This window comes from Comamonas sp. MYb69 (assembly GCF_037479315.1).
In the GTDB taxonomy this organism is placed as follows: Bacteria; Pseudomonadota; Gammaproteobacteria; order Burkholderiales; family Burkholderiaceae_C; genus Comamonas.
In genome coordinates this window covers 113,312-168,756 of sequence record NZ_JBBGZG010000013.1, presented here as the reverse complement: position 1 = coordinate 168,756, position 55,445 = coordinate 113,312, and the positions used below count along the sequence as shown (strand labels likewise).

The 55,445-nt window shown below is 63.2% G+C and carries 56 protein-coding genes and 2 tRNA genes (1 of these 58 cut by a window edge); 47 read left to right on the top strand and 11 right to left on the bottom strand.

The window, feature by feature from the left end:
- The first annotated feature begins 236 nt into the window (after positions 1–236).
- The 9 genes from WH303_RS18125 (at position 237) to trpC (ending at position 7,191) form a co-directional block, all read left to right on the top strand.
- Positions 237–587, top strand: coding sequence for a hypothetical protein (locus tag WH303_RS18125; protein WP_339520158.1), 351 nt, complete (start codon positions 237–239; stop codon positions 585–587).
- 197 nt (positions 588–784) lie between these two features.
- Entirely contained in the window at positions 785–1,501 is a 717-nt protein-coding gene (gene gph / locus WH303_RS18120) for a phosphoglycolate phosphatase (RefSeq protein ID WP_339520157.1), read from the top strand.
- Between the two features lie 40 nt (positions 1,502–1,541).
- Positions 1,542–1,952, top strand: coding sequence for an adenosylmethionine decarboxylase (speD, locus tag WH303_RS18115; protein WP_339520156.1), 411 nt, complete (start codon positions 1,542–1,544; stop codon positions 1,950–1,952).
- Between the two features lie 292 nt (positions 1,953–2,244).
- Positions 2,245–3,744, top strand: a complete 1,500-nt coding sequence (gene trpE / locus WH303_RS18110) for an anthranilate synthase component I (protein WP_339520154.1) — start codon at positions 2,245–2,247, stop codon at positions 3,742–3,744.
- Complete coding sequence (locus WH303_RS18105) at positions 3,741–4,070, top strand: chorismate mutase (RefSeq protein ID WP_021025706.1); 330 nt, start codon at positions 3,741–3,743, stop codon at positions 4,068–4,070. The genes trpE and WH303_RS18105 overlap by 4 nt, the downstream gene beginning before the upstream one ends.
- A 2-nt stretch (positions 4,071–4,072) precedes the next feature.
- Positions 4,073–4,645 carry an anthranilate synthase component II gene (locus WH303_RS18100; protein ID WP_339520152.1) on the top strand — a complete coding sequence of 191 codons (573 nt, stop codon included), beginning with the start codon at positions 4,073–4,075 and terminating at the stop codon, positions 4,643–4,645.
- On the top strand, positions 4,645–5,304 hold the full coding sequence (locus WH303_RS18095; protein WP_339520151.1) for a LysE family translocator: 660 nt from the start codon (positions 4,645–4,647) through the stop codon (positions 5,302–5,304). Before WH303_RS18100 ends, WH303_RS18095 begins: the two co-directional genes overlap by 1 nt.
- Positions 5,305–5,332: 28 nt before the next feature.
- Positions 5,333–6,364 carry an anthranilate phosphoribosyltransferase gene (trpD, locus tag WH303_RS18090; RefSeq protein WP_339520150.1) on the top strand — a complete coding sequence of 344 codons (1,032 nt, stop codon included), beginning with the start codon at positions 5,333–5,335 and terminating at the stop codon, positions 6,362–6,364.
- 26 nt (positions 6,365–6,390) lie between these two features.
- A complete protein-coding gene (gene trpC, locus WH303_RS18085) occupies positions 6,391–7,191 on the top strand; it encodes an indole-3-glycerol phosphate synthase TrpC (protein ID WP_339520148.1) in 801 nt (266 codons plus the stop codon).
- Positions 7,192–7,224: 33 nt separating this feature from the next.
- Here trpC and WH303_RS18080 read toward each other — a convergent pair whose 3' ends face one another.
- Positions 7,225–7,617, bottom strand: coding sequence for a YfeK family protein (locus WH303_RS18080; RefSeq protein ID WP_339520146.1), 393 nt, complete (start codon positions 7,615–7,617; stop codon positions 7,225–7,227).
- Between the two features lie 178 nt (positions 7,618–7,795).
- On the opposite strand from WH303_RS18080, the gene WH303_RS18075 reads away from it, so the two are divergent.
- Both WH303_RS18075 and WH303_RS18070 read left to right on the top strand, forming a co-directional pair.
- Positions 7,796–9,580 (top strand): enterochelin esterase domain-containing protein, encoded by a 1,785-nt coding sequence (locus WH303_RS18075; RefSeq protein ID WP_339520144.1) that lies wholly within the window; start codon positions 7,796–7,798, stop codon positions 9,578–9,580.
- Between the two features lie 35 nt (positions 9,581–9,615).
- The gene (locus WH303_RS18070; protein ID WP_339520143.1) at positions 9,616–10,308 is read left to right on the top strand and encodes a uracil-DNA glycosylase; all 693 of its coding nucleotides are present in this window, start codon (positions 9,616–9,618) and stop codon (positions 10,306–10,308) included.
- Between the two features lie 9 nt (positions 10,309–10,317).
- Here the strand turns inward: WH303_RS18070 and WH303_RS18065 are convergent, their stop codons facing one another.
- Complete coding sequence (locus tag WH303_RS18065) at positions 10,318–11,247, bottom strand: LysR family transcriptional regulator (RefSeq protein WP_339520142.1); 930 nt, start codon at positions 11,245–11,247, stop codon at positions 10,318–10,320.
- A gap of 266 nt (positions 11,248–11,513) precedes the next feature.
- Between WH303_RS18065 and WH303_RS18060 the strand changes: the two genes are divergently transcribed.
- Together WH303_RS18060 and WH303_RS18055 are read left to right on the top strand one after the other, a co-directional pair.
- Complete coding sequence (locus tag WH303_RS18060; protein ID WP_021028287.1) at positions 11,514–12,503, top strand: Bug family tripartite tricarboxylate transporter substrate binding protein; 990 nt, start codon at positions 11,514–11,516, stop codon at positions 12,501–12,503.
- A 74-nt stretch (positions 12,504–12,577) separates the two neighbouring features.
- Complete coding sequence (locus WH303_RS18055) at positions 12,578–14,179, top strand: gamma-glutamyltransferase family protein (protein ID WP_339520141.1); 1,602 nt, start codon at positions 12,578–12,580, stop codon at positions 14,177–14,179.
- Positions 14,180–14,266: 87 nt separating this feature from the next.
- Here the strand turns inward: WH303_RS18055 and WH303_RS18050 are convergent, their stop codons facing one another.
- On the bottom strand, positions 14,267–15,172 hold the full coding sequence (locus WH303_RS18050) for a DMT family transporter (protein WP_339520165.1): 906 nt from the start codon (positions 15,170–15,172) through the stop codon (positions 14,267–14,269).
- A 509-nt stretch (positions 15,173–15,681) separates the two neighbouring features.
- Here WH303_RS18050 and WH303_RS18045 point away from each other — a divergent pair.
- From WH303_RS18045 to WH303_RS18025, 5 genes are all read left to right on the top strand, one after another.
- Entirely contained in the window at positions 15,682–16,632 is a 951-nt protein-coding gene (locus WH303_RS18045) for a siderophore ABC transporter substrate-binding protein (RefSeq protein ID WP_021028290.1), read from the top strand.
- A 37-nt stretch (positions 16,633–16,669) separates the two neighbouring features.
- Positions 16,670–17,701: an ABC transporter permease gene (locus tag WH303_RS18040; RefSeq protein WP_339520140.1), complete on the top strand. Its 1,032-nt coding sequence runs from the start codon at positions 16,670–16,672 to the stop codon at positions 17,699–17,701.
- A 10-nt stretch (positions 17,702–17,711) separates the two neighbouring features.
- Positions 17,712–18,710, top strand: coding sequence for an iron chelate uptake ABC transporter family permease subunit (locus WH303_RS18035; RefSeq protein ID WP_445228309.1), 999 nt, complete (start codon positions 17,712–17,714; stop codon positions 18,708–18,710).
- A gap of 15 nt (positions 18,711–18,725) precedes the next feature.
- Positions 18,726–19,481: an iron ABC transporter ATP-binding protein gene (locus WH303_RS18030; RefSeq protein WP_339520138.1), complete on the top strand. Its 756-nt coding sequence runs from the start codon at positions 18,726–18,728 to the stop codon at positions 19,479–19,481.
- A gap of 72 nt (positions 19,482–19,553) precedes the next feature.
- Positions 19,554–19,901: an FHA domain-containing protein gene (locus WH303_RS18025; RefSeq protein ID WP_148293259.1), complete on the top strand. Its 348-nt coding sequence runs from the start codon at positions 19,554–19,556 to the stop codon at positions 19,899–19,901.
- A gap of 36 nt (positions 19,902–19,937) precedes the next feature.
- Here WH303_RS18025 and queA read toward each other — a convergent pair whose 3' ends face one another.
- Positions 19,938–21,083: a tRNA preQ1(34) S-adenosylmethionine ribosyltransferase-isomerase QueA gene (gene queA / locus WH303_RS18020; protein WP_021028295.1), complete on the bottom strand. Its 1,146-nt coding sequence runs from the start codon at positions 21,081–21,083 to the stop codon at positions 19,938–19,940.
- Positions 21,084–21,241: 158 nt separating this feature from the next.
- Between queA and WH303_RS18015 the strand changes: the two genes are divergently transcribed.
- The 6 genes from WH303_RS18015 to WH303_RS17990 all read left to right on the top strand — a co-directional run bounded on the left by WH303_RS18015 (position 21,242) and on the right by WH303_RS17990 (position 33,739).
- The gene (locus WH303_RS18015; RefSeq protein ID WP_339520137.1) at positions 21,242–22,798 is read left to right on the top strand and encodes an ABC transporter permease/substrate-binding protein; all 1,557 of its coding nucleotides are present in this window, start codon (positions 21,242–21,244) and stop codon (positions 22,796–22,798) included.
- Between the two features lie 87 nt (positions 22,799–22,885).
- Complete coding sequence (recG, locus tag WH303_RS18010) at positions 22,886–25,129, top strand: ATP-dependent DNA helicase RecG (protein ID WP_084635916.1); 2,244 nt, start codon at positions 22,886–22,888, stop codon at positions 25,127–25,129.
- A gap of 502 nt (positions 25,130–25,631) precedes the next feature.
- Positions 25,632–26,600 (top strand): LysR substrate-binding domain-containing protein, encoded by a 969-nt coding sequence (locus WH303_RS18005; RefSeq protein ID WP_021028298.1) that lies wholly within the window; start codon positions 25,632–25,634, stop codon positions 26,598–26,600.
- Between the two features lie 193 nt (positions 26,601–26,793).
- Positions 26,794–27,594, top strand: coding sequence for a phosphatase PAP2 family protein (locus tag WH303_RS18000; RefSeq protein WP_339520136.1), 801 nt, complete (start codon positions 26,794–26,796; stop codon positions 27,592–27,594).
- A 46-nt stretch (positions 27,595–27,640) separates the two neighbouring features.
- On the top strand, positions 27,641–28,525 hold the full coding sequence (gene ubiA, locus WH303_RS17995) for a 4-hydroxybenzoate octaprenyltransferase (protein WP_021028300.1): 885 nt from the start codon (positions 27,641–27,643) through the stop codon (positions 28,523–28,525).
- Positions 28,526–28,654: 129 nt separating this feature from the next.
- Positions 28,655–33,739, top strand: a complete 5,085-nt coding sequence (locus WH303_RS17990) for an ExeM/NucH family extracellular endonuclease (RefSeq protein ID WP_339520134.1) — start codon at positions 28,655–28,657, stop codon at positions 33,737–33,739.
- Positions 33,740–33,990: 251 nt separating this feature from the next.
- Here WH303_RS17990 and WH303_RS17985 read toward each other — a convergent pair whose 3' ends face one another.
- The 3 genes from WH303_RS17985 to WH303_RS17975 form a co-directional block, all read right to left on the bottom strand.
- Positions 33,991–35,271, bottom strand: a complete 1,281-nt coding sequence (locus tag WH303_RS17985; RefSeq protein WP_021028302.1) for an aspartate carbamoyltransferase — start codon at positions 35,269–35,271, stop codon at positions 33,991–33,993.
- Positions 35,272–35,467: 196 nt separating this feature from the next.
- Positions 35,468–36,301, bottom strand: a complete 834-nt coding sequence (gene proC / locus WH303_RS17980) for a pyrroline-5-carboxylate reductase (protein ID WP_339520132.1) — start codon at positions 36,299–36,301, stop codon at positions 35,468–35,470.
- Between the two features lie 137 nt (positions 36,302–36,438).
- Complete coding sequence (locus tag WH303_RS17975) at positions 36,439–37,713, bottom strand: esterase-like activity of phytase family protein (RefSeq protein ID WP_339520131.1); 1,275 nt, start codon at positions 37,711–37,713, stop codon at positions 36,439–36,441.
- A 146-nt stretch (positions 37,714–37,859) separates the two neighbouring features.
- Between WH303_RS17975 and aqpZ the strand changes: the two genes are divergently transcribed.
- The gene (gene aqpZ, locus WH303_RS17970; RefSeq protein ID WP_021028304.1) at positions 37,860–38,561 is read left to right on the top strand and encodes an aquaporin Z; all 702 of its coding nucleotides are present in this window, start codon (positions 37,860–37,862) and stop codon (positions 38,559–38,561) included.
- 69 nt (positions 38,562–38,630) lie between these two features.
- Here aqpZ and glpK read toward each other — a convergent pair whose 3' ends face one another.
- Positions 38,631–40,124 (bottom strand): glycerol kinase GlpK, encoded by a 1,494-nt coding sequence (gene glpK / locus WH303_RS17965; protein ID WP_339520130.1) that lies wholly within the window; start codon positions 40,122–40,124, stop codon positions 38,631–38,633.
- Between the two features lie 67 nt (positions 40,125–40,191).
- Positions 40,192–40,965: a DeoR/GlpR family DNA-binding transcription regulator gene (locus WH303_RS17960; RefSeq protein ID WP_021028305.1), complete on the bottom strand. Its 774-nt coding sequence runs from the start codon at positions 40,963–40,965 to the stop codon at positions 40,192–40,194.
- Positions 40,966–41,313: 348 nt separating this feature from the next.
- On the opposite strand from WH303_RS17960, the gene WH303_RS17955 reads away from it, so the two are divergent.
- The 20 genes from WH303_RS17955 to WH303_RS17860 all read left to right on the top strand — a co-directional run bounded on the left by WH303_RS17955 (position 41,314) and on the right by WH303_RS17860 (position 52,429).
- Entirely contained in the window at positions 41,314–42,912 is a 1,599-nt protein-coding gene (locus tag WH303_RS17955) for a glycerol-3-phosphate dehydrogenase/oxidase (RefSeq protein WP_312986262.1), read from the top strand.
- A gap of 226 nt (positions 42,913–43,138) precedes the next feature.
- A complete protein-coding gene (rplN, locus tag WH303_RS17950; RefSeq protein ID WP_003050500.1) occupies positions 43,139–43,507 on the top strand; it encodes a 50S ribosomal protein L14 in 369 nt (122 codons plus the stop codon).
- A 12-nt stretch (positions 43,508–43,519) separates the two neighbouring features.
- Positions 43,520–43,837 carry a 50S ribosomal protein L24 gene (gene rplX / locus WH303_RS17945; protein WP_021028307.1) on the top strand — a complete coding sequence of 106 codons (318 nt, stop codon included), beginning with the start codon at positions 43,520–43,522 and terminating at the stop codon, positions 43,835–43,837.
- Between the two features lie 10 nt (positions 43,838–43,847).
- A complete protein-coding gene (gene rplE, locus WH303_RS17940; protein WP_021028308.1) occupies positions 43,848–44,396 on the top strand; it encodes a 50S ribosomal protein L5 in 549 nt (182 codons plus the stop codon).
- An 8-nt stretch (positions 44,397–44,404) separates the two neighbouring features.
- The gene (gene rpsN, locus WH303_RS17935) at positions 44,405–44,710 is read left to right on the top strand and encodes a 30S ribosomal protein S14 (RefSeq protein WP_021028309.1); all 306 of its coding nucleotides are present in this window, start codon (positions 44,405–44,407) and stop codon (positions 44,708–44,710) included.
- 18 nt (positions 44,711–44,728) lie between these two features.
- Entirely contained in the window at positions 44,729–45,124 is a 396-nt protein-coding gene (gene rpsH / locus WH303_RS17930) for a 30S ribosomal protein S8 (RefSeq protein ID WP_021028310.1), read from the top strand.
- A gap of 26 nt (positions 45,125–45,150) precedes the next feature.
- Positions 45,151–45,684 carry a 50S ribosomal protein L6 gene (gene rplF / locus WH303_RS17925; RefSeq protein WP_027011216.1) on the top strand — a complete coding sequence of 178 codons (534 nt, stop codon included), beginning with the start codon at positions 45,151–45,153 and terminating at the stop codon, positions 45,682–45,684.
- A gap of 11 nt (positions 45,685–45,695) precedes the next feature.
- A complete protein-coding gene (rplR, locus tag WH303_RS17920; RefSeq protein WP_021028312.1) occupies positions 45,696–46,061 on the top strand; it encodes a 50S ribosomal protein L18 in 366 nt (121 codons plus the stop codon).
- Between the two features lie 15 nt (positions 46,062–46,076).
- The gene (gene rpsE / locus WH303_RS17915) at positions 46,077–46,595 is read left to right on the top strand and encodes a 30S ribosomal protein S5 (RefSeq protein WP_027011217.1); all 519 of its coding nucleotides are present in this window, start codon (positions 46,077–46,079) and stop codon (positions 46,593–46,595) included.
- A gap of 11 nt (positions 46,596–46,606) precedes the next feature.
- On the top strand, positions 46,607–46,789 hold the full coding sequence (gene rpmD / locus WH303_RS17910; RefSeq protein ID WP_021028314.1) for a 50S ribosomal protein L30: 183 nt from the start codon (positions 46,607–46,609) through the stop codon (positions 46,787–46,789).
- A gap of 11 nt (positions 46,790–46,800) precedes the next feature.
- Positions 46,801–47,232 carry a 50S ribosomal protein L15 gene (gene rplO / locus WH303_RS17905; protein WP_027011218.1) on the top strand — a complete coding sequence of 144 codons (432 nt, stop codon included), beginning with the start codon at positions 46,801–46,803 and terminating at the stop codon, positions 47,230–47,232.
- Positions 47,233–47,253: 21 nt separating this feature from the next.
- Positions 47,254–48,573, top strand: a complete 1,320-nt coding sequence (gene secY / locus WH303_RS17900; protein WP_021028316.1) for a preprotein translocase subunit SecY — start codon at positions 47,254–47,256, stop codon at positions 48,571–48,573.
- A gap of 93 nt (positions 48,574–48,666) precedes the next feature.
- The gene (gene rpmJ, locus WH303_RS17895; RefSeq protein WP_003050535.1) at positions 48,667–48,780 is read left to right on the top strand and encodes a 50S ribosomal protein L36; all 114 of its coding nucleotides are present in this window, start codon (positions 48,667–48,669) and stop codon (positions 48,778–48,780) included.
- Between the two features lie 22 nt (positions 48,781–48,802).
- Positions 48,803–49,168, top strand: a complete 366-nt coding sequence (rpsM, locus tag WH303_RS17890) for a 30S ribosomal protein S13 (protein WP_021028317.1) — start codon at positions 48,803–48,805, stop codon at positions 49,166–49,168.
- A gap of 18 nt (positions 49,169–49,186) precedes the next feature.
- Positions 49,187–49,588, top strand: a complete 402-nt coding sequence (gene rpsK / locus WH303_RS17885; RefSeq protein ID WP_021028318.1) for a 30S ribosomal protein S11 — start codon at positions 49,187–49,189, stop codon at positions 49,586–49,588.
- An 82-nt stretch (positions 49,589–49,670) separates the two neighbouring features.
- The gene (rpsD, locus tag WH303_RS17880) at positions 49,671–50,294 is read left to right on the top strand and encodes a 30S ribosomal protein S4 (protein ID WP_021028319.1); all 624 of its coding nucleotides are present in this window, start codon (positions 49,671–49,673) and stop codon (positions 50,292–50,294) included.
- 119 nt (positions 50,295–50,413) lie between these two features.
- Entirely contained in the window at positions 50,414–51,409 is a 996-nt protein-coding gene (locus WH303_RS17875; RefSeq protein WP_021028320.1) for a DNA-directed RNA polymerase subunit alpha, read from the top strand.
- A gap of 104 nt (positions 51,410–51,513) precedes the next feature.
- Complete coding sequence (gene rplQ / locus WH303_RS17870; RefSeq protein ID WP_021028321.1) at positions 51,514–51,900, top strand: 50S ribosomal protein L17; 387 nt, start codon at positions 51,514–51,516, stop codon at positions 51,898–51,900.
- A gap of 166 nt (positions 51,901–52,066) precedes the next feature.
- Positions 52,067–52,143, top strand: a tRNA-Met gene (locus WH303_RS17865).
- A 209-nt stretch (positions 52,144–52,352) separates the two neighbouring features.
- Positions 52,353–52,429, top strand: a tRNA-Met gene (locus WH303_RS17860).
- Positions 52,430–52,579: 150 nt separating this feature from the next.
- Here the strand turns inward: WH303_RS17860 and WH303_RS17855 are convergent.
- Complete coding sequence (locus WH303_RS17855; RefSeq protein WP_027011219.1) at positions 52,580–52,993, bottom strand: VOC family protein; 414 nt, start codon at positions 52,991–52,993, stop codon at positions 52,580–52,582.
- A 155-nt stretch (positions 52,994–53,148) separates the two neighbouring features.
- Between WH303_RS17855 and WH303_RS17850 the strand changes: the two genes are divergently transcribed.
- Positions 53,149–54,072 carry a PhaM family polyhydroxyalkanoate granule multifunctional regulatory protein gene (locus WH303_RS17850; RefSeq protein ID WP_339520126.1) on the top strand — a complete coding sequence of 308 codons (924 nt, stop codon included), beginning with the start codon at positions 53,149–53,151 and terminating at the stop codon, positions 54,070–54,072.
- 78 nt (positions 54,073–54,150) lie between these two features.
- Entirely contained in the window at positions 54,151–55,404 is a 1,254-nt protein-coding gene (locus WH303_RS17845; protein ID WP_339520125.1) for an FIST signal transduction protein, read from the top strand.
- Here WH303_RS17845 and WH303_RS17840 read toward each other — a convergent pair.
- A protein-coding gene (locus tag WH303_RS17840) for a helix-turn-helix domain-containing protein (RefSeq protein WP_116926318.1) crosses the window boundary here: on the bottom strand, positions 55,401–55,445 show its final stretch. 708 nt of this gene lie beyond the right edge of the window; only the last 45 of its 753 coding nucleotides appear in the window; its start codon lies off the right edge, out of view; the stop codon is at positions 55,401–55,403. The genes WH303_RS17845 and WH303_RS17840 overlap by 4 nt on opposite strands.

Sequence of the window (55,445 nt, the reverse complement as noted above, 5' to 3'; positions counted from 1 at the left end):
ATGTCATTGTGTTTACGGACAAGCAGGCTGTCGCCTGCAGTGAATTGGCCGTTTACACAAAATTCTGCACACCCTCCTAAGATTCGGTAGAAATCGGTAACTTGGGCTTCTAAGCTTTGTACGTGGCCTTTCTCCTCGGAACTTAAGAAAAAGGTCATGTGAGTCCTGAGATGAAGGAACTTAGCTGCTCAAGACTGCTAAGGTGCGACACTCGCCTACACAACATTGGAATTAGCATGTCCGGCGCTTACATGATTTCCACACACTTGAATGTACCTTACGGCCCGATTGTGTCTACTCGGGATGTTGTTGTGTCGCTGCGAAATGGTCACTTTTCAGCAAGTACCAAAGAAGCAAACGACATACTTTCCGCTTTGTTCGTTGAGGTCTCCTGTGATCTCATCTTGCGCTGTGCTGGGGAAGTGGGCGCCTCTATATATTTAGTTGATCAGCTCTATCGAGAGTCTGTTCGACTAATTGGGCATCGCAACCCTGAGTGGGAAAAGCGCTATGCGCGGCTTTTGGCGGATGACAAGTTGCCAGTGAACTTGGTGCTAACTCAAGCAGGTTCCGATCAGTCTGGTTGAATGCTAGATTCCTAGACAATTTGCTTGGCTCATGAAGCTTTGCTCAAAAATCTACAGGCCTAGGAAAGATCTCGAGCCAGCGCCAGGTGATAGGTTCCATTGGGGCTCCCCTCAGGTTCTCGAGAGAAGGCTTCGATTTTGCAACCCTATTTCTTGAGGGATAACATCAATTCCTTTGGATTTGTGAACTTTATTTCATGATTGCCATCTCTATTCCGTTGCTCCAGCAGCGCTGCGAAGCCGTCATCGTCGACCTCGACGGCACCATGGTCGACACCATGGGGGACTTTGCCGAGGCGCTCAACCGCATGCTGGCCGATCTGCAGCTGCCGGCGATTGATGTGCGGACCATCGAGCCCATGGTAGGCAAGGGCTCGGAGCACTTGCTGCGGGCGGTGCTGACCCATGTGCTGGCCCAGGTGCACCAACCGATCGGCCAGCCGGTGCCGGCCACCGAGATCGACAACCGCTATGCCCAGGCCTGGGAGCGCTACCAGCACCACTACCTGGCCATCAATGGCCGCTTCTCCCGCGTGTATGACGGGGTGGAGAAGGGGCTGGCGCAATGGCGCGCCAAGGGGTTGAAGATGGCCTGCCTGACCAACAAGCCACTGTCCTTTGCCGAGCCGCTGCTGCGCGCCAAGGGGCTGCGCGACTATTTTGACCATGTGTTTGGCGGCGATTCCTTTGAGCGCAAGAAGCCCGATCCGCTGCCGCTGCTCAAGACCTGCGAGGCGCTGGGCAGCAAGCCGGCCCAGACCTTGATGGTGGGCGACAGCAGCAACGATGCCGAGGCGGCGCACAACGCGGGCTGCCCGGTGGTGCTGGTGAGCTACGGCTACAACCATGGCCAGCCGATCCGCCAGGTGGCGGCGACCGGCTATGTCGATGCGCTCAGTGAGCTGCAGGCCTGAGGTGCCTCGCCACCCAGACCGGTATTGAGAAGAGCAAGACGTGGACGGACTGCATTTGACCGCTGACCTGTACGACTGCCAGTGCCCTGCGGCCTGGCTGGTCGATGCGCAGGCGCTCGCTGCGCTGTGCAACCAGGCGGTGGCCGAGGCGGGGCTGACGCGCATGCATGACAGCTGGGTGCCGTTTCCCAGCCACAACGGCCAGCCCGGCGGCGTCACTGGCGTGGTGCTGCTGGCCGAGTCGCATGTGGCGATCCACACTTGGCCGGAGCTGGGCCATGTCACGCTCGATGTCTATGTTTGCAATTTCTCGGGCGACAACTCGGCCAAGGCGCAGCAGGTCGTCGATCGCTTGGTGGGCGCCTTGCAGCCTATGCGCTGCCAGCACCAGCGGCTGCAGCGGGGCAGTCTGCAGGCCAGCGGGGGGGCAACTGCCGGCTTGCCGCGCTGAAATCCCCCGTTTTCTGGTTAATCCCCGGTTTTCTGGTTTTTACACCGTCGTTTGCAGATTCGTTTGCTACACTAGGCGCCATGTTCATCCATCACGCAGTCATTACAGGTCGTTCCGACCGGGGAGCTTGGCCCTGGCGCAAGCCTGTATCTATGACTGTTTGACTGCCGCTGGGTAACACGCCCCAGCGTGCGCCCGAGGGCTGGTTGCAAGACCAGTCCACCAAAGATGAACTGCAGCGCACGATACGCACACATCCAGCGTGCGCTGCTCAAGCTGGGGATGGTTCTTCGTGATCACCGAACTCGAATTCAAAAGTCTGGCCAACCAAGGCTACAACCGCATTCCTCTCGTCGCAGAAGCGTTTGCGGATCTGGAAACCCCTCTGTCCCTGTACCTCAAGCTATGCCACACGCATGACGATGGCAAGCACAGCTTTTTGCTCGAATCCGTCGTCGGCGGCGAGCGTTTTGGCCGTTACAGTTTTATTGGTCTGCCCGCCCGCAGCCTGCTGCGCGCCAGCGGCTTTGGCGCCGAGGCCCGCACCGAGGTCGTCACCGATGGCCAGGTGGTCGAGACCCATGCGGGCAATCCGCTGGATTTCATTGCCGATTACCAAAAGCGCTTCAAGGTCGCGCTGTCGCCCGGCCTGCCGCGCTTTTGCGGCGGTCTGGCCGGCTATTTTGGCTATGACGCGGTGCGCTACATCGAGAAAAAGCTCGAGAACAGCTGCCCGCCCGACAGCCTGGGCACGCCCGACATCCTGCTGCTGCAGTGCGAAGAAGTCGCCGTCATCGACAACCTCTCGGGCAAGCTCTACCTGATCGTCTACGCCAACCCGGCCGAGGCCGAGGCCTATTCAAAGGCCAAGAAGCGCGTGCGCCAGCTCAAGGAGCAGCTGCGCTACTCGGTCAGCGTGCCGCAGATCAAGGCCGGTGACAGCTACCCTTCCGAGCGTAGCTTTGCGAAAGCCGATTACCTCCAGGCCGTGCTCGACGCCAAGGAGATGATTGCCGCGGGCGACTTCATGCAGGTGCAGGTGGGCCAGCGCATCCAGAAGCGCTACACGGAGAACCCGCTGTCGCTGTACCGCGCGCTGCGCTCGCTCAACCCCAGCCCCTATATGTACTACTACCACTTTGGCGATTTCCAGGTGGTGGGGGCCAGCCCCGAGATTCTGGTGCGCCAGGAGCAGGTCGAAGAAGGGCAGAAGATCACCATCCGCCCGCTGGCCGGCACCCGGCCGCGCGCGGCCACGCCAGAGAAAGACAAGGCCACCGAGCAGGAGCTGGTGAACGACCCCAAGGAGCGCGCCGAGCATGTGATGCTGATCGACCTGGCGCGCAACGACATCGGCCGCATTGCCAAGACTGGCTCGGTCAAGGTGACCGAGGCCTTTGCGGTCGAACGCTACAGCCATGTGATGCACATCGTCAGCAATGTCGAAGGCATCCTCCAGGACGGCATGACCAGCATGGATGTGCTCAAGGCCACCTTCCCGGCCGGCACCCTGTCGGGCGCACCCAAGGTGCATGCGATGGAGGTGATCGACCAGCTTGAACCGGTCAAGCGCGGCATTTACGGCGGCGCCTGCGGTTACCTGAGCTTTGCCGGCGACATGGACCTGGCCATTGCGATCCGCACCGGCGTCATCAAGGACGGCATGCTCTATGTGCAGGCTGCGGCCGGCGTGGTCGCAGACTCGGTGCCCGAGCTGGAGTGGAAAGAGACTGAACACAAGGCGCGCGCACTGTTGCGTGCCGCTGAACTCGTTGAGGAAGGACTGGAATGACCCGCGCTATCGACAAAGTAGAAGACTGCAACACCATGGCCGATGTGCGCCGCAATGTGAATGCGCTCGACGACATCCTGGTGCCTTTGCTGGTGGAGCGCGGCGGCTACATGACCCAGGCCGCCAAGGTCAAGAACAACCCCGAACTGGTGCGCGACGAAGAGCGCATCGAAACCATCGTTGCCCGCGTGCGTGAGCGCGCTGCGCTCGAAGGCGGCCAGCCCGATGTGATCGAGGCCATCTACCGCGCGATGATGGAGGCCTATATCGCCTACGAGCACCGCGAACTGGCCCGCCTGCAGGCGGGCGGCACACCCCGGGAGTGACGATGAAAAAACTGTTGATGGTCGATAACTACGACAGCTTCACCTACAACATCGTGCAGTACTTCGGTGAGCTGGGGGTAGAGGTCGTGGTGGTGCGCAATGACGAGACCTCGCTCGAGGCCATCGCTGCCCACCAGCCCGATTGGCTGGTCATCTCGCCCGGACCCTGCTCGCCGGCCGAAGCCGGTATCTCCATCGAGGCGATCCAGCACTTTGCTGGCAAGCTGCCGATTTTGGGCGTGTGCCTGGGCCACCAGGCCATTGGCGCGGCCTTTGGTGGCAAGGTGGTGCGGGCCGTGCAGCAAATGCATGGCAAGACCAGCGTGATCACGACCACGCAAGCCGGTGTGTTTGCCGATCTGCCCGCGCAGTTCACGGTCAACCGCTACCACTCGCTGGTGATCGAGCGCAGCAGCTGCCCCGATTGCCTGGAGGTGACTGCCACCAGTGAAGATAGCGAAATCCAGGGCGTGCGCCACAAGAGCCTGCCGATCCAGGGCGTGCAGTTCCACCCCGAGAGCATCCTCACCGAGCATGGCCATGCGATGCTGAAGAACTTTCTGGAGCAGCGCTGATGATCGAGCTGCACCAGTTGCTGATGTTCATGGCTGCTGGCTGGCTGCTCAACCTCACCCCAGGGCCGGACGTGTTCTACATGCTCAGCCATGCGGCGCGCCAGGGCTGGCGTGCCGGCCTGGTGGCCAGCGCCGGCATCACCGCCGGCTGCATGGTGCATGTGACGGCCGCTGCGCTGGGCGTCGGTGCCTTGCTGGCGGCCTCCGCCACGGCTTTTGGCGTGCTCAAGTGGCTGGGCGCGGCCTATCTGCTGTGGATGGGTGTGCAGATGCTGCGCAGCAAAAACAATAGCAAGCTGGTGGCACCTGCCGGTACGGAGCCGGTCTTGTCCGAGCCCGATACCAGCCTGGCGCGCATCTTCTGGGGCGGCTTCTGGACCAATGTGCTCAACCCCAAGGTCGCGATCTTCTTTCTGGCCTTTATTCCGCAGTTCATCGCCGCTGACTATGCCCACAAGAGCCTGGCCTTTGCTGCGCTGGGCCTGCTCTTCAACCTCAACGCCATACCCGTCAATGTGCTTTGGGTGGGGATGGGTGCTGGCATGGCGCGGCGCGCGGGCTGGCTGCGCCAGCGGCTGCACTGGCTCGACCGCGCGGCCGGCGCCATGTTCATTGGCTTTGGCCTCAAGCTGGCGCTGAGCGACAAGCCCGGTGCCTGACCTTCCCCCAGATACAGCGAGAACCTCCATGTCGATTACTCCCCAAGAAGCGCTGCAGCGCACCATCGAGCACCGCGAAATCTTCCACGACGAGATGCTGCACCTGATGCGCATCATCATGCAGGGCGAACTCTCCCCGGTGATGACCGCCGCCATCCTGACGGGCCTGCGCGTCAAGAAGGAAACCATTGGCGAGATCAGCGCCGCCGCCCAGGTGATGCGCGAGTTCTCCAACAAGGTCCATGTCGCTGATCGCCAGCACCTGGTCGACATCGTTGGCACCGGTGGCGATGGCGCCAATACCTTCAACATCTCGACCTGCTCGGTGTTTGTCATTGCCGCGGCTGGCGGCAAGGTCAGCAAGCATGGCGGGCGCAGCGTCTCCAGCAAATCGGGCAGTGCCGATGCAATGGAAGCGCTGGGCGTGAATATCCAGCTGAGCCCCGAGCAGATCGCCCAGAGCATTGCCGAGGTGGGCATCGGCTTCATGTTTGCGCCCAACCACCACCCGGCGATGAAGAACGTGGCCCCCGTGCGCAAGGAGCTGGGCGTGCGCACCATCTTCAATATCCTGGGCCCCTTGACCAACCCGGCCGGCGCACCCAATATCCTGATGGGCGTCTTCCACGAGGACCTCGTCGGTATCCAGGTGCGTGCGCTGCAGCGCCTGGGCGCCGAGCATGCGCTGGTGGTCTATGGCCGCGACGGCCTCGACGAAATCAGCCTGGGTGCCAGCACGCTGGTGGGCGAGCTCAAGGACGGCGTGGTGCGCGAATACGCGATCCATCCGGAAGACTTTGGTATCCAGATGGTGGGCACCCGCGCCTTCCGCGTGGACAATGCCGAGCAGTCCAAGGCCATGTTGATGGGTATTTTGCAAGGCGAGCTGGGCCCCGCCCGCGATATCGTCTGCCTCAACGCCGGCGCGGCACTCTATGCGGCCAATGTGGCCAGTTCGATCGAAGATGGCCTGCAGCGCGCCCGCGCCGCCATTGACAGCGGTGCGGCGCTGCAAAAACTGCAGGACCTGGTGGCGCTGACGCGCCAACTGGCCGCCTGAGCGGGCCGCCCTACACAAGGAAAACTATGTCCGATATTCTCAAAACCATCTGCGACGCCAAGCTTATCGAAGTGGCCGACGCCAAGAAGCGCATCCCCTTCGAGGCCATGCGCCGCGACGCCGAAAGCCGTGTGCTGACCCGTGACTTTGTCGGCGCGCTGCGCGCCAAGATCGCGCAAGGCCAGGCCGCCGTGATCGCCGAGGTGAAAAAGGCCAGCCCCAGCAAGGGCGTGATCCGTGCCGACTTTGACCCGGCCGACATTGCCCAGAGCTATATGGTGGGCGATGGCAAGACCAGCGCCGCCTGCCTGTCGGTGCTGACGGACCGCCAGTTCTTCCAGGGCGAGCCTGATTTTCTGAAGCAGGCCCGGGCCAGCACCTTGCTGCCGGTGCTGCGCAAGGATTTCATGGTCGATCCCTACCAGATCTATGAATCGCGGGCGATGGGCGCCGACTGCGTGCTGCTGATCGCCGCCTGCCTGGACGACGCCCAGATGGCCGAGATGGAGCAGATCGCACGCAGCCTGGACATGGCCGTGCTGGTTGAAGTGCATGACGGCGCCGAGCTGGCGCGTGCGCTCAAGCTCAAGACGCCGCTGATCGGTATCAACAACCGCAACCTGCGCAGCTTTGAAGTCAGCATCCAGACCACCCTGGATCTGCAAAAGCAGGTGCCTGCCGACCGCCTGCTGGTGACCGAGTCGGGCATTGCCAGCCCGGACGATGTCAAGACGCTGCGCGAGGCCGGCATCCACGCCTTCCTGGTGGGCGAGGCCTTTATGCGCGCCGATGAGCCGGGCGACGCACTGGCCAAGCTGTTCGCCTAAAGCAGCAAAGCAACCGGTAGCGGTGCAAGGCCGCTACTGCGCAGCGCGCGCCTTGGCCAGCTGGTCCTCAAACCAGCGCTGGCTGTGCGTTTCAGGCTGGCCGGGGCAACGCACCAGATAGGGCTTGCCCGACATGCTGCTTTGGCTGGCCGCACGCGCAATAAAGTCCTCGGCCGTGGGCGCCAATGCTCTTTTTTGCAGGTAGCTGTACTTGCGCTGCAAATGCGCGCTGGCCTCGCTGGCGCTGTACCACTGGCCATTGCGGGCAAATTCACAGCCCGACTGCTGCAAAGCCTTGAACAGCGCATGAATCTCGCGCTCGGTGGTGCTGGTGTCGCTGCTGCCGGTCTGCGCGCTCGCTGCCAGGCTGAGCAGCAAACAGGCGGTGGCCAGGGCCAGGCTCCATGGGTTTTGTCGGTAGGGCATAGCTTGTCATGGGATGGGGTGGATCTGGCAGCGCTTGCGCTGTGCTAGTATCAATTGCGAATAATTCCCATTTCTAAAATTTAAGAAGTGGGCATTTTGTCAGCCTCTCTCCCTTGATCTCAGGTTTGCGGCCCCCTGCCAAGCAGGGGAGGCGCCAGCCTGTTTGCCATTGTTTCCTATGAGTATCCATGATCGCATTGCACGCCGGACACCTTCTCCATTTTTACAACCGCTGCCGTCTTGTCTGCGGGGGCTCGCTGCCAGTGCAGCGCTGGTGCTGACCATGCTGAGTGGCTGCGCCAGTACGCCTGATCGGGTACCACCTGTCCAGTCCCTGGGTGTGGGGCAAACGGTGCAAGGCCAGTTGACCCCCGGCGCGCAGCAGCGCTGGCAACTCGATGCCCAGCAAGTGCCCGCGGGCAGCGTAGTGCGCGGCGAAGTCGATGGCAGCGGTGTGCAGCTGGATGTACAAGATGCCGCAGGCCGCCATGTGCGCCGCCTGCTGCGCAGCGATGGGGTGGGGGAAGGCTTTAGCTGGCAGGCCCAGGCGGGCCAGCAATTGGTGCTGCACTGGAATGCCCAGCCGGCCATCGCCTACAGCCGAAGTGGCACAGAGGCAGCCCCGCTCCCGGCACAGGCCAGGCCCGGCCATTACCGCATCGAGATTCAACGGGCCTGGGCGCCTCGCGCCGACCAGACGGTGGCCTTGCCCAACAAGCCGGTGCAAAGCCCGCGCCTGCAAGCCCTGGTAAGACAGCTGGCAGGCGGTGGCGATACCGCCGCCTTCTGGCACGAGATGGCCGACAGCGGCACCCCCCTGGTGGAGCCCTGGAGCGACAAGGAACGGCTCGTCACCTTTTTATGGCGGGGCGCGCAGCACAGCGTGCGCCTGTTTGGCAGCCCCTCGGGCAACCATGAATCGCTGCAGCGCCTGGGCAACTCGGATGTCTGGTGGAGCAGCTTTGTGATGCCCAGCGATGCGCGCCTGAGCTATGGCATGGCGCCCGATGTGCCCAATATCGAAGGCACGGCCATTGAGCAGCGCCGCAGCATTCTGGCGACCTTGCAGCGCGACCCCTTGAACCCGCGCAGCTGGGCCGCGTCGGACGATGGCGCTGCAGCGGTGGACCCATACCAGGGCCGCTCGGTACTGCAGCTGCCCGATGCGCCGGCGCAGCCCTGGTCGCAGCCGGCCAACGGGCCGTTGCCGGGCGATCTGCAGCGCCACTGGCTGCATTCGGCGGCCCTGGGTCATGGCCGTGATGTCTGGATCTACCGCCCGGCTAGCTGGGCCCAGGCCGCCCCGGAGCAGCGCGCCTTGCTGGTGCTGTTCGATGCCCATGCCTATCTGCGCCAGGTGCCCACGCCGCAGATCACCGAGCGGCTGCAGGCGCAGGGCTTGATCCCGGCCACGGCCGTGGTGCTGGTGGCCAATGCCAGCAGCGAGCTGCGCAATACCGAGCTGCCGCCCAACCCGGCGTTTGCCGATTTCATGGGCCTGCAGCTGATGCCCTGGCTGGCCACGCAAGGGCTGGATGTGCCCGCTGCGCGCACGGTGATTGCCGGCTCCAGCTATGGCGGGCTGGCATCGAGCTATATGGCGCTGCGCCATCCGGAGCGCTTTGGCAATGTGCTGAGCCTGTCGGGCTCCTACTGGTGGGCGCCGGAGGCTGAAGCGCCCAATGCGATGGCGCGCTGGTGGGCGGAAGCGCCCCGCAAGGACATCCGTTTTTACCTGGATGCGGGCCTCTACGAAAGCGCACGCGGCGGGCAGGCTGGCATTCTGGAGACCAGCCGCGAGCTGGGCGATGTGCTGCGCGCCCAGGGCTACCGCGTGACCCAGCGGGAGCACAGCACCGGCCACGACTATGTGCACTGGCAGGGCTCCATCGCCTGCGGCCTGGTGGCGCTGCTCAACCCCGCAGCACTGCCTAGGCAACAAGCCGTCTGCCAAGGGCGATAGTGCAGAGGCGCCCGCGCAGCGTGCACAATGCGGGCATGCAACTGACATCTGAAGCGCTCCATGACCACCAGGTGGCTGCCGGCTGGCAAGCCACGGTGGACCAATTCTTTGCAAGCTCCAAGGGCCAGCAGCTGTCGCAGTACCTGCAGCAGCGCCTGGACGAAGGCGCGGTGGTCTTCCCGCCCGAGCCGCTGCGCGCTCTGCGCCTGACCCCGCCCGAGAGCGTGCGCGTGGTCATCCTGGGGCAGGACCCCTACCACGGGCGCGGCCAGGCCGAGGGCCTGGCTTTTTCCGTGGCCTCCGGTGTGCGCCTGCCGCCATCGCTGCAGAACATCTTCAAGGAGATGCAGCGCGACCTGGGCGTGCCTTTTCCGCCTTTCCCCGATCCAGGCGGTAGCCTGGTCAAATGGGCCACCCATGGCGTGCTGCTGCTCAACACCTGTTTGACGGTGGAAGAAGGCCAGGCCGCCAGCCACAGTGGCAAGGGCTGGGAGCTGCTCACCGATGCGCTGATCCGCCAGGTGGCCGAGGGCGACAAGCCGGTGGTCTTCATGCTCTGGGGCAGCCATGCGCAAAGCAAGCGCGTGCTGATCCCGCAGGACCGGGGCCACCTGGTGCTGACCAGCAACCACCCCTCGCCGCTGTCGGCGCTGCGCCCACCGGTGCCCTTTATCGGCAATGGGCACTTCAGCCAGGCGCAGGCGTTTCGCAAGCAGCTGGGTCTGTAAGAACCTGTTTTAGCGCGGGCCCGGCAGCGCCTGCAGCTCCTGCACCAGCAGCCCCAAAAAGGCCTGGGCGGCGGCGGGCAGCTGGCGGCCCGCCAGGGTTTGCACCTCGATATCGCGCAGGTCCAGGCCGGCATCGGTCAAGGGGCGGGCCACCAGGCTGCCCGCTGCCAGCATATGGCGAACCCCCACTTCGCTGGAGACGGTCACGCCCCCGCCATGCAGCGCAAAATTGAGCAAGGTCTTGGCATGGTTGGTCGTCAGCACCGGGTCCAGCTGCAGGCCCTGGCGGCTGCAGGCCAGGTCGATCATCTGGCGGATCGCTGTCTCGGCCGGCGGCAAGGCGAGCGGATGCCGGGCCAGCTCGGCCAGGGTGAGCGATGCCTGGCTTGCCAGCACATGGCCGGGCGGCAACACCGCCAGCACCGGCGCGCTTTGGCGGTGCACCACGGCAATGTTCTTGAGCGGCGAGATGCTGAATCGCAGGCCAATATCGGCCTCGCCGGCCAGCAGCTTGGCCGAGACCTGCAATGTCGGCACCATGCTCACCTCAAACCTGAGGCCCGGGTGGCGGCGCGCAAAAGCCACGCAGGCCTGGGGCAGCAGCTCATTGGCAAAGGCATCCGAGGTGGCGATGCGCACCAGACCGGCGCGCAGGCTGTCGAGCGCATGGATGGCATCGATGGCCTGCTCGGCATCGAGGCTGATGCGGCGCGCTAGCTCGGCCAGGATCTGCCCGGCGGCGGTGGGCTGCATGCCGCGCGCATGGCGCTCGAACAGCGCCGTGCCCAGCTGGGCCTCCAGCCCGCTGATCTGGCGGCTGACGGCCGAGCTGGCCACATGCAGGCGCAAGGATGCGGCGCTGACCGAGCCGCACTGCACCACCTCGTGGAAGTAGCGCAGCGCGGTGTCCTGTAGATGGGTAGGCGGGCGGTGGGGCATGGTGGTATTGCGCAAATGAATGGTCTAAGCATAAACCCATTGCCGTATCGGCAAACCTACCTTGCCAAATCGGTGGTGGTGTCGGTTGTCACAGGCTTTTAATATGCAAGGCTTCACGCAGGCGCCTTTGCCCCAGCGCGCATGGCACACCCGCCATGGGCGCAAAGAACCGGTTGTTCTGGCCCGCGCCACAAGCGCAGAGTGCTTCGCAGATGTTTTGCAACACGCTTACCACCATGCCAACTACCTCTTCTCTTTTCTCTCGCATGCCTGGCCGCCGGCCACTGCTCGCCGGCCTGGTGGCTGGCACGGCGCTGGCTGTGCTGTCCCCGTTTGCCGCTGCGCAGGGCGGCACATGGCCTGAGCGCGCTATCCGCGTCATCGTGCCCTTTCCGCCCAGCGGCGCGACCGATCTGGTGGCCCGCGTGGTGGCGCAAAAGGTGTCACAGGAGCTGGGCCAGTCGCTGGTGATCGACAACCGCCCGGGGGCGGGCGGCACCATCGGCACGGCCGAGGCTGCCAAGGCCAGCGCTGATGGCTACACCTTGCTGTTCACCACCAGCAGCACCCATGCGATCTCGCCGCACCTGATGCCCAAGCTGGCCTACCGCGCGGACAAGGACTTCACGCCGATCGCCCATGTGGCCGATGCGGCCAGCGTGCTGCTGGTCACCAACTCGCTGCCGGTCAAGACCGTGCAGGAGCTAATCAGCTATGCCAAGGCCAACCCCGGCAAGCTGAACTACGCCACCAGCGGCAATGGAACCATCGTGCACCTGAACACCGCTGCCTTTGCGGCCCAGGCGGGCATCACCCTGACCCATGTGCCCTACAAGGGCACGGCCCAGTCGATCAGCGATCTGGCCACCGGCCAGGTGCATCTGCTGTTTGACTCCATCCCCACCGGCATGCCCCATGTGGCCAGCGGCCGCCTGCGTGCGCTAGCCGTCACCAGCGCCGAGCGCACCCAGCTTGCGCCCCAGCTGCCCACGGTGGCTGAATCTGGTCTGCCCGGCTATTCGTCGGTGACCTGGTTTGGCGTCTATGCGCCGGCGGGCCTCAAGCCCGAGCTGACCGCCAAGATCAATGCCGCCTTCAACAAGGCCATGCAAAATCCCGATGTGGTGGCCAGCCTGGCCAAGCTGGGCGCCGATGTGGCCAAGCCTGGTACGCCTGCGCAGTTTGCGGACTTGGTGAAGGCCGACAGCGCGCGCTGGGCCAAGGTGATCCAGGACAACCACATCACGCTCGAATAAGCCTTGCCACCACCAGACCGGGGCGGTCGTTGCCGCCCCGGCTGCCCTCCCGATTGCATTCAGAAAGACAAGACATGACCACCGTGAAAGACTGGGCCCAGCCCTATGCCTCGCAGCGCTCGCCCATCCTGGGCCGCAATGTGGTGAGCACCTCGCAACCACTGGCCGCGCAAGCGGGCCTGCGCATGCTGCAAGCAGGCGGCAATGCGGTGGATGCGGCGCTGGCCGCGGCGATGACCTTGACGGTGGTGGAGCCCACGGGCTGCGGCATTGGCAGCGATGCCTTCGCGATTGTCTGGGACGGCCAGGAGCTGCATGGCCTGAACGCCTCGGGCCGCGCGCCAGCGGGCTGGACGCCGGAGTACTTCGACAAGCTCGGCGGTATCCCGGAAAAAGGCTGGAATGCGGTCACCGTGCCTGGCGTGGTCTCCGGCTGGGTGGAGCTGTCCAAGCGCTTTGGCAAGCTGCCTTTTGCGCAGGTGGCGCAACCGGCGATCAACTATGCGCGCCACGGCTTTGCGGTATCGCCCACGATTGCCAAGCTCTGGGCACTGGGCCTGGCCAAGCTGGGCGACCAGCCCGGTTTCAAGGAATGCTTTGCGCCGGGCGGCCAGGCACCGCAGGCGGGCAGCTGGTTCCTAAGCGAGGCCCATGCCCGCACCCTGGAAGAGATTGCCGAGACCCTGGGTGAATCCTTTTACCGGGGCGCGCTGGCGCAAAAAATGGCGGCGCACAGCCAGGCCAACGGCGGCGTGATGACGGCCGAGGACCTGGCCGCCCACCGCTGCGACTGGGTGGGCACGGTGGCCCAGCCCTTTGGCGACTCGGTGGTGCATGAGATTCCGCCCAATGGCCAGGGCATTGCCGCGCTGATCGCGCTGGGCCTGCTCGATGCCATCGGCATGGGCGACCAGCCGCTGGACAGTGCCGAGACCGTGCACCTGCAGATCGAGGCGATGAAGCTGGCGTTGGCCGACCTGGCCCAGTACAACGCCGATATCGACCATATGCGTGTCCACCCCCAGCAAGACCTGCTGAACTCCGCCTACCTGGCCGAGCGCGCCCAGCTGATCGACCGCAGCAAGGCCAGCGTCGCCCGCTATGGCGCGCCCAAGCCGGGCGGCACGGTCTATCTGACGGCCTGCGACGAGAGCGGCATGATGGTGTCCTTCATCCAGTCCAACTACATGGGTTTTGGCTCGGGCGTGGTCGTGCCGGGCACCGGCATCAGCCTGCAAAACCGGGGGGCGGGATTTACCACCGAGGCGGGCCACGCCAACCAGGTGGCGCCGGGCAAGCGTCCTTCGCACACCATCATCCCCGCCTTTGCGATGCATGCCGATGGCACCCCGCAGATGGCCTTTGGCGTGATGGGCGGCCCCATGCAAAGCCAGGGCCATGTGCAGATGGCCGTGCGCGTGCTGCGCTATGGCCAGAACCCGCAAGCCGCTGCAGATGCACCGCGCTGGCGCGTAACCGGTGGCAACCAGGTCTCCGTCGAGCTGGGCTTTGACCCGCAGGTGATTGCCGCATTGCGCGCGCTGGGCCATGAAGTGACCATCGAAGAAGGCCATGGCGTGTTCGCCTTTGGCGGTGCGCAGCTGATCCTGCGCGAAGGCGGGCACTATGTGGCCGGCTCCGATCCGCGCAAGGATGGCCAGGCGGTTGCCTACTGACGCGCAGACAGAGCCCTAAACACACCCAGGGCGCCACCGGACTGGTTTCGGTGGCGCTTTTTTTGCGTCGGTATGCGCCCGCCGGGATCAGCGTGATTCGCGCACCGACAGCCAGGCGCTGAGCGCGCCGCCCAGTGCAATCGCGACCATGCCCAGCACCGCCCAGTGGTCGGGGATATGGCCATACAGCAGCCAGCCCGAGAACACGGCAAAGGGGATCTGGCTGTAGAGAAAGGGCGATATCGTGGCCGGCTTGGCATGCTCATAGGCCTTGAGCAGCATCAGGTGGCCAATGGTGCTGCCCACGCCCATGGCGAGCGCCGCCAGCCACAGCGCGGTGGTGCTGGGCATTTGCCAGAACCAGGGCAGGCTGGCGCTGGTCAGCACCAGCGCCAGCAAGCTGGTGTAGATCTGGGTGGTCACCGGCCGCTCCCGGCCGGCCATCTGGCTGCTGACGATCTGGTAGGCGGTGTTGGCTGCCAGCTGCAGCGCCGGCCAGATGAGCGCGCCGCCGCTGAAATTGGCACTGCCCGGGCGGATGATGACCACGGTGCCCAGAAATCCCATGGCCACCAGCACCCAGCGCAGCGGGCTGACGGGCTGCTTGAGCCACAGCGCCGCCACCAGGGTCATCGCCAGCGGCGTCATTGCGACGACGGCCGTGAACTCGGCCAGCGGCAGGTAGCGCAGGCTCATCATTGCGCAGGCATTGCTGCCGCAAAACAGCGCGGCGCGCACCACCTGGAAGCGCGGATGGCTGGTGTGGAACGCCGCACTGCCGTATTGGTAGACGCCCCAGCCGACGGTGAACACCGATTGCAATACATAGCGCAGCCACAGCGCCATCAAGAGCGGCAACAGCGCCCCCGCGTATTTGGAGCCGGTATCGAGCAGGCAGAAACAGGCGCAGGCAAACACCGTCAGCACAATGCCGGTGAGGGCCGAGCCTTCACCAGGGCGGCGCGGGGGCGGGGTGCGGGTCGTCTCGGGCAGGCGGGCGGCGCTGTCCGCGGCAAGGGCAGGGGGGCTTATCAGGCCTTTGCCGGGTGGGGCAGAGGCAGTGGCAGGGGCTGTCGGGGGAGTCACGCGGGCAGGGGCACCATGCGGCGGCCGGTCTCCTGCGGAGTCGAAGGGCTGGCTTGGTGTGGCTCCATTGTAGAAAGCGGATGTCCGCTGGGGGCCCCGGCGTGGCGCTGTGGCTGCAGTTTTTGCGCCCCACTGTCCGATCAGGGACAGTCCGGCGGCTGCTGGATCCTTCTGCGGGTTTGTACCCGCCTTGAACCGAGGGGAACAAAACAGCGTGTTACCATTCAAATGAGAACGATTCGCAAATGTGTCAGTTGTGTAAAGCCTCCGGGCGCAGCAGCTTGGCAGGCATCAGGCGATATCTCCATTCCATCAACCGCTGGGGCTCAGCGTGCGGGCGCAAGAAAAACAGTAGCGATACGGTCTTGGGTCGGGTGCATGCAGGGGCTGCCGGCTTTCCGACCAAAGGATGTTCCATGTCGCGCTCCGCTCGCTCCACCGTCAACCGCCGCCAGTCGCTGCTGCAACTGGGTGCCTTGGTGACCCTGCCCTGGGCGGCAGGCGCCGCCCGGGCGCAGCAGACCCTGACGGTGCAGCAAGCGGGCGGCACGGTGCAGATTCCGGTCAAGCCCAAGACCATCCTGGTGTTTGACCTGGCCGCGCTCGACTGCCTGCGCGCACTGGGCGCCGAGGTCAAGGGCGTGCCCGAGGTCGTGAAGTTCCCGCCGGTGCTGGAGCAGTACGCCAGCAAGGACTACACCCGCATCGGCAGCCTGTTCGAGCCCAACTACGAGGTGGTCAAGGGACTCAAACCCGATGTGATCGTCGCCGGTGGCCGCTCGGCCGCCAAGGTGGCCGAGCTGGCCAAGATTGCGCCGACCTTGGACCTGACGGTGGACAACACCCAGCCGGTGGCCAGCGCTTTCAAGCATTTGAAGATTCTGGGCGAGATGGTCGGCAACGAGGCCCAGGCCCAGACCTTGATGGCCGCGATGCAGGCCGATATCGACAAGCTCAAGGGCCTGACGGCCAACAAGGGCGCCGGTCTGATGGTGATGACCAATGGCGGCAAGCTCAGCGCCTATGGCCCGGGCTCGCGTTTTGGCATGCTGCACGATGTCTATGGCATTCCCGCCGCCAACAAGGACATCAAGGTGGCCGGCCACGGCCAGGCGATCTCGTTCGAGTTCATCCTCAAGACCAACCCGGACTGGCTGTTTGTGCTGGACCGCGATGCCGCCATTGGCCGCGAAGGCGCATCGGCCGCCAAGCTGCTGGACAACCCGCTGGTCAACGCCACCAAGGCGGCCAAGAAAAAGCAGATCGTCTACCTGAACTCGGCCAACTGGTACCTGCTGGGCAATGCCAGCCCCGGCTCGCTGCATGACGATGTGACGCAGCTGATCAACGCCTTCTCCAAGGCCTGATTGGCGTGCTGAGCCAGCCCCTGTTGCGAGCCACAGCATGACGACCGCGATTGAGAAAGCGCCAGGCGGCGGGCGCGGCCTTGCGCTGCGGCCGCTGGCTTTTGCGCTGCCAGCCATCGCCTTGCTGGCGTTGCTGGCCTTTGTCAGCCTGCTGGTGGGCGTCAGCGATGTGTCGGTGACGACCTTGCTGCGCCTGTTCTCCCACAACGACGATGACCTGGCCACCCAGGTGCTGGTGGCCAGCCGCGTGCCCCGCACGCTGGCACTGCTGCTGGCCGGCAGCGCGATGGCGGTGGCCGGCCTGCTGATGCAGATGCTGGCGCGCAACCACTATGTCGAGCCCACGACCATGGGCACGGCGGAATCGGCCGGTATGGGCATGCTGATCGGCATCCTGTGGTGGCCCGATATGCCGGTGTTCGGCAAGATGGGCCTGGCGGCAGTGTTTGCGCTGGCGGGCACGGCCTTGTTCCTGGCGGTGCTCAGCCGCATACGGCTGCGCTCGGCGCTGATCGTGCCCTTGGTGGGCCTCGTGCTGTCGGGCGTGATCGAATCGGCCACCACTTTTATCGCCTACCGCTTTGACCTGATGCAGGCGGCGCGCTCCTGGATGACGGCCGATTTCTCGGCCATCGTGCAGGGCCGCTATGAGATGCTCTGGCTGTCGCTGGGCATCACGCTGCTGGCGATGATGGCGGCAGACCGCTTCACGGTGGCCGGCATGGGCCAGGAATTTGCCACCAACCTGGGGCTCAACTACAAGCGCCTGGTGGCCCAGGGCGTGCTGGTGGTGGCGGTTGTCACCGCGTCGGTGATCGTCACCGTCGGCATCATTCCCTTTGTCGGCCTGATCGTGCCCAACCTGGTGCGTCTGGTGGTGGGCGACAACGTGCGCAAATCGGTGCTCTGGGTGGCCTGGGCCGGGGCCTTGATGGCACTGGCCTGCGACCTGATCGGTCGCGTGGTCATCGCCCCCTACGAGATACCGATCGGCACCGTGATGGGGGTGCTGGGCAGTGCGATGTTCCTGGCGCTGCTGCTGTCGCGCCGCAAGCGCATGGGAGGCTGAGATGAATACGTTGTCTACCTCGCCTGCGGTGGCGGCGCCCACACCTGCACCCGTGTCCTGGCTGGGCACCCCGGCTCGGCGCCTGTGGCTGCTGCTGGCGCTGGCGCTGCTCGCCAGCCTCTACTTCATGACCAGCCAGGTGCAGGCCGAGTGGAGCTTTGTGCTGCCCTTGCGCGGCAAGAAGCTGGCAACCATGTGGACGGTGGCCTTTGCCATCGGCGTGTCCACCGTGCTGTTCCAGACGGTGACCAACAACCGCATCCTGACGCCGGCGGTGATGGGCTTTGACGCGCTGTTCCAGCTGATCCAGTCGGTGCTGGCCTTTACGTTGGGCGCAGCGGCCATGCAGATTCCGGAGCTCTCGCGCTTTGGCATGAATGTGGGGCTCATGGTGCTGCTGTCGACGAGCCTCTTTGTCTGGTTGTTCCGGGGCCAGGCCAGCAACCTGCATTTGCTGCTGCTGGTGGGCATTGTCGCGGGCATCTTTTTTCGCAGCCTCAACAACTTTGTCTGGCGCGTGATGGACCCCAATGAGTTCACCGTGCTGCAAGACCGTTTGTTTGCGAACTTCAACACCGTCTCGCTGCCCTTGCTGCTGCTGTCGCTGCCGGCGATTGCACTGGTGGGCGTCTGGATCTGGCGCCAGCGCCATCTGCTCGATGTGCTGGCGCTGGGGCGCGAGGTGGCCGTCAACCTGGGCGTGAACTACCAGCGCTCGGTGATGGGCGTCTTGGTGGTGGTGGCGATTTTGGTGTCCATCTCGACCGCGTTGGTCGGGCCGGTGACCTTTTTTGGCCTGCTGGTGAGCAATATGGCCTACCAGCTGATGCACAGCCACCAGCACCGCTACACCTTGGCCGGCTCGGTGCTGCTGGGGGGCCTGTTGCTGGTGGGCGGGCAGATGGTGCTCGAGCGCCTGTTTGGCTTCAACACCTCGCTGTCCATCGTGGTGGAGTTCCTGGGCGGACTGACCTTTATCTATCTCTTAGTGCGCAAGGCCAAGAGCTGAGCGCGGTGACCAGCCATGATTGAAACCGACAAGCTGCGCAAGACCCATGGCACCACGACGGTGCTGCACGACGTGAGCCTGCGCATTCCCCAAGGCCGGCTGACCGCCATCATCGGGCCCAACGGCGCGGGCAAATCGACGGCACTGTCGCTCATCAGCCGGCTGATGCCGATGACCTCGGGCTCGGTGCGCATCGAGGGCCAGGACATCACGACCACCGCCAGCGATGCGCTGGCGCGCGTGATGGCCATCCTGCGCCAGGACAACCAAAGCGCGCTGCGCCTGACGGTGCGCGACCTGGTGGCCTTTGGCCGCTTTCCGCATTCCAAGGGCCGGCTGACCGAAGAGGACCGCGTGCATGTGGATGCGGCGCTGAACTACTTGAAGCTCCAGCCGCTGGCCGAGCGCTTTCTCGATGAGCTCTCTGGCGGCCAGCGCCAGCGCGCCTACATCGCCATGGTGCTGTGCCAGAACACGCGCTACATCCTGTTTGACGAGCCGCTCAACAACCTGGACATGGCCCACGCCGTGGGCATGATGAAGCTGCTGCGCCAGGCGGTGCAGGATGCCGGCAAGACGGTGGTGGTGGTGCTGCACGACATCAACTTTGCCTCCAGCTATGCCGACCACATCATCGCGATGAAGGGCGGCGCGCTGTACTGCGAAGGGCCGCCCGAGGTCGTGGTGCGCGATGAGGTGCTCAGCGACCTCTATGAAATCCCCGTGCAGGTGCATGAGGTGGGCGGCCGGCGCTTTTGCGACTATTTCTGAATTGCGCCTTTGTTTGGTAGATTGGCGGCGGCGCATGCCACCCTGCAACGGCAACCACAGAAGGCACCTGCGATGGCAAAAGATATTCTGGTCAAGGACAAGAAGCGACTGAGCCTGCACACCTGGAGCGTGGAGGAGGGCTTCTCGACCATTGGCCGCGACCCCGGCAGCCGCTTTGTGCTGGACCACCCCAGTGTGAGCCGCAGCCACGGCGCGTTTTTTCTGCGCGAGCGCGCCGGCGTGCTGACCATCGAGGACCATGGCAGCACCAATGGCACCTTGGTCAACGGCGTGCCGGTCAAACGCAAGATTCTCTTCGCCGGCGATGTGGTGCAGATCGGCGATTTCCAGCTCTATATCCTGCAGGGATCGGCCGCGCAGGGGCAGCCCGGGCCTGCGCTGGGCAGCGGCCGGGCTTGAGTGGGCCTGGGCCCGGCTGGAGCCCGGCCGTGGTCGTCAGAACGCAGCAGGCGTCTGCTCGGTGGCCGCGTCGGCCGCAGCCGGCTCCTTTTGGCGCTGCAGCAGCATCGAGTCGCCATAGCTGAAGAAGCGGTACTCTTGCGCAATCGCGTGCTGGTACAGACCCATGATGTGCTCATAGCCGGCAAAGGCGCTGACCAGCATCATCAGGCTGCTCTTGGGCAGGTGAAAGTTGGTGACCAGCATGTCGACCACGCGGAACGGGAAGCCGGGCGTGATGAAGATATTGGTGTCGTCCGAGAGCTGGCCGGTGCGGGCCCAGGATTCCAGCGTGCGCACCGTGGTGGTGCCCACCGCAATGACCCGGCCACCGCGCAGGCGGCAACGCTCCAGCGCCGCCAGGGTGGGCAGCGGAATGTTGTACCACTCGCTGTGCATCTGGTGGTCTTTGAGGTTCTCGGTCTTGACCGGCTGGAAAGTGCCCGCGCCCACATGCAAGGTCACGCTGGCGCGCTCCACGCCCTTGGCTTCCAGCGCCGCCAGCACCTTTTCGTCAAAGTGCAGCGCGGCGGTGGGGGCGGCCACGGCGCCGGGGTTCTTGGCAAACACGGTCTGGTAGCGCTGCTCGTCCTCGGCCTGGTTGGGGTCCTGGCCGGTCTGCTGTTCGCGCTCAATATAAGGGGGCAGGGGGATGTGGCCGTGCTGCTGCATCAGCTCCCAGGGCGACTCGCCGTTGGGGCCGCTCAGGCGCAGGCGGAACAGCGCGCCCATCTCGTTGGGCCAGCGGCCCAGCAAGGTGGCATCAAAGCCACCGGCCTTCTTGCCACCCATCATGTGCAGCACGCCGCCCACGGCCGGCTTCTTGCTGACCTTCATGTGCGCGACGACTTCGTTGTCCTGCAGCACGCGCTCGATCAGCAGCTCGATCTTGCCGCCGCTGGATTTCTCGCCAAAGATGCGCGCCTTGATCACCTGGGTGTCGTTGAAGACCAACAGATCACCGGCCTGCAGCAGATCGGGCAGCTCGTGGAAGCGGCGGTCCACCAGGCCGGGCTCGCGTGCATCCAGCAGGCGGGAGCCGCTGCGCTCGGCAGCCGGGTGTTGGGCAATCAGTGCTTCGGGCAGTTCGAAATCGAAATCGCTCAGCTGAAATGTGCGGCGGGCACCGGAGAAGGCAGTCATCGTTGGCTCATGCAGGCGGAACACACCCGCAGCTCACAGGGATCAAAACAAGGGGGCGATTGTGCCACCGCCGCAGAGGCGTAGCAGGCTGCGCGGGCTTGGGGGCGTTGGTGGTCGCCTCCTACGTGCTGGGGCGGCGCAGTTGCTATAGTGGCCCGATGCAACGTCTTCGCCACTTGATGACCGTCTGGCTGGTCTGGGTTCTGGGCGCGCTGGCGGGCCCCGCTGCCAGTGCCGCGCAGGAGGAAACGCTGCGCGTGGGCTCCAAGCGCTTTACCGAATCCTATGTGCTGGCCGAGATCATGGCGCAGCAGGCCCAGGCCGCTGGCGTCAAGACCCAGGTGCGCCAGGGTCTGGGCAATACCGCCATCGTCTACGAGGCCTTGCGCTCCGGCCAGATCGATGTCTATGCCGAGTACAGCGGCACCATTGCACTGGAGATTGCCAAGCATGCCAAGGGCAGCGACCTGGCATCGCTGAACGAAGCGCTGGCGCCGCAGGGCCTGGCGGTGGGTGTGCCCTTGGGCTTTAACGACGGCTATGCGCTGGCGATGCGCCGCAAGCAGGCCGAGGAGCTGGGCATCCGCACGCTTGGCGATCTGGCGCGCCACAGCGAGTTGCGCTATGGCCTGTCGAACGAATTCATCGGCCGGGGTGACGGCTGGCCGGGCCTGGCCCAGCGCTATAGCTTGCAGGCCAAGCCCCAGGGGCTGGACCATGGCCTGGCTTATGAAGCCATCACGCAGCAGCACATCGATGTGATGGATATCTACACCACCGATGCCAAGATCGACCACCTGGGCCTCTTGGTGCTGGAGGATGACAAGGCCTATTTCCCGCGCTATGACGCGCTGCTGCTCTACCGCCAGGACCTGCCCCTGCAAAAGCCGGTGGCCTGGGCGGCCTTGCAAAAGCTGCAGGGCCGGATCAGCGAAGCGGCGATGATTGGCATGAACGCCCAGGCCGAGCTGCAGGGCCAGGGCTTTGCCGAGATTGCCAAGCAGTTTCTGGCGGGTGGGGCGTCCCAAGCCCAGGGATCGACGGCAAGCGACCAGAAGGCTGCAGCACAGCCCAGCTTTGCCTCAAGGCTGTGGGCGCGTCTGGTCGCCCCCGATCTGTGGCGGCTGACCGCGCAGCATCTGGCGCTGGTGCTCATATCGGTAGGGGTGGCGGCGCTGATGGCGGTGCCTGCCGGCATCATGCTGTTTCCGCATGCACGCTCGCGGGCCTTGGCGCTGGGCGCTGCCGGGGTGCTGCAGACAATTCCGTCGCTGGCGCTGCTGGCGGTGCTGATCGCCTGGTTTGGCGTGATCGGGCGGCTGCCTGCGCTGGTGGCGCTGACGGCCTATTCCATCTTGCCTATTCTGAGCAACACCTGCGCGGGCCTCGCGGAGGTATCGCCGGGTTTGCGCAGCGCGGGCTCGGCCCTAGGCATGACGCGGCCGCAGCGCATGCGCTGGGTGGAGCTGCCGATTGCGATGCCCACCGTGGTGGCGGGTATCCGCACCGCCTGCGCGATCGGCATTGGCACGGCCACGATTGCGGCCTTTATTGGTGCAGGCGGCCTGGGTGAGCGCATTGTGACGGGTCTGGCACTGAACGACAGCGCGCTGATGATGGCTGGCGCCTTGCCCGCTGCGGCGCTGGCGCTGCTGTCTGAGCTGGTGTTTGATCTCTGGGAGCGCTATCTGCGGCGCCGTCGCGTGCGGCGCTGATGCTGCGGGCGGCCTGCAGGGGCACTGTCTTTTTAACCAGTCGTGCGGCAAAGCATGCCAGAATGCAGCATTGCTGAAACTGCCTCCATGTCTGCTGCCACGCCTGCCAACTCTGCTGATGACGCCGCGCCCGCCAAGGGGCGCAAGCCTGGCCGGCCGCGCAAGCTAGCGGTGGCGACGCCTGGTGCAGCGCCTGCCGCCAGCGCCACCAATACCGCAAATGGCCCAGCGAAGACCCCTGCCAAGAACCCGGCCCAGCAAGCGCTGGCCAAGCTGGGACTGACGCGCGATATCGATCTGGCCCTGCACCTGCCGCTGCGCTACGAGGATGAGACCCGCATCATTGCGCTGCGCAATGCCCGCGACGGCGAGGTGGCGCAGATCGAGGCAACCGTGGTGTCGGCCGATGTGCAGCTGCGCCCGCGCCGCCAGCTGGTGGTGCGGGTGGAAGACGCCAATGGCGATCCCTGCGAGCTGCGCTTTTTCAGCTTCTACCCCTCGCACCAAAAGACCATGGCCGTGGGCAATACCTTGCGCATCCGTGGCGAAGTCAAGGGGGGCTTTTGGGGCCGGCAAATGCTGCACCCGGCCTTTCGCCTGGCCGGTGGCGAGCTGCCCCAGTCGCTCACCCCCGTCTACCCCACCACGGCTGGGCTGCCCCAGCCCTATCTGCGCCGCGCGGTGATCAGCGGCGTGCAGCGCGCTGACCTGAGCGAAACCCTGCCACCCGGTGTGGACCTGCCCTATGCCCGCTACCAGGGCGAGGGCGGCCTGGGCCGTGCCTACACCTTGCGCGAGGCGCTACAGTTTTTGCACCACCCCACGCCCGATGTGGCGCTGGCGACCTTGGAGGACCACAGCCACCCGGCCTGGCAGCGCCTCAAGGCCGAGGAGCTGCTGGCCCAGCAGCTGTCGCAGCTGACGGCCAAGCGCGAGCGTGACCGCCTGCGCGCACCGGCGCTGGTGGCGCAGCGCATGGCCGATGGCAGCCTGAACCTGCATGAGCAGTTTCTGGCTGCGCTGCCCTTTGCGCTGACCGGGGCGCAGCGCCGGGTCTGCGAGGAAATTGCGCGCGACCTGGGGCGCAACATACCGATGCACCGCCTGCTGCAAGGCGATGTGGGATCGGGCAAGACCATTGTGGCGGCGCTGTCGGCGGTGATCGCCATCGATGCGGGCTGGCAGTGCGCGTTGATGGCGCCGACCGAAATCCTGGCCGAGCAGCATTTTGCCAAGCTGGTGGGTTGGCTCGAGCCCCTGCTGGCGCCACGTGGCCTCAAGGTGGCCTGGCTGGCCGGTGCGCAAAAGAAAAAGCAGCGCGCTGAGATGCTGGCCCTGGTCGAGAGCGGCGAGGCCGCGCTGGTGGTGGGCACGCATGCCGTTATCCAGGACCAGGTGCAGTTCCAGAAGCTGGGGCTGGCCGTCATCGACGAGCAGCACCGCTTTGGCGTGGCCCAGCGGCTGGCGCTGCGGCAAAAGCTGCTGTCCACCGGCATGGAGCCGCATATGCTGATGATGAGCGCCACACCCATCCCGCGCACCTTGGCGATGAGCTATTACGCCGACCTGGATGTGTCCACCATCGACGAGCTGCCCCCGGGCCGCACGCCGGTGGTCACCAAGCTGATCAGCGACAGCCGGCGCGATGAGGTGGTCTCGCGCATTGCCGACCAGATTGCCCAAGGGAGGCAGGTCTACTGGGTCTGCCCGCTCATTGAAGAGAGCGAGGCGCTGGACCTGTCCAATGCCACCGCGACCCATACCGATCTGAGCGAGGCGCTTCCCGGGGTCATGGTGGGTCTTTTGCATTCGCGCATGCCGACGGCCGAGAAAAAGGCGGTCATGGCTTTGTTCAGCGAAGGGGTGATGGGCGTGCTGGTCTCCACGACGGTGATTGAAGTGGGCGTCGATGTGCCCAATGCCAGCCTGATGGTGATCGAGCATGCCGAACGCTTTGGCCTGAGCCAGCTGCACCAGCTGCGCGGCCGGGTGGGCCGGGGCGCTGCCGCATCGGCCTGTGTGCTGCTCTACGCGGTGGGAGACAACGGCAAACTGGGCGAAACGGCCAAGGAGCGCCTGCGGGCGATGGCCGAAACCTCGGATGGCTTCGAGATTGCCCGGCGCGATCTGGAAATCCGGGGGCCGGGGGAGTTTCTGGGCGCGCGCCAGTCGGGGGCGCCGTTGCTGCGTTTTGCCGATCTGGAGGCCGACAAGCATCTGCTGGAATGGGCGCGGGAGCTGGCACCGCATATGCTGGACCGCTGGCCGGATCTGGCGGCCAGCCATGTTTTGCGCTGGCTGGGCGGCAAGGCCGAGTACCTCAAAGCTTGAAAACTAGTACATAGCTACCAGTTAGGTTGCATGGCAGCATTGCAAACAAGATTCAAAAGTTGCAAAAACACGACGAAATTTAGGTAAATATTGATTGATTCGTGCTATGGGTGCTGCGCAAAATGATGATGGTGTTGCTTGAATAGAGGATGGTAAACGCATCCTGTCACTGGATTTATGGCGTATTGCGGTGGCAAAAATCGCAAATATGTCTTATGAAACAGGGAGGTAGCGAAGCAAGTAGGTGCATGACTATGTAGCATTGTGTAAATACCAGCATCCATATTTACCTACGTGGGCGGTGAGCAAGCGCTTGCATTTGACGCATAATAGATTAATGCTATTTTTGTTGTCGATCATTGGTACCCATGGTGCTCCGGAATAGAGTACAACTCATAGCTTGCGGTTCTGATGAAACACAGTGTGGCACTTTGTCCTCTTGGCGCTATAGCCAGGCGGTGCACAGGCCATGCACAATACGCGATTCGCACTAAAAACTGACATGACACTTACAGAGCTCAAATATATTGTTGCTGTCGCCCGTGAAAGGCATTTCGGCCGCGCCGCTGATGCCTGCTACGTGTCGCAACCAACCTTGTCTGTCGCCATCAAAAAGCTGGAGGAAGAACTCGAGGTCAAGCTGTTTGAACGCAGTGCCTCGGAAGTGTCGGTCACCAGTCTGGGTGACCAGATCGTGCGCCAGGCGCAAATCGTGCTGGACCAGGCCGCAGCGATCAAGGAAATTGCCAAACGCGGCAAGGACCCGCTCGCCGGTGTGCTCACCCTGGGTGTGATCTATACCATCGGCCCATATTTGCTGCCCGAGCTGGTGCGCCAGTCCATCGAGCGCACGCCGCAGATGCCGTTGATGATCAACGAGAACATGACCGCCAAGCTGCTGGAAATGCTGCGTACCGGTGAGATCGACTGCGCCATCGTGGCCGAGCCCTTCCCCGATACCGGTCTGGCCATGGCCCCGCTGTATGACGAGCCCTTCTTTGCGGCCGTGCCCAGCGTGCACCCGCTGGCCACGCGTGACAGCATCTCGGCCAGCGAGCTGAAGAACGAAACCATGCTGCTGTTGGGCGCTGGCCACTGCTTCCGTGACCATGTGCTCGAAGTCTGCCCCGAGTTCGCCCGCTACTCCAGCAACACCGAAGGCATCCGCCGCACCTTTGAAGGCTCGTCGCTCGAGACCATCAAGCACATGGTGGCTGCCGGCATGGGTGTGACCCTGGTGCCGCGTCTGTCGGTGCCCAAGGATGCGCTGGAAAAGGGTGTGCGCCGCCGCAAGTCGGACGAGACCCATATCCGCTACATCCCGCTGACCGACGAGATCAACGACGAGGCACCCAAGCGCCGCGTGGTGCTGGTGTGGCGCCGCAGCTTTACCCGCTACGAAGCCATTGCCGCGCTGCGCAATGCCATCTTCGCCTGCAACCTGCCAGGCGTGACCATGCTGCAAGCCTAAAGCGCGCTGCACGGTTTCTTTTGGACCCCATGCACGGCATGCCTGCATGGGGTTTTGTATTTTCTGGGGTGTTGTGAACGTGTTGTCTGTGTTGTTGCCGCTGCCGCGGCTGTTGTCGTTGGCCGCCGGCCGAGGTCTGTGCCGCCAGGGTCTGAGTTTTGCTGCTCTGATGCTTTTCGGTGCCGAGCAAGCGATGGCCCAGAGCAGTCAGCTGCCTGGGGGATCGGGCATTGTCTTTCAGGTCTTGGCCATGCTGGATGCCTGGATGCCGGCGCTGCTGGTTACCTGGTTGCTGGCAGGGGCGCTGGTTTGGCGCTGGCTGCCGCGCAGGCAGACGGCCGTGCTGTATGCCGCCAAGCAGTCCGTGGGCATGCCCTTGAGCGTGGCAGCGGGCTGCCTGCTGGTGTTTGCGATGCTGGCCTGGGTGGTGGTCTACCCGGAGCATGCCGGCCATGCCCGCTTGATGGCGGCCGATGCAGGGGCCCAGCAGTGGGCGCAAGACCATGTCTCGGCGCCGGTGCGTGAGGTTCTGCATGTGCTGACCGCTGCGGGCGATGTGCGCTGGCTGGTGGTCATGGTGCTGCTGGTGGCGGGCTGGTTGGCGCTGGGCGCGCAGTGGCATGCCTTGTGGGCCTGGGTGTTTTTTATCGGCCTCAATGGCCTGGCGGTGCGCCTTTTGAAAAACCTGCTGGACCGCGCCCGCCCCGAGGTGCTCCATGAGATGCTGACATCGGGCGCCAGCTTTCCCAGCGGCCACACCTCCGGCGCCGTGGTGGTCTATGGCCTGCTGTGGCTGGTGCTGCGCGGCCGGCTCTCGCCTGCTGCAAGCCGCGCTCTGGCCTGGGTCTGCGCTGTCCTGGTGGCCATCATCGCGCTCAGCCGCATCCTGCTGCAGGCGCACTTTGCCAGCGATGTGCTCGCTGGCGCGCTGCTGGGCCTGGCCTGGTGCGCGCTGGCGGCCCTGGTGCTGGGGCGGGGCGGGCGCCAAAATTGACAAAGACGGGGCACAGGGTAGCGCTGTGAGGCTATGCTTGCCCCCTATGTCTGCTGCTGCCCATCCCTCCATCTCGCTGTCTGAGCGCTTTGCGCTGTACCTGGATCTGATCCGCTTCAACCGGCCTGCCGGCTGGCTGGTGCTGGTCTGGCCTACCTTGGTGGCGCTGTGGGCGGCGTCGGGGGGCTTTCCGGGCTGGCATCTGGTGCTGGTGTTTGTGCTGGGCACATTTCTGATGCGCAGCGCCGGCTGCTGCATCAATGACATTGCCGACCGTAAGTTCGACCTGCATGTCAAACGCACGGCGCAGCGCCCCATCACCACGGGCAAGATTTCGGTGTTCGAGGCGGCGATGGTCGGCGTGGTCCTCACTTTGCTGTCGCTGGCACTGGTGCTGACCACGCGCTGGGAAGCGGTGGCCTGGTCGGTGCCTGCGGTGCTGTTCACCATCCTCTACCCATTTACCAAGCGCTTCTTTGCAATGCCCCAAGCGTTCTTGGGTATCGCCTTCAACTTTGGGGTGCTGATTGCATTTGCTGCCGTGCAAGGCCAGGTGCCGATGATGGCCTGGCTCTTGTGGCTCGCCAATATGTGCATGGTGCTGGCCTATGACACCGAGTACGCGATGGTCGACCGTGATGACGATCTGAAAATCGGCATGAAGACCTCGGCCATCACCTTGGGCCGTTTTGATGTTGCCGCCATCATGGCCTTCTTTGTGGTCTGCCTGGGCCTGACGGTGCTGGCGCTGGCCCCCTTGCAGCTGGCCTGGCCCTGGTGGCTGGGTGTGGCCGTGGCCGCCGCGCAGATGCTGTGGCACTACAGCCTTATCCGCCAGCGCACGCGCGAAGGCTGCTTTACGGCCTTCAGCAAAAGCCATTGGATTGGAGTGAGCCTGTTTGCCGGCGTGGCGCTTGCCTTTGCGCTGTGACCTGGCTGTGACCGGGTGGTGACAAGGGCGGCAATGTCGGTTTTTGGGAACGCTTACAGTTCCTGACACGGAGCTTTCATCGCCAGCGGCGACAAACGGAGGTTGTTTGCCACTCCCTCCTAAGCTGTCATGTTTGCTCTTCGCTCGATTTCGTCTGCATGCCGCGCCAGCGTGCGTGCATCCCAGGGCCTCTCGCTCGCCGCTGCCTTGCTGCTGGCTGCCAGCGTGCTGCCCGCTTCTGCACAGACCACCCTTGCCGCTGGTGAAGTGGCGGTGGTCGGTTTTGCTTCTACCTCACCCGATTCGGTCAGCTTGGTCTTGCTGCGTGATGTGGAGGCGGGTACCGAGATCCGTATTACTGATAACGGCTGGACCAGTGCTGGTGCATTTCGTACCGGCGAAGGTGTGCTGACCTGGCAGGCTACCACGGCACTGTCTGCTGGCACGGTCGTAACCATTACCTCCGCAGACAAGAACCCTCGCGCTGTCAACTATGGCTCTATCGCAGTCAAGGGCGCCTTCGATCTGTCCGGCTCTGGCGACAGTCTGCTGGTCTACCAGGGTGATGAGGCAGCTCCCAAGTTTCTGTATGCGTTGAACAACGTGACGGGCGGCACCTGGGACGGCGATGCCACCAATACCAACACCTCGGCGTTGCCACCAGGTCTGGTCAATGGCAGTACCGCGATTGCACTGGTCAAACAAAACAACTTTGCTTACGACACCACCAAGGGCGCTACTGAAGGCACCGCCACCGAGCTGCTGTCTGCCATCAGCACCGCCGCGAACTGGAAGGGTGGCGGCACGGCGCCTACGGCGATGACCGTGGTCGACCCGGATGCTGGTGAGACGGCAATGTTCACCCCGCTGCCCGCCACCACGGCCGGCAGCTCGGACGCCTCTGCCGGCATTGCGCTGGATGCCAGCTACATGGTGGTGGGTGACGACGAAGGCAATGTGCTGCGCGTCTACCCCCGTGGCGGCGGTGTGGCGATCAAGGAGTGGGAATTTGGCAGCCTGCTGGGGCTGAGCAAGGAGCTGGATCTGGAGGCCGGCACGCGCATCGGCAACACGCTGTATTTCACCGGCTCGCACAGCAACAAGTCCGATGGCAGCGAGGCAGACAACCGCGAGCACCTGTTTGCGGTGGATGTGACGGGCACCGGCGCCAACACGGAATTTACCTTCAAGGGCTCCTACGGTGCTCTGGAGACGCAGCTGACCACCTGGGACCGCACCAATGCCCATGGCAAGGGCGCCAACTACTACGGCTTTGTGGCTTCGTCGGCCGACAAGGTGCCGCCCGAGTCCGCTGCAGGTTTCTCGATCGAAGGCATGGCGGCCACTGCTGATGGCCAGCTGCTGCTGGGCTTCCGCGCGCCGCTGGCCAGCGCGCAGCTGCGCAACCGCGCACTGATCATCCCGATCACCAACCCTGCCGCCATGGTGGCGGGCACGGCGCCTGTGCTGGGCGCGCCCATCGAGCTGAACCTGGGCGGGCGCGGCATTCGCGATATGCAGCGTACCGATGACGGCAAGTTCCTGATCCTGGCCGGCCCTCCGGGCAAGGCCGATCCCGCTGTCAACACGAACTTTGCATTCTTTGTCTGGGATGGCCCGGGCACCACCGTTGTGCAGCAACTGGACAATGTGCTGGACAACCTGCTGCGCAGCACCGGCGGCAGTTTTGAGACCCTGGTCAGCCCCACCAGCACCGCGCAAGGCACGACCGTGCAGCTGCTGCAGGACAATGGCGACACCATCTGGCCGGGCAAGGGCTCGGTCTCCAAGGATCTGCCTTTTGCAGAACAGCAGTTCCAGGGCAATACCGTCAAGCTCGGTGGCCCCGTCGCTGCCGACACCACCGCCCCCGTGCTGCAAAGCACCAGCCCGCTGCAAAATGCGGTGGAGGTCGGCAAGACGGCGGTGGTGCGCCTGCAGTTCAGCGAAACCGTGCAGCGCGGCAGCGGCAATATCTCGCTGATGGACGGTAGCATGGTGGTCGCCACGGTGCCGATGACCGATGCGCAAGTGACCATCGATGGCAGCGCGCTGAGCTTCAAGTACAGCGCGGGCTACCAGCCCGGCAAGACCTACAGCCTGGTGCTGCCCGCCGCTGCGGTGCAGGATATGGCCGGCAATGCCTTGGCCGCCGAGCAGAAGCTGAGCTTTACCGTCAGCAGTGCCGTGGCAGCGACTGCCAAGGTGCTGATCTCCGAGGTCAACTCCAATGCCGATGGTGGCGATTTCTTTGAGCTGTACAACTACGGCACTACGCCCGTGGACCTGACGAACTGGGGCTGGACCGACAGCAGCGGCGCGGTGCCGAGCAGCTTCCCTGACGGCACCATCTTGGCCGCCGGTGCGCGACTGGTGGTGTTGAGCGAAACTACGCCCGAAGCCTTCCGCACTGCCTGGGGTCTGGATGCCGGCACGGCCGTCATCCTGGTCGCCGGCCAAGGCCTGGGCAAGGGTGATGCCGTCCTGGTGTACGACGCGAATGGCTTCGTTGCTGCGGCGATGAACTATGGCAACAAAGCACTTCCGGCGACTGACGGTTCGACTGTGGCGCCTGCCAAGAATTCCAGCGGAACGGCCGTCTCGACCAGTGACCACGCTGGCGCTGCGGTGCGCAATGCGGGCACCTCGGTAGGCAATGGGGTGTCGGCCGTTTGGGATGGCAAGTCTACGTCCGAGCCGCGCTATACCGCTGCTGCTGTCGGTGTGCTTGACGGCTTTGCCCAGCCTTCGACGCCCGCCAACATTGGCTCGCCCGGCTACGCGCAGAACCTGGCGCCCGTGGTCACCACCCCCATCTCGGCCGTGCAAGGCTCGGGCGATGAGTCGCCACTGATGGGCCAGTCTGTAACGGTGCGCGGCATCGTGACCGCCTACTTGCCTGACCTCAGCGGCTTCTACATCCAGTCGCTGCCTGAAGACGACGACAAGAATGTCGAGACCTCCGAAGCCGTGTTTGTGTTCTACGGCAACACGCCCATTGCCGGCATCAGCGCCGACAGCGTAGGCCAGGCTGTGCAACTGACCGCCTCGGTCACCGAATACAGGGGCCTGACCCAACTGGGCGGCAGCATTCTGAACTTCAGCGTGCTCAATGGCGGCGCCAAGCAGGCGCTGCCTGCGATGATGGAGCTGAGTCTGCCGATGCCCGCCTATGCGAACTGGGAGCGCTACGAAGGCATGCGTGTGCGCATCACCGGCAGCACCGGCCCGCTGGTGGTGACGGACAACTACTACCTGGGCCGCTATGGCACCGTCAGCCTGAGTGACTCCGCCAAGCTGGTGCAGTACACCGAGCTGAATGCGCCCAGTGTGGCGGGTAACAGCGCCTACATGGAGACCGTCAAGCGCAGCCATATCGTGCTGGACGATGGCAGCAGCAAGCAAAACCCGGCCACCGTACTGGGGCGCAATGGCCAGGATCTGAGTGCCAGCAATACCTTGCGTGCCGGCGACAGCACCCCGGCGATTGAGGGCATTCTGGACCAGTTCATCGACACGACGGTCGGCGCCCACCAGACCAGCTACCGCGTGCAGCCGCTGCAAAAGCCGGTCTTTACCGGCGTAGCGCGCCCCACGGTGGCGGACCTGCAGCAGGCCATCGGCAGCCCCACGGTCAAGGTGGCCTCGGCCAATGTGCTGAACTATTTCAGCACCTTGGGTACCACCAAGTTCAACAACCCCTATGGTGATTCGCTGGAAGGCCGGGGTGCGGACAATGCGATTGAGTTGACCCGCCAAACCGACAAGATCGTCAGCAACCTGCTGGGTCTGGATGCCGATGTCTACGGTCTGATGGAGATCCAGAACAACGGCTTTGGCGCTGGCAGTGCCTTGGCTGCGCTGACCAAAGCGCTGAACGACAAGCATGGCAGCGAGGTCTATGACTATGTGAAGGGCCCTTTCAACGCGGGTGGCGGCAAGACGGCAGTCGCTGCCGGCCATGATGCGATCTCCGTCGCTGTGATTTACCGCAAGGACCGCGTCGCTCCCGTGGGCGTGCCGGCCGTGCCCGATGAGGCGCAGTACGATGCCTTCAACGCCACCTATGGCAACCGCGTGCCCCTGGCCCAGACCTTCGAGAAGACGCTGGCCGGCGGCGGCAAGGACCAGTTCACCGTGGTGGTCAACCACTTGAAGTCCAAGGGCAGTGTCAACGATCCCGATATCGGTGACGGCCAGGGTGCCAACAACCAGTCGCGCAAACGTGCCGTCGAGCAGCTGCAAGCCTGGCTGCAAGGCAACCCGACGCAAGCGGGCAATGGCAAGAATGTGCTGATGGGCGACTTCAACGCCTATGCCAAGGAAGACCCCATCTCCTATCTGGAAGGCCATGGCTACCAGAAGCTGGGCGCGGGCCAGTACTCGTACAGCTTCCAGACGCTGTGGGGATCGCTCGACCATGTGCTGGTCAGCTCGGCGCTCGCCAGCCAGGTGGGCAATGTGGTGAAGTGGCAGATCAATGCGGAAGAGCCTCCGGTCATCGACTACAACACCAACTTCAAGAGCGCTGCACAGGTCAGCTCGTTCTACGCGGCCGATGCCTACCGCTCCAGCGACCACAACCCGATTGTGCTGGGCCTGAACCTGGAGGGCAGGCCTGTCGATCCCGAGCCAGAGCAGAACTTTGAGGTGGAGCTGCCAGCCGCTGGCGGTGGCGGCAGCGCTGCGGTGCAGTGGACCAGTGCCGACGCCTGCCGCCTGGCGCAAGCGCCGGTCGCTGTTTCGGCTGCCTCGCTGGGCACCTTGCCCCAAGGCCTGAGCGTGCCTTACGGCGCCCTGCAATGGACGGCCACCGGCTGCGCCATTGGTGGCAATGGCACGATGAGCATCGAGTACCCAGCAGCCCTGCCGGCCAATGCCAAGTACTGGAAGTACGGCCCCACCAAGGCTAACACCACGCCGCATTGGTACAACCTGCCATCGGCCGTGAACGGCAATACGCTGACCGTGCAGATCGTCGATGGTGGTGATGGTGATGACGACATGGTCGCCAACGGCCAGATCGCCGATCCCGGTGGTGCTGGCTGGCTGGCCGATGTGCCGGTCGATCCAGGCACTCCCGTCGATCCCGGCACGCCAGGCGCTGGCAGCGCTGTGCCGGTGCCGACCCTGGGCCTGTGGAGCCTGCTGAGCCTGAGCGGCTTGCTGGGTCTGCTGGCTGCGGGTCGCCGCCGTCTCGGTCTGAGTCGCTAAGCGCAAGCAGCCCTTGCGGCCCTCGGCCGCAGGGGCTCACCCGCTACCCAGGACTTGCTTGCAAGTCCTTTTTTCATGCCGGGCTGGCCGTGGGGTAGCGGCAAAAAACGCACCGAACGCAGACAAAAAAGCGGCCATCGATAGATGGCCGCTAACACTGGAGTCGCAGGAAAAAAACGTTAATTTTTTCGAAGCAGGTCGTGGAGGCTTCGAAAAAATGTCTCAAATCATGGTGTTGTGTAAGGCAGAGTTTAATCCAAAGTATCAAACACTGCATCATCCGGGCCTACAAAAGCCGGAGAACGCCAGGTGACATCGCGCAAATTACGGGCAATCTGGCTCTCGACGCCCATCAAAACGGCAAACAAAGCCATGCGCACAGGGATGCCATTGTCGGTCTGGCGGAAGATGGCCAGGCGCGGATCCAGGTTCAAATCGGTGGACAGATCGTTGGCACCGGCGCGGGCATCGCGCGGCAGCGGGTGCATGATGATGGTGTCGGGCTTGCAGACCGCATCGACCAGCGATTTCTGCACCTGGAACTCGGGCGTGTAGCCCTCGATGTTCTCACCGGCAAAGCGCTCCTTCTGGATGCGCGTGGCGTAGACCACGTCGGCGCCCTTGAGGTCTTGCAGCGAGGTCGAGACCTCCACCACATGGCCATTGGTCGAGGCCAGCTCGATCAGGTAGGCGGGCATCTCCAGCGAGCTGGGCGAGATCAGCGTGAACTTCATGCCCTTGTAGAGCGACAGCAGGCGGATCAGCGAATGCACCGTGCGGCCGTACTTCAGATCGCCCACCATCGCGATATGGGCGCCGTCCATCAGCTTGCCCAGGCGCGAGAACTCGCGCTGGATGGTGTACATGTCCAAGATCGCCTGGCTGGGGTGCTCGCCGGGGCCGTCGCCGGCGTTGATGACGGGGATGTTGGTCGCACGTGCAAACTCGGCGACCGAGCCTTGCTCGGGGTGGCGAATGACCAGCGCATCGACATAGCCGGCCATCACGCGGCTGGTGTCATAGATCGATTCGCCCTTGGCCATCGACGAGAAGGTAAAGCCGGTGGTGTCGCAGACCGAGCCGCCCAGGCGGCTGAAGGCGGCGCCAAAGCTCACGCGGGTGCGGGTGCTGGCCTCAAAGAACAGGCTGCCCATGACGGCGCCTTCGAGCACACGGCAGACCTTGTGGCGGCGGGCAATGGGCTGCATCACATCGGCGATGCGGAACAATTCTTCCAGGCTTTCGCGCTCGAGCTGGGCCACCGACAGCAGCTGCGGCCGGCCATCGGCCGACATGCGCTCGGCCAGCGGGCGGTGGTGCTTCTGGGCGTCATGGCCCTCGGCTTCGCGGAACAGGATCTCGGAGACAAACTTCTGCGCCATGTCGGGCATGGCGCGGGCTTCGCCCGAGGCCTCGGGCAGCAGCCAGGTGTCCAAGGTGCGGCGGCGCACGCCCAGGCGCTCGGCAAAAGCGTCGCGCGTCAAGTTCAAACGGCGCATTGCGTCGCGAAGAAAATCCTGTTGGCTGTCCATGACCTGGCTCCGTGCAAAGGTGTGAATGCGGCTGGATTATACGCTTTGCGTTTGACTTCTGTGTGAAATATACGCAATGCGTTTTTAATTTGTCGCAGATGGCACGGTGGCCCTTGCAGGCCCGGGGGGCCAGGCCCCAGGCCGCAATGCCAGGGCGCACCGCCTTCACCTGGGGCGGCGCGCTGGCTGCGGCGTTTTAACCGCCGAACTCGTCGCCCAGCGCCTTGGCGCGGCGCTCGGCGGCATGCATGGCGCCGATGAAGTGGGCGGCGATATCGGCAGCCCGCATGTGCTCCAGCGCAGCAAAGGTGGTGCCGCCCTTGCTGGTAACGCGCTCACGCAGCACCGAAGGGGCTTCGCCCGACTGCGCGGCCAGGGCCGATGCGCCGCTGAAGGTACCGATGGCCAGCTGCAGCGCCTGCTCGGCGGGCAGGCCCATCTCCACGCCGGCTTGCTGCATGGCCTCGAGGAAATAGAACACATAAGCAGGGCCCGAGCCAGAGAGTGCGGTGACGGCGTCGAGCTGCGACTCCTGCTGCACCCAGACCAGCTGGCCGGTGGTGGTGATGATCTGCTCGGCCAGCTGCTGCTGGGCAGCACTCACCTGCGGGCGCGCAAACAGCCCCGTCATGCCCTGGCCCACCAGCGCCGGGGTGTTGGGCATGGCGCGCACGATCTGGTCATTGCCCAGCCACTGGGCAATGCTGTCGCTGCGGATGCCGGCGGCCACGCTCAGGTGCAGCGCATGGCGGCTGTGGTCGGCCACGGCGGCAGCGGCCTGGGCAAAGGTTTGCGGCTTGACGGCCCAGACAACGACCTGCGCCTGCGCCAGGCGGCTGTCAGCGGCGGGCAGCGCGGTGATGCCAAACTGCTGCTGCAGCACTTGGCGCTGGGGCTCGTAGGGCTCGACGACCTGGATGCGGTCTTGGGGCAGGCCCTGGCGGATCAGGCCGCCGATGATGGCGCTGGCCATGTTGCCGCCGCCGATGAAGGCGATGGCGGGAAATTGGGACAGATCGGTAGTGGACATGGCGGCAGGTGCAAACAAAGAGAGAGGGGCAAAAACCAGCGCGTGCTGCTGTGGCTGCCACTATAGCGGCGGCCCGCGCAAAGCTCAAACCGCTGGCGCGGCAAGCCATGCAGGGCGCACAGGTTTTGCTATCAATTTCAATTGCGATGCGATTGCTCGGCCTGGCCGGATGTGTTGCCCGATGCGCCGGCGCAGGCCGTTGTCTCGACCAGCGCCAGAAACTGCGTGACCTGGGCCGGGTTGAAGTTGTTGTCGCTGACCAGCAGCAGCACGCGCTCGCCGCTGGCCAGGCGCGGGCCCCAGGCCATGCCTTCGAGGTTGTCCACGCTGCGCAGGCTCAGCTGCGCAAAATCCAGCAGCAACTCCTTGTGGGCGGGGGTGTATGCCGCGTCCTGCAGCGCATCGATGGCCAAGGTGTCGCTGGCTTCCTGGGTGTTGATGCGGTAGAGGCGTGCAGAAAAGCCTGCGCCCAGCACATAGGCGCGCTCGAGCACCAGCAGGTGGTCGGGCCCATCGGCCAGGATCTCGCTGACGCCATTGATCGCAATGAGTGGCAGCAGCAGGTTGTCCTTGGGCAGCGCATCGGGGATATAGGCGATCTGGCGCACAGGCTGCTGGCTGGCCAGGTCGTACTGGGTGATGCGCAGCGGCCCGCCGATCTGGCCCCGGCGCGGCAGCGGACCGTCCTGGCGCAAGGCGCCCTCCATGGCCAACCACAGGCTGCGCTGGTCCTCGCTGATTGCGATGCCTTCCAGGGTCATGTTGTTGCGCGGGCCCCGGCCGGTTTCGGGCTGCAGTGGGCCTTGCAACAGCGCGGGCAGCGGCCAGGTTTGTTGCCAGCTGCCATCGAGCCCGGCCTGCTGCAAAGAAGGCCCAAAGCCGCGTGCAAAGTCGCCTTCGCTGCTCCAGACCACGCTGCGCCCGCCGGGCAGCAGCCGCAGCGCTTCGGGGTCGGGCACGGCCGTGTCCGCTGCCGCGGTGCGGCTGCTGGGGTAGGGCCTGCCTGCCGGTGTCTGCAGGTACTGCTGGCCGGTGATGCTGACCTGCTGCAGGCCGCTGGCGTCGTAGCGGATACGGGCCTGGTACCAGCGGGCGCTGTCCTTGGCCGAGCGGTCGTCGCTTACCAGGTAGTAGCTGCCATCGGCGGGGTTGTAGTCGATCGACGAGAGCCCGCCGATGGGCACGCCGGCCCATGCGGTGTCCAGCGGCCAGCGTTGCTCGCCCAGCAGCTGCAAGGCCGGGCTGCCAGGGGCATGGCAGGCGACGGCACCTGGGGTGTTGGGGGATGGAGAGATGGGGGCCTGGGCGGGCTCGGGAGAGGTCTTGCAGCCGGCCAAAAGCAGCAGCACAACAGAGAGCGACAGCGCGTTGAATAGACCGAACGAATAATGTATTTGAGTCTTGATTTTCATAGCATTTTCAGCAAGTGTAGCGCGCTTGTTGCACCGGCAATTGTTGACATTTTCAAACGCGGCTCGCTCCTTATCATCTCGGCTACTAGGGCTCGCCTGTGTGTGCGTTGCATGCCGCGGGTCTGACTGATGAAGGGGTAAGAGAAATGACATCCAACCTGCAAAAATGGTCGGCAGAATGCCTGGGTACGTTCTGGCTGACCTTTGGCGGCTGCGGCAGCGCGGTGCTGGCCGCTGCTTTTCCTGAGGTGGGTATTGGCCTTTTGGGCGTGTCGCTGGCCTTTGGCCTGACGGTGCTGACCGGCGCCTATGCCTTTGGCCCGATCTCGGGCGGCCATTTCAACCCGGCCGTCTCGGTCGGCTTGACGGTGGCCGGGCGCTTCAAGGCCTCGGACCTGCCGGGCTACATCATTGCCCAGGTGCTGGGCGCGATTGTGGCGGCCGGCCTGCTGTACCTGATTGCCAGCGGCAAGGCAGGCGCGCAGGTCACCGATCTGGCCACCAATGGCTTTGGTGAACACTCGCCAGGCAAGTTCTCGATGCTGGCCGCGCTGCTGACCGAGGTGGTGCTGACGGCGGTGTTCCTGCTGGTGATCCTGGGCTCGACCACGAAGAAGGCGGCCGTGGGCTTTGCCGGCATGAGCATTGGCCTGTGCCTGACCTTGATCCACCTGATCTCGATCCCCGTGACCAATACTTCGGTCAACCCTGCACGCAGCACCGGTCCTGCGCTGTTTGGCCCCGCCATCGCGTTGGAGCAGCTGTGGCTGTTCTGGCTGGCGCCGATTGTGGGTGCCGTGATCGGTGCGCTGATCCACCGCGCCTTGCTGCGTGGCGACGAGGAATAAGCGGATCCCATTGAAGGCATAGACAACAACAGGGGCTGCGGCCCCTGTTGTCGTTTTGGGAAAAGCCGTTTAGCGCGCCGTGGTCTGGCGCACCGCCTGTTCCCAGCGTGCCATCAGCGCATCGGCACGCGCCTTGTCCTGCGTGGGCATAAAGCGGCGCTCGGCCTTCCACAGCGCCGACAGCTCTTCGCTGTTTTGGTAGATGCCCGTGGTCAGGCCCGCCAGGTAGGCGGCGCCCAGCGCAGTGGTCTCCACGCAGGCCGGGCGCACCACCGGGATGCCCAGCAGATCGGCCTGGAACTGCATCAGCAGGTTGTTGACGCTGGCGCCGCCATCCACGCGCAATTCCGTCACCGGTTGGCCGCCGTTGGCGACGGCATCGAGGCTCATGGCCTGCAGCAGCGCGGCGCTTTGGTAGGCAATGGATTCCAGCGCAGCCCGCGCAATATGGGCCACCGTCGTGCCCCGGGTCAGGCCGGTGATGGTGCCTCGGGCATCGGCATCCCAATAGGGCGCGCCCAGGCCGGTAAAGGCGGGCACCATCATCACGCCACCGCTGTCGGGCACGCTCTCGGCCAGCTGCTGCACCTGGCCGCTGTGCTCAATGGCGCGCAGGCCATCGCGCAGCCACTGCACGACGGCGCCGCCGACAAAGACGCTGCCTTCGAGTGCAAACTGCGGGATGGTGTCGGTCTGCGCGGCGCTGGTGGTCAGCAGGCCATTGCGCGAGGGGTGGAACTGCGCTCCGGTGTGCATCAGCATGAAGCAGCCAGTGCCATAGGTGTTCTTGGCCATGCCCGGCGCAAAACAGGCCTGGCCAAACAGCGCGCTTTGCTGGTCGCCGGCCATGCCGCCAATGTGGATGGCCGCGCCCAGTACCTGCGCGGCGGTATCGCCAAAATGGCTGGCCGAAGGCTGCACCTCGGGCATCAGCGAGCGCGGGATGTGCAAGAGGTCCAGCAGCTCCTGGTCCCAGGTATTGCTGTGCACGTTGAACAGCATGGTGCGGCTGGCGTTGCTCACATCGGTGACATGGCGCTGGCCCTGGGTCAACTGCCAGACCAGCCAGGTGTCGACCGTGCCAAAGGCCAGCTCGCCGCGCTCGGCAGCAGCGCGCGCGCCGGGCACATGGTCCAGCAGCCACTGCAGCTTGGTGCCCGAAAAATAGGCATCCACCAGCAGGCCTGTTTTTTCCTGGATCAGCGCGGCATGGCCATCGGCGCGCAGCTGGGCGCAGACGGGCTCGGCGCGGCGGTCCTGCCAGACCAGCGCATTGTGGATGGGCTGGCCGGTCTTGCGGTTCCAGACAATGGTGGTCTCGCGCTGGTTGGTGATGCCCAGGCTGGTGACCTGGCTGGCGCTGATGCCGGCGGCTTGCAGCGCTTCTTGCGCCGTGGCCAGCTGCGTGCCCCAGATCTGCATCGGGTCGTGCTCCACATGGCCGGGGCGGGGGTAGATTTGCGGCAGCTCGCGCTGCGCCTGGGCCACGATGGCGCCCTGGCGGTCAAACACGATGGTGCGGGAGCTGGAGGTGCCCTGGTCCAGAGCGAGCAGATAGGTCATGTCTCAAGGCCGGTCTGAGCCGGTATTCAATCAAGTCAACAAAGGGGTCGGGGGCGGTGCCCCACCGTCAGGCGACGGTGCAGCGCACATGGGCTTCCTGCAGCAGCCGGGGGAAAGGATCGGGCGGCGGGGCATCGGTAAACAGCCGGTCGATGCGCGAGAGCGGGCCCACCTCGACCATCGCCGGGCGGCCAAACTTGCTGTGGTCGGCCGCCATCCAGACCTCGCGTGCCTGGTCCATGATGGTCTGGGCCACTTTCACTTCGCGGAAGTCATAGTCGCGCAGGCTGCCGTCCGATTCAATGCCGGAAATACCGATGAGCGCAATGTCCACGCGGAACTGGCGGATGAAGTCCACCGCGGCCTCGCCGATGATGCCCCGGTCGCGGCCGCGTACCACGCCGCCAGCGACGATCACTTCGCAATCGGCATTGCTGCTCAAGGTGGCTGCCACGTTGAGGTTGTTGGTGATGATGCGCAGCCCCCGGTGCTGCATCAGCGCGCGGGCAATCGCCTCGGTCGTGGTGCCGATGTTCAGGATCAGCGAGCAGTTGTGCGGCACCTGGGCAGCCACGGCCTGGGCGATGCGGGTCTTGCCGTCGGCATTGAGGGCTTCGCGCTGCTGGTGGGCGAGATTTTCTGTGGTGGAGTTGGGCACGCGCACGCCGCCATGAAAGCGCGTGAGCACCCCGGCTTCGGACAGCCGCTGCACATCGCGGCGCACGGTCTGCAGGGTCACGCCCAGAAAGGCGGCCAGCTCTTCGACGGTGGCCGAGCTGCGGCGCTGCACCTCTTGCAAGAGCAGCAGTTGGCGAGGGTTGCTGTTGTAGAGCTCCGTCATGGCGTGGGTCTGAAACGAATAAAAACGAAAACTCCCGCCAATATAGTGCAAAACGCAACAGTTCGGCGGGGTGCCTGCCGCCCGCCCCCGGGCGCAGCCACCGCAGCAGCCCATGGCTGGCGGCTGGTTTTGTCATCAGATTGGCATGCCAGGCTGGCATGCTGCGCCGCTGAGATCTTGGGGTTCGCCCACAGCAAATTTGCCAATAACGAACAAAAAAGATCAAAAACGAATAAAATTTAGAGACAAAAGCGCAAAAGCGAATCTCGCTTCCAGGCTTTGGCACTTTGCGGCGTTCCTGGCCAGACCTGGCGCGCCGCAACCCTCAGACCTTCTTTTCTATTTCGCATGTCCACTGCTGCTGCTCCGCTGTCTGTTCACCGTACTGATTTGCTGGCCCGCCTGGGCGCCACGCCGGTATTTGACCTGGTGGTGGTGGGGGGCGGGGCCACGGGGCTGGGGGTGGCGCTTGATGCGGCCGCGCGCGGTTTCAAGGTGGCGCTGCTCGAAGCGATGGACTTTGCCAAGGGCACCTCGTCGCGCGCCACCAAGCTGGTGCATGGCGGCGTGCGCTACCTGGCGCAGGGCAATATCTCGCTGGTGCGCGAGGCCTTGCATGAGCGCACGACCTTGCTGAACAACGCGCCCCATATCGCCCAGCCGCTGGCCTTTGTGATGCCGTCTTACAAGATGCTGGACACGCCGTTCTATGGCATTGGCCTCAAGATGTACGACGCGCTGGCGGGCAAGGCGGGCCTGGGATCCACGCAGTTTCTGTCGGCCGGCGCCACGCGCCGCCTGCTGCCCACAGTGCAGGACAAGGGTTTGAAGGGCGGCGTCAAATACTGGGACGGCCAGTTCGATGATGCCCGCCTGGCCATCGCGCTGGCCCGCACGGCCGCAGCCAAGGGCGCCTTGCTGGTCAACTACTGCCCGGTGATGGAGCTGATCCAGGAAGAGGGCCGGGTCGCTGGCGTGGTCTGCAAGGATGCCGAGTCCGGCCAGCGCTACACGGTGCGTGCGCGCTGCGTGGTCAACGCCACGGGGCCCTGGGTGGACCACCTGCGCCAGCAGGATGCCGAGATGATGGGCAAGCCCGTCAAGCCCATGGTAGCGCCCAGCCAGGGCGTGCACCTGGTGGTGGACCGCGATTTCCTGCCCTCGGACCATGCCTTGCTGGTGCCCAAGACGGCTGACGGCCGGGTGCTGTTTGCGGTGCCGTGGCTGGGCAAGGTGATTCTGGGCACGACCGACACGCCGCGCCATGACCTGGCGCGCGAACCCCGGCCTTTTGACGAAGAGCTGAAGTTCATCTTGAGCGAGGCGGGCAAGTACCTCAGCCGCGCCCCCACGATGGCCGATGTGCGCAGCATGTGGGCCGGCCTGCGCCCGCTGGTCAAGCCGCAGGATGACGATGGCGAAAACACCAAGGGCATCAGCCGCGAGCACACGGTGCTGACCAGCAAGTCCGGCATGGTGACGGTGACCGGTGGCAAGTGGACCACCTACCGCGCGATGGCAGAAGACGTGCTCAACGCCTGCTTCGATGCCCAGCGCCTGCCGCGCAAGCCCGGTGGCGTGACCGTGAAGCTGCCGCTGGTGGGCACGCCCGCATCGGGCCGCGCCCAGCACAGCATGCACATGGCCCAAGGCATGCACTCCTATGGTAGCGAGGCCGAGTTTGTTGCCACCCTGCCGGGTGCCGATGTCTGGCTGGCCAATGGCCTGAGCGAGGCCATGGTGCGTTTTGCTGCGCGCTATGAATATGCACGCACTGTCGAAGACGTGCTTGCCCGCCGCAGCCGCCTGCTGTTTTTGGATGCCCGCCTGGCCGCCAAGCTGGCGCCGCGCGTGGCCGAGATCTTGCAGGAAGAATTGGGGTCGGATACGGCCCTGACCGCCTTCCTGGTGCTGGCGCAGCAGTACGCCGGCGAAAAAGTGGCGTAAAAATACAAATTTACCGCTGGTTTGGGTGCGCGCCCTTGACGAGGTGTGCTAGCTCTGACACAATGGAGGGCTTCGCGTTTAATGCGCGAGGTTTCTGCCCAGGAGAAGCATCGTAAATGGTTGCGGTGTGGACGACGGGCCCAAGACTGACTGGCTGCTTGGCTGTCCATGAGGATTAATTCTTATTGGGCTGTCTGGTCTGCTGGTGCAAGTTGGGAATATTGAAATGATCCAGACAGAATCTCGACTCGAGGTTGCCGACAATACCGGCGCGAAGTCTGTCCAGTGCATCAAAGTGCTGGGTGGTTCGCACCGTCGCTATGCGAGCGTTGGTGACATTATCAAGGTGAGCGTGAAAGAAGCTGCTCCACGTGGACGCGTCAAAAAAGGCGAGATCTACAGTGCAGTGGTGGTGCGTACCGCAAAGGGTATTCGCCGTGCTGACGGTTCGCTCGTCAAATTCGATGGCAACGCCGCTGTGTTGCTCAACGCCAAGCTGGAGCCTATCGGCACCCGCATCTTTGGCCCCGTGACCCGTGAACTGCGTACCGAAAAGTTCATGAAGATCGTGTCGCTGGCCCCCGAAGTTCTCTAAAGGAATAGCACTATGAACAAGATTCGCAAGGGCGACGAAGTTATCGTGCTGACCGGCCGTGACAAGGGCAAGCGTGGCACCGTGACCCTGCGTGCGGATGACTCCCACCTGGTGATCGAAGGCATCAACATGGTGAAGAAGCACGTCAAGCCAAACCCCATGAAGGGCACCAACGGCGGTATCGTGGAAAAGGCCATGCCTATCCACCAATCCAACGTGGCTATCTTCAATGCGGCAACCGGCAAGGCTGATCGCGTGGGCATCAAGGTGAACGCCGACGGCGCACGTGTTCGCGTGTTCAAGTCCAATGGCGCTGAAATCGCAGCCTAAGGAGTAAGACATGGCAAACGTTGCACGACTGCAAAAACAATTCCGTGAGCAAATCGCTCCCGAACTGATGAAGAAGTTCGGCTACACCTCCTCCATGGAAGTGCCTCGCCTGACGAAGATCACCCTGAACATGGGTGTGAGCGAAGCCGTCTCCGACAAGAAGGTGATGGACAACGCCGTGGCTGACCTGACCAAGATTGCTGGTCAGAAGCCTGTGGTGACCAAGGCCAAGAAGGCTATCGCTGGTTTCAAGATCCGCGAAGGCCAAGCTATCGGCTGCATGGTGACCCTGCGCGGCGTTCAGATGTATGAATTCCTGGACCGTTTCGTCACCGTGGCCCTGCCCCGCGTGCGTGACTTCCGTGGTATTTCTGGCCGCGCCTTTGATGGCCGTGGCAACTACAACATCGGCGTCAAAGAACAAATCATCTTCCCTGAAATTGAGTACGACAAAGTCGACGCACTGCGTGGTCTCAATATCAGCATTACGACGACTGCGAAGAATGACGACGAGTGCAAGGCACTGTTGCAGGCTTTCCGCTTCCCGTTCAAGAACTGAGGTGATGCATGGCTAAACAAGCACTGATCCAACGCGAACTGAAGCGTGAAAAGCTGGCTGCCAAGTACGCAGCCAAGTATGCAGAACTGAAGGCCATCGCCGGCGACGCTAAGCGTTCCGACGAAGAGCGTGATGCAGCCCGTCTGGGCCTGCAAAAGCTGCCTCGCAATGCAAACCCCACTCGTCAACGTGCACGTTGCGAAATCACGGGTCGCCCCCGTGGCACTTTCCGTCAATTCGGTCTGGGCCGCGCCAAGATTCGTGAACTGGCATTCGTCGGCGCCATCCCAGGCGTGACCAAGGCCAGCTGGTAAGCAGTCAGGAGATTAAACATGAGCATGAGTGATCCAATCGCTGACTTGCTGACCCGTATCCGTAACGCACAAATGGTGTCCAAAGCCACCGTGCTGGTTCCTTCCTCCAAAGTGAAGGTTGCCATTGCACAGGTTTTGAAGGACGAGGGTTACATCGATGGCTTCGAAGTGAAGACCGAAGATGGCAAGTCTGAACTCGCAATTACCTTGAAGTACTACGCCGGTCGCCCAGTGATCGAGCGTATCGAGCGCGTAAGCCGTCCTGGCCTGCGTGTGTACAAGGGCTGCACTGCAATTCCTCAAGTCCAAAACGGCCTGGGTGTTGCAATCGTGACCACGCCTAAGGGTGTGATGACCGATCGTAAAGCGCGCGCTGCCGGTGTCGGCGGTGAAGTGCTTTGCTATGTGGCTTAACGCGGCATTGAAGGAGAAATACTGACATGTCCCGTGTAGCAAAAATGCCTGTGAGCATCCCCCAAGGTGTGGATGTCTCCATCAAGGAAGACCAAATCAGCGTCAAGGGCGCAGGCGGCACGCTGCTGCTGACCCCTAACGCCCTGGTCAAGGTTTCCAACAACGACGGTAAGCTGGCTTTCGAGCCGGTGAATGACTCCCGTGAAGCCAATGCCATGAGCGGCACCATGCGTCAGCTGGTGAACAACATGGTGGTTGGTGTGAGCAAGGGCTTCGAGAAGAAGCTGTCTCTCGTCGGCGTGGGTTACAAGGCCGCTGCTTCTGGCAGCAAGCTGAACCTGAGCGTTGGTTATTCCCACCCAGTCAACTTTGAAATGCCTGCTGGCATCACCGTGGCCACCCCTACCCCTACGGAAGTGGTGATCAAGGGTGCTGACCGCCAACGCGTTGGTCAGCTGGCAGCTGAGATTCGTGCCGTTCGTCCTCCCGAGCCTTACAAGGGCAAGGGCATCCGTTATGCGGATGAGAAGGTCACGATCAAAGAGACTAAGAAGAAATAAGGAGCTGCATCATGTTGAACAAGAAACAGCAGCGTCTTCGTCGTTCCCTGCAAACCCGTATCCGCATTGCCAACCAAGGCGTTGCGCGTTTGACGGTGAACCGTACGAACCTCCATATCTATGCCACGATCATTTCCGGCGACGGCACCAAGGTGATTGCAACCGCATCTACGGCAGAAGCCGAAGTGCGCAGCAACCTGGGCGCAGCTGGCAAGGGTGGCAACACCGCCGCAGCTACTCTCATCGGCAAGCGCATCGCTGAAAAGGCGAAGGCAGCTGGCGTTGAGAAGGTTGCATTCGACCGTGCAGGTTTCGCCTACCACGGCCGCGTCAAGGCTCTGGCTGATGCAGCCCGCGAAGCCGGCCTGCAGTTCTAAGCGGAGTGGATAGAAATGGCTAAATTTTCCCCCAAAGTGCAAGACCAGGCGAATGACGACGGTTTGCGCGAAAAAATGATCGCGGTCAACCGCGTCACCAAGGTTGTGAAGGGTGGTCGTATTCTCGGCTTCGCTGCACTGACCGTGGTTGGCGATGGTGACGGCCGCGTTGGCATGGGCAAGGGCAAGTCCAAGGAAGTGCCTGCTGCCGTGCAGAAGGCTATGGAAGAAGCCCGTCGCAACATGATCAAGGTTTCGTTGAAGAACGGCACCCTGCATCACAAAGTGATGGGTCACCATGGCGCTGCCAACGTGATGTTGGCTCCTGCCCCCAAGGGTACCGGTATCATCGCCGGCGGCCCCATGCGCGCCGTCTTCGAAGTTCTGGGTATCACCGATATCGTGGCCAAGAGCCATGGTTCGTCGAACCCCTACAACATGGTTCGCGCCACTTTCGACGCTTTGAACAACTCCACGACCCCTGCGGAAGTGGCTGCAAAGCGTGGCAAGTCGGTTGAAGACCTGTTCGTCTGATCGGAGTCACTATGACAACGCAACAAACTGTGAAGGTCCAACTGGTGCGTAGCCCGATTGGTACCAAAGAAGACCACCGCGCCACCGTGCGTGGTCTGGGTCTGCGCAAGCTGAACAGCATCAGCGAACTGAAGGACACCCCCGAAGTGCGCGGTATGATTAACAAGATCGCCTACCTGGTGAAGGTTCTCTGAAAGGATTGATGATGGAACTCAATAGCATCAAGCCTGCAGCAGGTGCCAAGCACGCCAAGCGTCGCGTGGGTCGCGGTATCGGTTCGGGTCTGGGTAAGACCGCCGGCCGTGGTCACAAGGGTCAAAAGTCGCGTTCGGGTGGCTACCACAAGGTAGGCTTCGAAGGCGGTCAAATGCCTTTGCAGCGTCGCCTGCCCAAGCGCGGTTTCAAGTCCACCACGTTGAAGTTCAACGCCGAAGTCTCCCTGGCTGCTCTCGAGCTGCTGGGCGCTGCGGATGTGGATCTGGCAGTGCTCAAGCAAGCCGGTCTGGTTGGCCAACGCGCCAAGGTCGTCAAGGTGATCAACACCGGTGCTCTGTCCAAGGCTGTCAAGCTGAACGGCATTGGCGCCACCGCTGGTGCCAAGGCTGCGATCGAAGCTGCTGGCGGTAGCGTCGCCTAACCCTTTCTGAAAGATTCATCAGTGGCTACGAACACCGCAACTATTGCAAAGACCGGTAAATACGGCGATCTGCGTCGTCGTTTGGTTTTTCTGTTGCTGGCGCTGATCGTCTACCGCATCGGAGCTCACATTCCGGTGCCTGGTATCGATCCCAACCAGTTGCAGCAGCTGTTCAATAGCCAACAGGGTGGCATTCTCAACCTGTTCAACATGTTCTCGGGCGGAGCGCTCTCGCGCTTCACCGTGTTTGCACTGGGGATCATGCCGTACATCTCGGCATCGATCATCATGCAATTGATGACCTACGTCGTCCCGACATTCGAACAGATGAAGAAGGAAGGCGAAGCCGGCCGTCGCAAGATTACCCAGTACACCCGTTACGGTGCATTGGCGCTTGCGCTGTTCCAGTCGCTCGGCATTGCCGTGGCACTGGAAGGCACTGCCGGTTTGGTCCTCAGCCCTGGTTTCGGGTTCCGTCTTACCGCTGTGGTCAGCTTGACCGCCGGTACGATGTTCCTGATGTGGCTGGGTGAACAGATCACCGAGCGTGGTTTGGGCAACGGGATCTCGATCCTGATTTTCGCCGGTATTGCTGCGGGTCTGCCCAGCTCCATCGGTGGATTGCTCGAATTGGTGCGTACTGGTGCGATGAGCATCATTGCCGCGATCTTCATTGTTCTCGTAGTGGCAGCCGTGACGTACTTCGTCGTGTTTGTCGAGCGTGGACAGCGCAAGATCCTGGTGAACTACGCGCGCCGTCAGGTTGGAAACAAGGTGTATGGTGGTCAGTCTTCGCACTTGCCACTGAAGCTGAACATGGCTGGTGTGATTCCTCCCATCTTCGCTTCGTCGATCATCTTGCTGCCTGCCACTGTTGTGAACTGGTTCAGCGCTGGCGAATCGATGCGTTGGCTCAAGGACATTGCTAGCACGCTGACTCCTGGTCAGCCCATCTATGTGATGTTCTATGCCGCAGCGATCATCTTTTTCTGCTTCTTCTATACGGCCTTGGTTTTCAACAGCCGCGAAACGGCCGATAACCTGAAGAAGAGTGGTGCCTTTATTCCCGGGATTCGACCAGGGGATCAGACAGCACGTTATATTGATAAGATTTTGGTGCGTTTGACGCTTGCGGGTGCTGTTTACATCACCTTCGTGTGTCTGCTGCCAGAGTTCTTGATCCTGAAGTACAACGTTCCGTTCTATTTCGGTGGCACTTCCTTGTTGATCATCGTGGTGGTGACCATGGACTTCATGTCCCAGGTCCAGAACTACATGATGTCTCAGCAGTATGAGTCGCTTCTGAAGAAGGCGAACTTCAAGGCCTCAGCCAAAAACTGAGATCGACAGGAAAGTGTGCCCTCCAGTCTGTTCGGGCTAAATATTTGAAATGCCGTCACAGACTGGAGCGGATGGAAGTTTTAGGAGAATGAAATGAGAGTTTCAGCTTCGGTAAAGAAGATTTGCCGTAACTGCAAGATCATCCGTCGCAAGGGTGTCGTACGCGTGATCTGCACCGACCAGCGCCATAAGCAGCGCCAAGGTTAATCTAAAGTATTAGAGGACACAAATGGCACGTATTGCTGGTATTAACATCCCTCCGCACAAGCATGCGGAGATCGGCCTGACCGCTATCTATGGCATCGGTCGCACCACCGCTCGCAAGATCTGCGAAGCCGCTGGTATCGACTACGCCAAGAAAGTCAAGGACTTCACGGACGCTGATCTGGAAAAGATCCGCGACGCAATCGCTCACCTGACCCTGGAAGGTGACCTGCGCCGTGAAACCACGATGAACATCAAGCGTTTGATGGACATCGGCTGCTACCGCGGTTTCCGTCATCGTCGTGGTCTGCCCATGCGTGGTCAGCGTACCCGCACCAATGCCCGTACCCGCAAGGGTCCGCGCAAAGGCGCAGCGGCTTTGAAGAAATAAAGAGATTGAAGGTACACAATGGCTAAGTCTCAGAACAACGCAGCTGCACGTGTACGTAAGAAAGTTCGCAAGAACATTTCTGACGGCATTGCACACGTTCACGCTTCGTTCAACAACACCATCATCACGATCACCGACCGCCAAGGCAACTCGTTGTCTTGGGCTTCGTCGGGTGGCCAGGGTTTCAAGGGCTCGCGTAAGTCGACGCCTTTCGCAGCCCAGGTTGCTTCCGAAGTGGCCGGCCGTGCTGCCATGGAACAGGGCATCAAGAACCTGGACGTCGAGATCAAGGGCCCAGGCCCAGGTCGCGAGTCTTCGGTGCGTGCTCTGGGTGCACTGGGCATCCGCATCACGTCGATCTCCGACGTGACGCCAGTCCCGCACAACGGCTGCCGCCCTCAAAAGCGTCGTCGTATCTAACTCACCATAAGCCCACCGCCGCCAGTGCATGGTGCACTGGCGGCTCCCGCATTTATGCGGTAGCTGAAAAAAGGATATTCAAGTGGCACGTTTTATTGGCCCTAAGGGCAAACTTTCCCGCCGCGAAGGCGTAGACCTGTTCCTGAAGAGCGCACGTCGCTCGATCGCGGACAAGGTCAAGCTGGACACCAAGCCAGGTCAACACGGCCGTACCTCCGGCACGCGTACCTCGGACTACGGTCTGCAACTGCGTGAAAAGCAAAAGGTCAAGCGCACCTACGGTGTGCTGGAGAAGCAATTCCGCCGTTACTTCGCTGAAGCTGATCGTCGCCGTGGCAACACCGGCGCGAACCTGCTGAGCCTGCTGGAAAGCCGTCTGGACAACGTGGTGTACCGCATGGGCTTTGGCTCGACCCGCTCCGAAGCGCGTCAGCTGGTGTCCCACAAGGCCATCACCGTGAACGGTCAATCGGTCAACATTCCTTCCTACTCGGTGAAGGAAGGCGACGTGGTGGCTGTGCGCGAAAAGTCGAAGAAGCAAGCCCGTATCGTTGAGTCGCTGCAACTGGCCGGTCAAGTGGGCTTCCCCGCTTGGGTGGACGTGTCGGCTGACAAGGCTGAAGGCGTCTTCAAGAAGTCTCCAGACCGCGATGAATTCGGTGCTGACATCAACGAATCGCTGATCGTCGAATTGTATTCTCGTTAATTTCACGGTCGTTTTCGACTGCGAAAGTGTATCCGTCCCAGAACCGCGAGGCATCGCGGTTCTGGTGCTTCACCAGCCTTACCGGTGTAACGAGCCGGGGGTATTGAGAGGAAGTTTGCATGCAGACCAATTTGCTGAAACCCAAGACAATTAACGTAGAACAGCTGGGCCACAATCGCGCCAAGGTAGAGCTGGAGCCGTTTGAACGCGGCTACGGGCACACGCTGGGCAATGCGCTGCGTCGTGTTCTGCTGTCCTCGATGGTGGGTTATGCAGCGACGGAAGTGACCATTGCAGGTGTGCTGCACGAGTACTCGTCTATCGACGGCGTCCAGGAAGATGTGGTCAACATCTTGCTGAACCTCAAGGGCGTGGTGTTCAAGCTCCACAACCGTGACGAAGTGACGCTGAGCCTGCGCAAGGATGGCGAAGGCGTGGTGACGGCTGCTGACATTCAGACGCCTCACGATGTAGAAATCATCAACCCTGATCATGTCATCGCCAACCTGTCGCAAGGCGGCAAGCTGGACATGCAGATCAAGGTGGAAAAAGGCCGTGGCTATGTGCCCGGTAACGTGCGCCGCTACGGTGACGAGTCGACCAAGTCGATCGGCCGCATTGTGCTGGATGCATCGTTCTCGCCGATCAAGCGCGTCAGCTACACGGTCGAATCCGCCCGTGTGGAGCAGCGTACCGATCTGGACAAGCTGGTTCTCGAGATCGAAACCAACGGCGCCATCGCTGCAGAAGATGCAGTGCGCTCGTCGGCCAAGATCCTGGTGGAACAGCTCGCCGTGTTTGCGCAGCTCGAAGGCGGCGCATTGGATGTGTTCGACCAGCCAGGTGGCCAGGCGCGCAACAACGCCACGTTCGATCCGATCCTGCTGCGTCCTGTGGACGAGCTGGAGCTGACCGTGCGTTCCGCCAACTGCTTGAAGGCCGAGAACATCTACTACATCGGTGACCTGATCCAGCGCACCGAAAATGAGTTGCTCAAGACCCCGAATCTGGGTCGCAAGTCGCTCAACGAGATCAAGGAAGTGTTGGCTTCCCGTGGTCTGACCCTGGGTATGAAGCTTGAAAACTGGCCACCAGCCGGTTTGGAAAAGCGTTAAGTTATAATGGAGAGCTCTCCCAATGGTGGGAGAGCTCAATCGTAGTGCGTCGAACAGTACCTGATACGGCTGTTTGATTGAATCAATCTAAAAGGAAAAGCACCATGCGTCACGGACACGGCCTCCGCAAACTGAACCGCACCTCGTCTCACCGTAAGGCGATGCTGCAAAACATGATGAATTCGCTCATCGAGCACGAAGCCATCAAGACCACCGTTCCTAAAGCCAAGGAACTGCGCAAGGTGATCGAGCCCATGATCACGCTGGCCAAGGTGGACACCGTGGCTAACCGCCGTCTGGCTTTTGACCGTCTGCGCAGCCGCGACAGCGTCACCAAGCTGTTCAACGTGCTGGGTCCTCGCTCGGCCAACCGTCCAGGCGGCTACACCCGTATCCTGAAGATGGGTTTCCGCGTGGGCGACAACGCGCCTATGGCCTATGTTGAACTGGTGGACCGCGCTGAAGAAGCCGGTGATGCCGCAGCAGAATAAGCCCTCTGCAGGTTCTGACTGAAAAAGCCCACTCCGGTGGGCTTTTTCTTTGGCGCCGCGCGTTTTCCGACCGCTCCAGGCTGCGCTGGAGGCCCATCTGCACAAATAGTTTTCCAAATGATGACAAAGCGCTTCGTATTAAGGAAAACCCGAGCTATAATGCAAGTGCGCGATGGAGCAGTCTGGTAGCTCGTTGGGCTCATAACCCAAAGGTCGGAGGTTCAAATCCTTCTCGCGCAACCAGAACACCAAAAGCCAGCTTTCGAGCTGGCTTTTTTGTGCCCGGCTGCCGGGCAGCACCGTTGCGGGCCGGGCTGGTCAGCCGGAAAAGTGGGCCGCTAAGGCCGCCGCTTTGACCCCGCCAAGATTGCTATAAAAGTCGAAGCGCAAAAAATATACGCTAAAAGCGCATTCGGCCAAAATGCAGTACCAAAGTCGCGCTATAATTGCGGTGCGCGATGGAGCAGTCTGGTAGCTCGTTGGGCTCATAACCCAAAGGTCGGAGGTTCAAATCCTTCTCGCGCAACCAGAACACCAAAAGCCAGCTTTCGAGCTGGCTTTTTTGTTGTCCGCGCCCCGTGCGTCAACAAGCAACCGGGCAGGGTCGATGCGCCACCCGCCCAGGGCAGGGTAGCACCAGCGCCCGCCCCGCCGTCAGTCGCGGGGCCTCCGCGCCCCATCAATGCGCGTACAACTGCTCCAGCGAGCGAAAGCCTTTGACCTCGATCGGGTTGCCGCTCGGGTCATAGAAGAACATCGTCCACTGCTCGCCGGGCTCGCCTTCAAAGCGCACCTGGGGCTCCAGCACAAAACGGGTGTTGGCGGCGCGCAGGCGCTCGGCCAGCTGCTTCCAGTCTTCGAGTTTCAGCACCAGACCGAAGTGCGGCATCGGCACCTTGTGGTTGCCCACCAGGCCGGTGTTGCTGGTCTCAAAAGGCTTGCCCAGGTGGCAGGAGATCTGGTGGCCAAAGAAATCAAAATCCACCCAGCTGTCGGTGCTGCGGCCTTCGGCGCAGCCGAGCGTGTCGCGGTAGAAGTGGCGTGCAGCATCCAGGTCGTGCACATGGAAGGCGAGATGGAAAAGGCTCTGCATGGTGGCGGGCTCAAAAGGCAGGGTTGCAAGGGTGGTCGTACGCAGCCGCAAGCGATTTATCACATAGGCAGGGGCTGCACAATCCGCTAAGCTGTGCAGCATACACCCTGGCATTGCAACCGCGGCCAACAGCCCCAACCCCTGGAGACAACACCATGCAGGACTCCGCCCAGTCATTCAACCCCTTTGCCCCTGGTTTCGATTTTCTGCAAAAGCTCGCAGCGGGCAGCAGCTCCAAGCCTTCTGCGGCTTTTGCGCAATGGCAGGAATGGGTGGCGCCCACGATAAATGTGCCGGACCTGGAAAAGCGGATTCAGGAGCTGAAAACCGTGCTGTTCTGGCTGGAGCAGAACCAGCGGGCGCTGGCCGCCACCATCCAGGCGATGGAAGTGCAGAAGATGACCTTGTCGGCCTTGCAGACGATGAATGTGCCGGTAGAGAACTGGGCCAGCACCATGGTGCAAAGCTGGCAGCAATTTGCGCAGAGCACGGCAGCGCAGGCGCAAGAAGCTGCCGCAGCGGCTGCGCCGCAGGCCTCGGCCCCAGCGCAAGCCGCACCCAGCCCAGCGCCTGCAGCCACACCGGCTCCCGCGCCAGCCGCCGCCGCAGAAGCCCCTGAAAAAGCCGAGCCGGCCAGCAGTGCCGCAGCAGCCTCGGTGACCGATCCCATGCAGTGGTGGGGCGCGCTGACCCAGCAGTTCCAGCACATTGCCCAGCAGGCGGTGCAGGATGTCACCGAGCAGGCGATGGCCCATGCGGCCAGCACCCAGCAGGCGGCAGCCACTGCCGCGCAGGCAGTGCGCAGCACAGCCGAAGAGATGGCCGAAGCCGGCAAGGCGGCGGCCAAAGCGGCGATGGGCCAGCCGGCTGCAGCCAAGCGCAGCGCGACTTCGACAAGCCATGCCAACGCTGGCAACGCTGGCAAGGCGTCTACCCAGAAGCCCAAGAGCGGGCCGCAGCCCAGCAAACAGACGGCCCCCCCCAAGGCGACGCCCACCAACGGCAACCGACAGTCCGCGCCACGCAAGGCCGCCCCGCGGAAGGCCGCCCCGCGCAAGCCTTCCCCCGGCCAGCGTTGAGTCAACAGTACGGTTGAGCGTTGGTGATTTTTTAGCGCGGGACTGGCCTGGCCGCCGCGCAGCAGCAGGTTTTTGACAATGGCAGGCACAAAGCTTTTTCCCTATGGCCATGTGACCCATCCCGACTGGCGGATGGCCGTGGCGCTGGTGGTGGCCCAACTGCGTGGCCGCATGGCCCAGGCGGGCTATGCCAGCGCGCCCAACCTGGGGCTGGTGTATTTCACCGATGCCTTTGCGCGCCATGCGCCGCAGCTGCTGGAAGCCTTGCAGGACGAGTTTCCGCAGATCGGCGACTGGAGCGGCTCGGTCGGCGTGGGCGTGATGGCCTCGCATGCCGAATACCTGAACGAGCCAGCGCTGTCGGTCATGCTGCTGGAGCTGCCTGCCCATTCCTACCGCCTGTTTTCGGGCATCGCACCACTGCCGGTGGCGCCTACATCGCCCTGGGAGCGCGCGCTGGTGCATGCCGATGCGGGCCTGCCGGATTTTGCAGAACTGCTCGAAGAGCTGGCCGCGCGTACGCGCGCCGGCAGCGTGCTTGGCGGCCTCAACTCCGAGGCGGTGGCGCCGCTGCAACTGGCCTGGAGCAAGGCGCTGGGCCCGAGCCACAGCGGGGTGCTGCGCGGTGGGCTCTCGGGCCTGGCGTTCTCTGCCGATGCCGGTGTGGTGCAGGAGCTGACCCAGGGCTGCCAGGTCATGGGCGCGCGCATGCGCATCACCGCGATGCAAGGCCATGTGGTGCTGGCTTTGGATGGCCGGCCCGCGCTCGATGTGCTTGAAGAGCTGATGCCCGTGCGGCTGGATGCGGACCCCGAGCGGGCCACCCGCACGATGCGCCATATCCATGCCGCGCTGGAGCCGCATGCGCCCGAATCGGCTGTGCACGCCGGGCAGCTGGGCCCGGAGGCGCGCGTGGTGCCGCTGGTGGGCGTGGACATGGCCAGCCGGGGCATTGTGCTGTCAGAGCTGGCGCAGCCCCAGCAGTACCTGTGCTTTTGCCAGCGCAACCTGTCGGCGGCCCGCGCTGATTTGCTGCGCATGTGTGCCGAGCTGCAAGAGTCGCTGTCGCCCGCCGAGGCGCAGACCTGTCTGCCGCTGGGCGATAGCGCCCTGGGCGATGCGGCGGCCGGCCGCCGCATTGCAGGGGCCGTCTACATCAGCTGCGCGCAGCGGGCGAGTCCCTATTTCGGCGTGCCCGGCGCCGAGCTGGAGCTGATCCACCATGTGCTGGGCGATATCCCGCTGGTGGGTTTTTACAGCCAGGGCGAGATTGCCGGCCAGCAGCTGCACCGCTATGCCGGTGCGCTGATGCTGTTTACCCAGGCCGCTTAGCGGTTGCCACCCGGCTGCAGGCGCCGCATTTCGGTAAACAC

Bases quoted from the DNA above. Each gene is read 5' to 3' on its own strand.
- glpK (WP_339520130.1), bottom strand. From the start codon at position 40,124: ATGACCTATCTGCTCGCTCTGGACCAGGGCACCTCCAGCTCCCGCACC.
- WH303_RS18000 (WP_339520136.1), top strand. From the start codon at position 26,794: ATGGCCCAGAGCAGTCAGCTGCCTGGGGGATCGGGCATTGTCTTTCAG.
- queA (WP_021028295.1), bottom strand. From the start codon at position 21,083: ATGACTGCCTTCTCCGGTGCCCGCCGCACATTTCAGCTGAGCGATTTC.
- WH303_RS18015 (WP_339520137.1), top strand. From the start codon at position 21,242: ATGCAACGTCTTCGCCACTTGATGACCGTCTGGCTGGTCTGGGTTCTG.
- WH303_RS17850 (WP_339520126.1), top strand. From the start codon at position 53,149: ATGCAGGACTCCGCCCAGTCATTCAACCCCTTTGCCCCTGGTTTCGAT.
- rpsM (WP_021028317.1), top strand. From the start codon at position 48,803: ATGGCACGTATTGCTGGTATTAACATCCCTCCGCACAAGCATGCGGAG.
- WH303_RS17975 (WP_339520131.1), bottom strand. From the start codon at position 37,713: ATGAAAATCAAGACTCAAATACATTATTCGTTCGGTCTATTCAACGCG.
- WH303_RS17875 (WP_021028320.1), top strand. From the start codon at position 50,414: ATGCAGACCAATTTGCTGAAACCCAAGACAATTAACGTAGAACAGCTG.
- rplR (WP_021028312.1), top strand. From the start codon at position 45,696: ATGTTGAACAAGAAACAGCAGCGTCTTCGTCGTTCCCTGCAAACCCGT.
- rpsH (WP_021028310.1), top strand. From the start codon at position 44,729: ATGAGCATGAGTGATCCAATCGCTGACTTGCTGACCCGTATCCGTAAC.
- gph (WP_339520157.1), top strand. From the start codon at position 785: ATGATTGCCATCTCTATTCCGTTGCTCCAGCAGCGCTGCGAAGCCGTC.
- WH303_RS18065 (WP_339520142.1), bottom strand. From the start codon at position 11,247: ATGCCCCACCGCCCGCCTACCCATCTACAGGACACCGCGCTGCGCTAC.
- WH303_RS17955 (WP_312986262.1), top strand. From the start codon at position 41,314: ATGTCCACTGCTGCTGCTCCGCTGTCTGTTCACCGTACTGATTTGCTG.
- WH303_RS18080 (WP_339520146.1), bottom strand. From the start codon at position 7,617: ATGCCCTACCGACAAAACCCATGGAGCCTGGCCCTGGCCACCGCCTGT.
- rplE (WP_021028308.1), top strand. From the start codon at position 43,848: ATGGCAAACGTTGCACGACTGCAAAAACAATTCCGTGAGCAAATCGCT.
- WH303_RS18075 (WP_339520144.1), top strand. From the start codon at position 7,796: ATGAGTATCCATGATCGCATTGCACGCCGGACACCTTCTCCATTTTTA.
- rpmJ (WP_003050535.1), top strand. From the start codon at position 48,667: ATGAGAGTTTCAGCTTCGGTAAAGAAGATTTGCCGTAACTGCAAGATC.
- WH303_RS18025 (WP_148293259.1), top strand. From the start codon at position 19,554: ATGGCAAAAGATATTCTGGTCAAGGACAAGAAGCGACTGAGCCTGCAC.
- rpsE (WP_027011217.1), top strand. From the start codon at position 46,077: ATGGCTAAATTTTCCCCCAAAGTGCAAGACCAGGCGAATGACGACGGT.
- trpC (WP_339520148.1), top strand. From the start codon at position 6,391: ATGTCCGATATTCTCAAAACCATCTGCGACGCCAAGCTTATCGAAGTG.
- WH303_RS18125 (WP_339520158.1), top strand. From the start codon at position 237: ATGTCCGGCGCTTACATGATTTCCACACACTTGAATGTACCTTACGGC.
- WH303_RS18105 (WP_021025706.1), top strand. From the start codon at position 3,741: ATGACCCGCGCTATCGACAAAGTAGAAGACTGCAACACCATGGCCGAT.
- recG (WP_084635916.1), top strand. From the start codon at position 22,886: ATGTCTGCTGCCACGCCTGCCAACTCTGCTGATGACGCCGCGCCCGCC.
- rplF (WP_027011216.1), top strand. From the start codon at position 45,151: ATGTCCCGTGTAGCAAAAATGCCTGTGAGCATCCCCCAAGGTGTGGAT.
- WH303_RS18060 (WP_021028287.1), top strand. From the start codon at position 11,514: ATGCCTGGCCGCCGGCCACTGCTCGCCGGCCTGGTGGCTGGCACGGCG.
- WH303_RS17855 (WP_027011219.1), bottom strand. From the start codon at position 52,993: ATGCAGAGCCTTTTCCATCTCGCCTTCCATGTGCACGACCTGGATGCT.
- rpsK (WP_021028318.1), top strand. From the start codon at position 49,187: ATGGCTAAGTCTCAGAACAACGCAGCTGCACGTGTACGTAAGAAAGTT.
- WH303_RS18040 (WP_339520140.1), top strand. From the start codon at position 16,670: ATGACGACCGCGATTGAGAAAGCGCCAGGCGGCGGGCGCGGCCTTGCG.
- WH303_RS18070 (WP_339520143.1), top strand. From the start codon at position 9,616: ATGCAACTGACATCTGAAGCGCTCCATGACCACCAGGTGGCTGCCGGC.
- rplN (WP_003050500.1), top strand. From the start codon at position 43,139: ATGATCCAGACAGAATCTCGACTCGAGGTTGCCGACAATACCGGCGCG.
- WH303_RS18055 (WP_339520141.1), top strand. From the start codon at position 12,578: ATGACCACCGTGAAAGACTGGGCCCAGCCCTATGCCTCGCAGCGCTCG.
- WH303_RS18095 (WP_339520151.1), top strand. From the start codon at position 4,645: ATGATCGAGCTGCACCAGTTGCTGATGTTCATGGCTGCTGGCTGGCTG.
- WH303_RS17960 (WP_021028305.1), bottom strand. From the start codon at position 40,965: ATGACGGAGCTCTACAACAGCAACCCTCGCCAACTGCTGCTCTTGCAA.
- rpsN (WP_021028309.1), top strand. From the start codon at position 44,405: ATGGCTAAACAAGCACTGATCCAACGCGAACTGAAGCGTGAAAAGCTG.
- rplX (WP_021028307.1), top strand. From the start codon at position 43,520: ATGAACAAGATTCGCAAGGGCGACGAAGTTATCGTGCTGACCGGCCGT.
- WH303_RS18045 (WP_021028290.1), top strand. From the start codon at position 15,682: ATGTCGCGCTCCGCTCGCTCCACCGTCAACCGCCGCCAGTCGCTGCTG.
- rpmD (WP_021028314.1), top strand. From the start codon at position 46,607: ATGACAACGCAACAAACTGTGAAGGTCCAACTGGTGCGTAGCCCGATT.
- aqpZ (WP_021028304.1), top strand. From the start codon at position 37,860: ATGACATCCAACCTGCAAAAATGGTCGGCAGAATGCCTGGGTACGTTC.
- proC (WP_339520132.1), bottom strand. From the start codon at position 36,301: ATGTCCACTACCGATCTGTCCCAATTTCCCGCCATCGCCTTCATCGGC.
- trpD (WP_339520150.1), top strand. From the start codon at position 5,333: ATGTCGATTACTCCCCAAGAAGCGCTGCAGCGCACCATCGAGCACCGC.
- WH303_RS18005 (WP_021028298.1), top strand. From the start codon at position 25,632: ATGACACTTACAGAGCTCAAATATATTGTTGCTGTCGCCCGTGAAAGG.
- rplQ (WP_021028321.1), top strand. From the start codon at position 51,514: ATGCGTCACGGACACGGCCTCCGCAAACTGAACCGCACCTCGTCTCAC.
- WH303_RS17845 (WP_339520125.1), top strand. From the start codon at position 54,151: ATGGCAGGCACAAAGCTTTTTCCCTATGGCCATGTGACCCATCCCGAC.
- ubiA (WP_021028300.1), top strand. From the start codon at position 27,641: ATGTCTGCTGCTGCCCATCCCTCCATCTCGCTGTCTGAGCGCTTTGCG.
- WH303_RS17990 (WP_339520134.1), top strand. From the start codon at position 28,655: ATGTTTGCTCTTCGCTCGATTTCGTCTGCATGCCGCGCCAGCGTGCGT.
- WH303_RS18100 (WP_339520152.1), top strand. From the start codon at position 4,073: ATGAAAAAACTGTTGATGGTCGATAACTACGACAGCTTCACCTACAAC.
- WH303_RS18030 (WP_339520138.1), top strand. From the start codon at position 18,726: ATGATTGAAACCGACAAGCTGCGCAAGACCCATGGCACCACGACGGTG.
- rplO (WP_027011218.1), top strand. From the start codon at position 46,801: ATGGAACTCAATAGCATCAAGCCTGCAGCAGGTGCCAAGCACGCCAAG.
- WH303_RS17985 (WP_021028302.1), bottom strand. From the start codon at position 35,271: ATGGACAGCCAACAGGATTTTCTTCGCGACGCAATGCGCCGTTTGAAC.